Origin of the sequence: Rhizobacter sp. Root404 (genome assembly GCF_001425865.1) — a bacterium.
Taxonomy (GTDB): Bacteria; Pseudomonadota; Gammaproteobacteria; order Burkholderiales; family Burkholderiaceae_C; genus LMDS01.
In genome coordinates this window covers 1,794,203-1,849,064 of the sequence record NZ_LMDS01000004.1, presented here as the reverse complement: position 1 = coordinate 1,849,064, position 54,862 = coordinate 1,794,203, and the positions used below count along the sequence as shown (strand labels likewise).

The window sequence follows — 54,862 nt, the reverse complement described above, 5'->3', positions numbered from 1 at the left end:
TGCCGGAGACCGCGTACGGGTCGAGCACCGCAGCCTCGGAGTACTTCAGCAGCAGCGCCGGGTTCAGGCGGCTCATGTTGACCTGGCCCATCGCCCAGCCGGCGAAGCTGCGCTCGTCGATCTCGTCGTAGCTGAGCAGCACCACCTCCTGGTGGCGCGGGTCCTGGGCGATGCGGTTGTAGAGCTTGCTCACCTGGCCGCGGCCGCCTTCGAGCACCTGCAGGAAGATCTCGCCGGAGAAACACAGCACGCCGGTCACGCCGACGGCCGGGTTGTTGTGCGTGGACTTCTTCAGGATCGCGTTCAGCACCTCGGGGCGCACCGTTTCGGTGGCGCGGCTCGCATACATCAGTCGGACCAGCATGGCGTACTCCTTAGACCTTCTTGCTGAGCAGGGAGAGGAATTCGCGCCGCAGGTTGGCGTCCTTCAGGAATGCGCCGCGCATCACGCTGTTCGTCATCATCGACTCGTCGTCCTTGACGCCGCGCCAGTGCATGCAGAAGTGGTCCGCTTCCATCACGATCGCCAGCCCGTCGGGCTTGACCCGGCTCTGCAATTCGTTGGCCAGCATCGTCACCGCCTCTTCCTGGATCTGCGGGCGGCTCATGATCCAGTCGCAGATGCGCGCGTACTTGGACAGGCCGATCAGGTTCGAGTGCTCGTTCGGCATGATGCCGATCCAGACCTTGCCCATGATCGGGCACAGGTGGTGCGAGCAGGCGCTGCGCACCTTGATCGGGCCGACGATCATCAGCTCGTTCAGGCGCTCGGCGTTCGGGAACTCGGTGACCGCGGGCATCGGCACGTAGCGGCCCCGGAACACCTCGGTCAGGAACATCTTCGCGACGCGCTTGGCGGTCTCGTTGGTGTTGTGGTCGCTCTCGGTGTCGATCACCAGCGCGCGCAGCACCTCCTGCATCTTGGCTTCGACCTCGGTGCGCAGTTCGTCGATCTCGCCGTCCTGGATGTAGGCCGAGATGTTGTCGTTCGCATGGAAACGGCAGTCCGCGCCCATCAGGCGGTAGCGGATGCGTTCCGACGCCGCGAGCCGCGCCAGGTCTTCCTCGCTTCTGAAAATCGGTGTCGCTTGCTCGCCGCGCATGGAGTGGCCTTCCGGTCTTTACACGCTGCGAGCGTACCGCAATGCGGGATTTCGCCGGGCCGGCCGACGGGCTGCCCGTAGACTGCGCGCGGTGAACGCCGCTGTCCCGCCACCCGCCCCGCACTCGTCGCTGCCCTTGGCGCAATTGCTGAACCACGCCGCGGACGCGGTCCAGGCGGTGCGCGCAGGCGCTTCGCTGAACACGGCGCTGGCCGCCACGCCCGGCGCCGCGCGCCCCGGCACGCAGGCGCTGAGCTTCCACGCGCTGCGCTGGCTCGGCGCCGCCCAGGCGCTGCGCACGCTGCTGGCGCCGAAGACGCCGCCGCCCAAGGTCGATGCCCTGCTGCTGACCGCGCTGGCGCTGCTCTGGCCGCTGGCCGAGGCGCCCTACGCCGAGCACACCCTGGTCGACCAAGCCGTGGATGCGGCGCGGCAACGCGCCAAGCCGAGTGCGTCGTTCGTCAATGCGGTGCTGCGGCGCTTCCTGCGCGAGCGCGATGCACTGGTGGCCGCGGCGCTGCGTGACCCGCTGGCGCGCTACAACCATCCGGGGTGGTGGGTCGATCGGCTCAAGGCTGACTGGCCGAACGACTGGCAGGCGATCCTCGATGCCGACAACCAGCGCCCGCCGATGACGCTGCGCGTGAACGCGCGGCATGGCGGCGTCGCCGAGTATCTCGAGCGGCTCGCCGCGTTGGGGCTCGATGCCGAGCGGCTCGGCGGCCAGGCGCTGCGACTGGTGCGCCCGTGCGCGGTCGCCCAGCTGCCGGGCTTCGCGCAGGGCGATGTCTCGGTGCAGGACGCCGCGGCGCAGCGCGCCGCGCCGCTGCTGATCGGCGCCGGCCTCCCGCCCGGCGCCCGCGTGCTCGACGCCTGTGCCGCCCCCGGCGGCAAGACCGCGCACCTGCTCGAACTGGCCGATCTCGACGTGCTCGCGCTCGACAGCGACCCGGCGCGCCTGGTCCGCGTGCACGAGACGTTGGGGCGCCTCGGGCTGAACGCGACGACGATCGCCGCCGACGCCGGCGCGCCCGCCACCTGGTGGGACGGTCGCCCGTTCGACGCGATCCTGCTCGACGCGCCGTGCAGCGCCGCCGGCATCGTGCGCCGCCATCCCGATGTGCGCTGGCTGCGCCGCAGCAGCGACATCCCGGCGCTGGCGGCCACGCAGGCGCGCCTGCTCGACGCCCTGTGGCCGCTGCTCGCGCCCGGCGGCCGGTTGCTGTATTGCACCTGCTCGGTGTTCAAGGCCGAAGGTCAGGACCAGATCGACGCTTTTTTGCAACGGCAGCCCGATGCCGCCCCCGCCGCCGACCCGGCATCGCCCGGTCACCTGCTGCCGCTGCCCGACAATCGGGGCGAGCGCCCAGTGCACGACATCAGTGCGGCCGCGGATGGTTTTTTCTACGCCCTGATCGAGAAGAGCACCTGAGGTTCACGACGGCTCCATGCACAGCGCGGCATCCCTTCACGGCGACCATCGGCCCGCCGCCTCGCGGCATGCGGGCTCGAGCAGCGTGCTCCGGTTGACGCTGGCGTGGCTCCTGGCGCTGGGCATGGCCCTGGGGCTCGCCTGGCCGACGGCCCGCGCGGCCGAACCGGAGCTGACGAATTTCGAGCTCATCCACAACGAGGACGGGCTGTTTCTCAACTACGGCGTCAACCTCGAACTGTCGCGCAGCGTCGACGATGCGCTGACCAAGGCGGTGCCGCTATTCTTCGTCGCCGAGGCCGAGGTCTTCCGCAACCGCTTCTACTGGCGCGACCAGCGCGTCGGCTACGCGGTGCGGCGCTGGCGCATCGTGTTCCAGCCGCTGACCTCGACCTACCGCGTCACCTTCGACGGCGGCCTGAGCCAGAACTACACGACCCGCGCCGAGGCGTTCGCGGCGATCAGCCGCAGCGTCCGCTGGAAGATCGCCGAGGCGGCGCAGATCGAGGAGGGCAGCCGGCATTACGTCGAGTTCAGCTTCCGGCTCGACACCTCGCAGCTGCCGCGCCCGATGCAGATCGGCATCGGCGGCCAGGCCGACTGGGCGATGTCGGTGCAGCGCACGCAGAAGATCAATTGATCTGACATTGCGATGACCAAGGCACAGCGTTGGGCATGGCTGATCTCGACGGTGGCCGCCACCGGCGCCGGGCTGGTGCTGGCGTTCCTGCTCTCGATCGCGACCAACAACCCGGCGCTGTACGAGCGCCACTACGTGTGGCTGCTTTGGGTCAACATCGTCGTCGCGACGCTGCTGGTGCTGGTGATCGTGATCGCCGGCGTGCGCCTGCTGCTGCGCGTCAAGCGGGGCAAGTTCGGCAGCCGGCTGCTGCTCAAGCTGGCGGCGATCTTCGCGCTCGTCGGCGTCGTGCCCGGCGTGCTCATCTACACCGTGAGCTACCAGTTCGTCTCGCGCAGCATCGAAAGCTGGTTCGACGTCAAGGTCGAGACCGCGCTCGACGCCGGGCTCAAGCTCGGCAAGGGCACACTCGACGCGGTCGTCGCCGACGTGGCCGTCAAGACCCGCCTGGCCGCCGAGCGGCTCGGCGAGACGCCGGGCTCGGCGCAGTCGCTGGCGCTCGAGCGCGTGCGCGAGCAGCTCTCGGCGCAGGACATCGCGATCGTCGGTCCCGCCGGCCAGGCCGTGCTCAGCACCGGCGGCAGTGCGGCCAACCTGATGCCGGAGCGGCCGTCGCTCGCGCTGCTGCGCCAGGCGCGCAACCAGCGGGTCGTCAGCGAGTTGATCGGGCTGGACGAAGAGCCGGCGGCCGGCGGCAGCGGCGCCGGGAACGCGCGCGTGCGGGCGATCGCGTACATCCCGACCACCACCTTCACGCTCGGCGAGGAAGACCGCTACCTGCTCGTCAACCAGCCCCTGCCGCGCGCGCTCGCGACCAACGCGCTGGCGGTGCAGGCCGCCTACCGCGAGTACCAGCAGCGCGCGCTCGCCCGCGGCGGGCTGCGCAAGATGTACATCGGCACGCTGACGCTGGCGTTGGTGCTCGCCGTGTTCGGCGCGCTGCTGCTGGCGGTCACGCTCAGCAACCAGCTCGCGCGGCCGCTGCTGCTGCTGGCCGAAGGCATGCGCCAGGTCGCCAGCGGCGATCTGAGCAGCAAGCCGGTGTTCGCCTCGCGCGACGAACTCGGCGGGCTGACGCGCTCGTTCGCCGACATGACCAGCCAGCTCTCGGAAGCGCGCGAGCTGGTGCAGCGCAGCGTCGTCCAGGTGGAGGGCGCCCGTGCCAACCTGCAGACCATCCTCGACAACCTGACCGCCGGCGTGATCGTGTTCGACCGCCAGGGCAACATCGACACCGTCAACCCCGGCGCGACGCGCATCATGCGGCTGCCGCTGTCGGCCTACCGCGGCCAGCCGCTCGCCAACGTGCCGGGCCTCGAGACCTTTGCGCAGGCCGTGGGCAACCGCTTCGAACTGCACAGCACCAGCCCCGAGGCCGGCGAGCGCGACCACTGGCAGGATTCGTTCGAGCTCCAGACGCCGGCCCAGCCCGGTCGCGACAACGACTCGATCACGCTGCTGGTGCGCGGCGCCTCGATGCCGCAGGGCGCCACGCTGATGGTGTTCGACGACATCACCGAGCTGGTCTCGGCGCAGCGCAGCGAGGCCTGGAGCGAGGTCGCGCGACGGCTCGCGCACGAGATCAAGAACCCGCTGACGCCGATCCAGCTCTCCGCCGAACGCCTGCAGCACAAGCTCGGCCCCAAGCTCGAGGGCGCCGACCAGGCGATGCTCGGTCGTTCGGTCGACACCATCGTCAACCAGGTGCAGGCGATGAAGACGCTGGTCAACGAGTTCCGCGACTACGCGCGGCTGCCCGCGGCGCACCTGATCCCGATCGACCTGAACGCGCTCGTGGCCGAGGTGCTCGGGCTGTACGGTGCGGCGCAGGAGTCCGGCCGGCTCCATGCCGACCTGGCGCCGGCGCTGCCCGCGATTGTCGGCGACAGCACCCAGCTGCGCCAGGTGATCCACAACCTGGTGCAGAACGCGCTCGACGCCGTGGCCGAGCAGCCCGACGGCCGGGTCCGCATCTGCACCGAGATCGCCCGCACCGAGCAGGGCGAGCTGCGGGCGGTGCGGCTGCAGGTGATCGACAACGGGCCGGGCTTCTCGGACAAGGTGCTCAAGCGCGCCTTCGAACCCTACGTGACGACCAAGTCCAAAGGCACCGGCCTGGGCCTGGCTGTCGTCAAGAAGATCGCCGACGAGCACGGCGCGCGCGTGCGGATCGCCAACCTCGGCACGGGAGTGGAAGGCGATGCGGCCGGCGGGATACCGCGCGGGGCACAAGTCTCGTTATCATTCGCGAAATTCGCGCCAGGAGCCGGCGCTCCCCCCCTGTCCGCAACATCTCTCTCTTCTCCCGGCACCCCAGCCGCTTCCGGCGCGCACTGAGTACTCATGGCCACGATTCTTGTTGTTGACGACGAACTGGGCATCCGCGCCCTGCTCTCCGAGATCCTTGCCGACGAAGGCCACACGATCGAACTGGCCGAGAACGCCGCGCAGGCGCGCGCCTGCCGTGAACGCATGCGGCCCGATCTCGTGCTGCTCGACATCTGGATGCCCGACGTCGACGGCATCACGCTGCTGAAGGAGTGGGGCGCCACCTCGATGCTGACGATGCCGGTCATCATGATGAGCGGCCACGGAACGATCGACACCGCCGTCGAGGCCACCAAGTTCGGCGCGATGGCCTTCCTCGAGAAGCCGATCACGCTGCAAAAGCTGCTTCGTGCCGTCGAGCAGGGCCTGGCCAAGCCCGCCTCGCGCGCCGCGGCGCAGCCCAATTCGCCGCTTCACAACGCCGGCGAGAACGGCCTGACCGTCGAGGCCGCGATGACCGGCGGCGCCATGCTGCCGACGACGCCGCTGATGCTCGGCCCGCAAGCCGAGCAGAGCTTCGACCTCGACCGCCCGCTGCGCGAGGCGCGCGACGCGTTCGAGAAGAGCTACTTCGAGTTCCACCTGGCGCAGGAGAACGGCAGCATGACCCGCGTTGCCGAGAAGACCGGGCTGGAGCGCACCCACCTGTACCGCAAGCTGAAGCAACTGGGCGTCGACCTGTCGCGCAACAAGCGTGGCGGCGGGATGTAAGGGGCGTCGCTGGCCTCGGCTATAATTGTCGGCTCACGGCCTGGTAGCTCAGTTGGTAGAGCAGCGGATTGAAAATCCGCGTGTCGGTGGTTCGATTCCGCCCCAGGCCACCAGAACAAACAAGGACTTAGCGAGCTACTCGCTAGGTCCTTTTTGTTTGGGCGTAGCGGCAGCGTAGCCGCCGAAGGCATCGAGCCGGCTAGCGGCGCCCTGCAGGGCTTCAGGCGCAACGTGCGCGTATCGCTCGACCATCGCACCCGTTTTCCATCCGCCCAAACGCTGCAGTTCGTGCGTGGGTGTTCCGGCTTGGCGATGCCAGGTGGCAAATGTGTGGCGCAGGTCGTGCCACTTGAAGTTCTCGATGCCAGCTCGCTGCAAGGCCGCCGACCACGCTTTTGTGTTGAGCTGACCGATGGGCTGGCTCTTGTAGGTGAAGACGTAGGCGTGGTGTTTGCCGATCTGCTTCCGGACAACCGATAGCGCCATCTCATTGAGCGGGACGGAATGCGGCGCGCCGTTCTTGTGTTGGCTGCCCGGCACCCAGGCGTGGCGGAGTGCAATGTCAACGTACTGCCATTGCAGCCCCTTGACGTTCGCTGCGCGTAGCCCTGTGGCGACCGCAAAAACGGCCATGTCGGCAAGGTGCTCGGGCAGCTCTCGGAGGAGCCGTTCAAACTCCGAAACCGTCAGCGAACGGACGCGGCCTTCAGCCTCTCGGAAGAGCTTGAACTTCGGCACGCGCTCGATCCACTCCCACTCGTCGCACGCGCGCCGAAGAATTGACCGGATCAGCGCCAGGTATCGATTGGTCGTTCCGGCGCTGGCGATCTTCTCGCGCGCGAACTTGATCTGGTCGATCAAGGTCCTGTCAATCTCTTGGAGCTGCTTACCTGCCAAGAACGGATCGAGCCAGCGCAGCTTTGCTTTGTCATCTTCGTGCGTGGCCTTGTGCTTGGTCTCGAGGATCCAGCGCAAGACCGCTTCCTCCCACGTGTGGCGTGGCTTAACGCCAAGGCGCTCCTGCTCCCATCGAGCAGCGGCTAGACGGTCGTGGACTTGTTGCGCTTGTCGCTTGTCGGGAGTCCCAGTGCTTTGCTGTAGAGGCTTCGACTCGCCGCGGATGGGAGAAAGCTTGACCCACCAATAGGGCGAATCCTTGCGCTTGTAGAGGGACATTCGGAGTCCTCCTCGATAGGGGTTGCGACGTAGCGGGCGACGGACCGGGCGCGCAGGTAATCGAGGAGTAGCGACTCCACGAAAACCCACGCGCGGCCGACCTTGCAAGACGGCACCAGACCTCGCCGGGCGAGCGTTTGCAACGTCTTGGGATGAACCTTGAGCAGCACGGCCGCTGCTGTGATGTCGAGCGTGCTCATGGCTCAGGCGGCTTGAGGCAGCCAGGAGAAGGGGCCTCCCACGCCGCGGAGGCTGTCCATGTAGCTAAAGAGCCGTTCCGCATAGATGCCAGTGGGACTGCAGGACACCCGCCACGGCGACGGCAAGCAAACCCCACTGTCCCGTTCAACCAGTCCGACACCTTTGACGCGCACTGCCCTGCCAGCCAGGTCACAGACCTCTCTGGCCCACTGGGGCAGGTTGAACCATTGCGCCACCGAAGCGCCGAAGTCGTCGAGGCCGCCTCGCCCGTGGATTCGGGCTCCAGCAGGGAAGCCAATTCCCGACTTTGAGTCGAGCTTCGATGCGTACTTCGCAAGGTAGCCAGCGGGCTTGCGGGCCCATTCGATCCGTGTTGACCCATGGGTCCACCATCCTTGCTTGTCGGGTTTGGGAAGGGTCAGGCCGCGTGGCAGCCAGAGAAGAAGGTGGTAGTGCAGGGCGCCACGTTGCTGCAGCTCCGCGACCCACACATACCGCAGGCCGTGACCACGGCGGCGCACCCACACGCGAATGCGCTGGAGCAGATCACTGATGTGTTTGGGGTTCCACTGCCCGACCTCTCGATAGGTCAAGGTCAGCATGGCGGGCCTGTGGCGCTTGTGCCTTAGCTCGAACTCATGCATCCGCGCTGCGGTGAGCACCGAGCGCTTCATCCGACGCATCCGCGTCAGGATCGGGTCGATCTCTATGAGACCGGATTCCTGGAGCGTTCCACTTGTATGAGAAGTGACAAGCCCAGGGCTCCAGGCCCGCTCCGCCGCGCCTCTCGGCGCGCCGCAGTCGAGCCGAAGCCCTGAGCCATCGATCGAAGTGAGAAGGTCATTCATGTCCCCTCATGGTAGAGGGAACATAAATGCCCTGTCAAGGAACTTGAAGGTCCCCTATCTAGATCTGTCGCTTGTCGATATCAAGGGGCGGCTTCTCGTCACCTGAAACCAACTTCCAGAAGTTCGTGACCGCCTGGATGATCTTGTACGCGTTCGTACGAGGGGCGTCAGGACCGAAGTCAGGAAAGTACTCGGATAGCTTTATGCCGAGGATCTCTTCGTATTTGCGAATCGTCTTCTTGCTGTGCACGAAATACAGCACCTTCCAACCTAAGTGGTGGGCTAGCAGGTACATGCCCAACGCAGACTCGACCTCATCAATACCGTAGACGCCATTCGGGAGAGATCGCACGACCTTGTCGATGAACGCATATCGCTCTCGCGCCTGCTCAGGGGTCGCCGGAGCAGCGGTCCATGGGACGGTTTTGGGCTTGGTTGCCATGGGAAGAGGATAGCAGCGAAAGGAACCTGAAACGCCCCTCGCGCGGCACACATGCCCACCGCCCCCCGACGCCTGCGTGGCAGGCGCCGCGCCGGGGGGCCGTGGACATGTCTGCTCTGACGGTCTACCCGCGTCAAGCTTTCAGGCTTGCAACGCCCGTGAAATCTTGCCCTCCATAGCCTTGCTTTTTTGTGCATTGGGATGGTTATCTCCAAGCACTCTTGCTTGGATCTTTGCAATATTCGACACCTCGAGCAAGGCGTTCGATAGATCAGGAATTTGAATTAACAGCTGCACTAGGCGGTAACGCAGGCGTAGAGTTTCAGGATGCTCCGGTCCAAACGCTTCGTTGTGCTTAGCGACTCCAGAGCGTAACTCCGAGATCGCTTTGGCCCTTTCGTTTTCGTGCCAAAGCAGTTCTGCGCGCAGTTCCGACAGATACGCCGCGCCCGAAGTTTTGGCCTCGAGAGGCAGACTCGCATCGTTTTTGGTAAACCATGCCAGCTCTTCGCGCAACTTGACGAAGTCTTTTGCTTCGCACAGTATTCGGCCGTAAAGACTGCGAGTAGCACAAGTTTCGACGTCGTACTCGCCGCTGAGTTTTGCACGTTTCGGTATTAAGCCTTCAATTGTTATTCTTGCCTCTGCTACGCGTTGCTCCTCCAATAGAAACACGGCACGATAATACTCGACCGCCAAGTGGAGGTCGTAACCTTTGCTTTGATCCGTTTGTATGAGAGAGGCAACATCCGAAAGAGTCTCCAATGCATTGCTAATATCCCCTTGGTCTCGACCTGCAATAACTAGTCGAACCCTGGCTTGAAGTGCGAGTAGAGCGTCCGGCGGCAGATAATCAATAGCGAGAGCATTTGCTGCCTGCGCCAGACGGTAGGCGATCGGCGGCGAACCGCTCCGACTGTTCCTCTCCGAGGCAAACAAAAGCAAGTCGACCAGTTTCGCGGCTATCGGGCGGGTAGCCTCGCCGCTCGGCAGCGAGTGATAGAACGAGTCCTTCCCTGATCGAATTTTGGCAATCTCGAGAAAAGATTCGGCTTCTATAAGTAGCGCTTGCGCTTCTGCCGAATCGGGCAATATATTGGCTGCGAGGGTTCCGAATCGAACGGCCTCTAATACTTGAAAATTCTTAAGGTAGTATTTACCTAACGTGAGGAATACTTGCGATATGGCTTGTCGTCTTTCCAAGAGGGAATCGGTCAGAAGAGTTATTCCCTTCTCTTCGTTCCTATCTGCGAACTCGCGACTCGCTTTCGCCATCCACGAATCCGGATCATGACCGTCTGACACTTCGATCTGCCTAGCCTGATCAGCGATTGTGGCTTCAGCAGCAACTAGAGCATCCGCCATGCGATCCTGCATGACTTTATTTCGTCTATTGCGACGTTCCAGGAATTGCCAGGCGGCAAAAAATCCGAGCGCAATTTTGGCTAAGTCCATTAATGGATTAACTACCCCAAGTACTTGCATCATCTGACCAACCAAATCGGGCACATGAGTCCTTAGTTATTCAGCGCAACTCCGATGGCATCGGTCAGCCGCGTCTAGGTTTTAACATTGCAGATCCGGAGGTGCGGCTGCGTTCCCGTAGCCAGATCGTAGAAGGGCACACGCTCTAGGCAGCCCTCCGATGATCTCCGGCACATGAGCATTCGATGGTAAGACTTGCCACCGGAGTCATTTCTCCGCCTTGAAAATCCGCGTGTCGGTGGTTCGATTCCGCCCCAGGCCACCAACATATCAAAGGGTTAGCTCAAGTCGAGCTGACCCTTTTTCATTTGGCTTCGCTTTAGCGTATCCGCCGAAAACAACTCGTGTGTTGGCGTTTGGCGGTACCAGGTTGCGAAGGTGTACTGCAGATCGATTCCGGAGCGCCATGAAAAAGCGCCCGAGGCCCGGAGTCCGGAGGGCCTCAGGCGCATGACACCTGGAGAGCGGTGCGCGGCGTGTGCCGCGCCGGAGAGGATCAGCGCACTTCGGGTGCGAGGCGCTTGGCGACGACGACGACGCGTTCGAGTTGCACCACGCGCGCCTGCTTGGCGACGGCGGGCGCATCGACCGGCGGGTGACGCACCGTCGCGGCGAAGGCCAGCGAGGTGGTGCCGATGATGGCGAAGATGACGGCGCTGAGGGTGAGGCGGCTGATCATGGTGGGGCTCCTGGTTCGGTTCGTTCGCGGGATGTGATGGAGCGAACTCTAGGAGCCCGACCGGCCCGGGCCAACCGGTGCGCGATGAACCGCGCACTGTGCGGGATGAACTGCAATCTGCCGCGACGGACGCGTGGTCTGCAGACTGCGGGGAGGGCGCAGTTTGCGGCGCGCCAGGAACTGAGTGTGGGAGAACTGGCGCAGGCCACTCGCACGACCGAGGCAACGTCGCGCGAGCTCATGGAAGATCTGCCGATCCTGACCATCGTGCTGGAGTGCGGCTACGGCTCGATTGGCCCGTTCAATCGGGCCTTCAAGCAGCGAATGGGGGGTTGCGCCGATGGCCTACCGCACCACCGCACGCGCAAGCAGGACGGCGTCGCCGCCTTGATCGACGAACACCTCCAGATCGACTTTCGGTGGGTGATCGGCTGGCCGATCCGGTGGGCGATCCGCTAGCTTTTGTCCGTGCAGACGAAGTCCCGGCCGTGATCGCGAAAGTCGTCGACTTCTTCGAGCGTCGGCTGCTTCATCAAGGTGGCGGCCCCACCCCGACCACCCGATCGAAGCCCGACAACACCGCCACCAGCACGAGGGCCGCGATCGGGCCGGCGAACGGATGAAGCATCGAGGCCAGGATCGGCGCCACCAGCAGCAACTGCCGGAGCCCCCAGGCGTAGAGCAATCCGGCCCGGCGCGCATAGGCCTGGCCGGTGGCGGCCCAGCGCTTGCGACCGGTCGATTCGACCGGCATGCCGCCGATGAAGCCGAGATGATTGAAGTACCTCACGGCCATGGCCGAGGAGACCAGGGATGCGAAGAGCAGCGCCAGCAGCGTGAGTTCCAGCGCGAGCCGGGTGGTCAGGTGGGGCAGCAGCGATCCGTCGGCAGCGAAGCTTCCGTGCAGTGACGGCGCGGCCAGGGTGACCGTGCCCATCAAGCCCAGCACGGCCGTCGAGGCGGTCATGGTCGCCGACATCAGCGAATTGCGCAGCGTCTGTACCGCCAGGATCTCGGAACCGCGCTGCGCCGACACTTCCGCGAACCACTCTTCGCGCAGCGAGGCATGTGCCGAGCGGGCCAGTTCGGCCGGTCGCCGACGTTGCGCCCAGGCCAGGCGCAACTCGTAGACCGCGAGGATCAGCAGGGTGGCGAGCGCCGCGAGCCAGTTCGCCGTCGTGTCCATGGCGTCAGGTCGTCGCGTGCACGGTGCGCGCCGCGGTGCGCCGCTCGAGCCGGTCGAACGCGCCCATGCCGGCGAGCATCGCGATCACGAAGACCGCCGCCTTCCATTCCCCCATGCCCAGCGCCACCAGGCCCGGGCCGGGACAGAAGCCGGCGATGCCCCAGCCGATGCCGAACAGCACGCTGCCGCCGACCAGGCGCCGATCGATCTGGCGCGCGCCCGGCAGTTTCATTTCGAGTCCGAGGAACGAGAGGTGGCGGCGGCGCGCGACCGCGAAGCCCACGAGCCCGACGGCGATGGCGCCGCCCATCACGAAAGCGAGCGACGGGTCCCAGCGCCCGGCCAGGTCCAGGAAGCCGAGCACCTTGGCCGGGTTGGCCATGCCCGAGACGATGAGGCCCAGCCCGAAGACCAGACCCGACAACAATGCAGCAAGAATAGGCATGTCGACTCCTCAGAATGCCAGCAGATGCCGGACGACGAACACGGTCCCGAATCCCGCGCCCATGAACGCGAGCGTGGCGACCAGCGAGCGCGGCGAAAGGCGCGACAGTCCGCAGACGCCGTGCCCGCTGGTGCAGCCGGCCCCGTAGCGGGTGCCGATGCCCACCAGCAGGCCCGCGCCGATCAGGGCGGTCCAGCCGGCATCGATGGTCGGGCGCGGCAGCGTGGCCGCCAACGCGTAGACCAAGGACGCGCCGACGAGGCCGAGCACGAAGGCCACCCGCCACCCGACGTCGCCTGGCGTCGGTTTGAACAGACCGCCGATCACGCCGCTGATGCCGGCGATGCGGCCGTTCAACAACGCGAACAGCGAAGCGGCCATGCCGATCAGGGCCCCGCCGGCCAGGGCCGACCAGGGGGTGAATGCGTTCCAGTCGATCGTCATCGGTTACTCCTTGCAGTAGAGGCGATACAGGACGTCGAGCACCTGGATCACGCGTGGGTCGGCCACGCGGTAGTAGATCCGCTTGCCATCGCGGCGGGTGTCGACGACGCCCTCGCCGCGCAGCACCGCCAGTTGCTGCGACAAGGTCGGTTGGCGGATGTCCAGTTCCTCCTCGAGGTCGCTGACGCACATCTCCCCCTGCGAGAGTTGGCACAGCAGCAGCAGGCGGTCCTCGTTGGCCAGCACCTTCAGGGCGCCGACGGCCTGACCGGCAGCCCGGCGCAACACGGCCGGGTCGATGAGAGTATTCATCTTGGGCATTGAGACAGGTCAATCATTTAACTTGCACACATTATATTATCGTATATAGTGTAAGTCAAGCGAACCAGACGAGACGCCGCCATGACCACCACGACCACGACCGCGACCACCATCCAGGGCTTCTTCGACCCAGCCACCTGGACGGTCTCCTACGTCATCAGCGACAACGCCAGCCACGCCGCGGCCATCGTCGATCCGGTGTTGGACTTCGACTTCAAGTCCGCCCGGACGAGCACCCGCTCGGCCGATCAGGTGCTGGCCTATGTGAGAGAACGCGGGTTGCAGGTGCAGTGGATCTTGGAGACCCACGCCCATGCCGATCACCTCTCGGCTGCCCCCTATCTTCAGCAGCACGTCGGCGGGCGGATCGCGATCGGCGAGCGCATCCGCGATGTGCAGGCCACGTTCAAGACGCTCTACAACCTCGACCGCGGTTTCCTGCCGGACGGCAGCCAGTTCGACCACCTGTTCAAGGATGGCGAGAAGTTCCGGATCGGCGAGGTCGAGGCCACCGCGCTGCTGGTACCGGGCCACACCCCGGCCGACATGGCCTACGTGGTCGACGATGCGGTGTTCGTGGGCGACACCCTGTTCATGCCCGACGTGGGGACCGCGCGCGCCGACTTCCCGGGTGGCGACGCCCGCACGCTGTACCGCTCGATGCGGCGCATCCTCGAGCTGCCCGCGGCCACCCGGATGTTCGTCTGCCACGACTACCCGCCGGCTGGTCGACCGGTGCGCTGGGAGACGACGGTCGCCGAACAGCGCGAACGCAACGTCCACGTCCACGACGGCATCGGCGAGGCCGAGTTCGTCGCGATGCGCCAGGCGCGGGACGCGACGCTCGACGTGCCCACGCTGATCCTGCCGGCGCTGCAGGTCAACGTCCGGGCCGGCCGCCTGCCGCCCGCGGACGACAACGGCGTGGCCTACCTGCGCATCCCGCTGAATGCGGTGGGCGCGCCCCGACCTTGATCTCGATCATGTCGGACCCGCCCGATCCGACGATGATGTCCAGGGCACAAGGGAGAAAGTCATGATTCACAACGTGGGTGGTGTCGACCGGGTGATCCGGATCGTGGCGGGGGTGGCGCTGATCGGTGCCGCCGCTCTGGGCTACATCGGTGCATGGGGCTGGATCGGCGTCGTGCCGCTCGCGACCGGGCTGTTCAGGGTCTGTCCCGCGTACCTGCCTTTCGGCGCCAGCACCTGCGCCGCCCGAAGCTCCGACGCCCAACCGTGAGTGAGCCGGGGCACAGCATGAGCGAACCCCGTACCGATTACCGCGGACTGACGCAGTCGGTCTCCGCGGGCCTCGCCACGTTGCGGTCGGGGACGCCCGAGATCATGAAGGCCTTCCACGATCTCGGTCGCACCGCCACCGTGGATGGGGTGCTGGACCGCAAGACCAAGGAGTTGATCGCGCTCGCGCTCAGCGTGGCCGCCCGGTGCGATCCCTGCATCGGCTTCCACATGCAGACGCTGGTCAAGCTGGGCGTGACGCGACCGGAAATCGACGAGACGCTGGGCGTGACGACTTATATGGGCGGCGGGCCGTCGCTGATGTACGCGGCAAACGCCATCGCCGCATTCGACCAGTTCTCGCGTCCGTCATGACGTGCGTCCGCTCACCAGCTCAAGGGGTTGACGCGGTACAAGAGGCTCATCTCGCGGAACAGCGCCGCGTGCGCCTGCGCCAGCCGCTGCGGCTGCTCGAAGAACGCCTCGCTGGCGACCGCGAAGAACTCCGCGGCATCGACCGCGCCGTACGCGTCGAGCAGTGACGGCTCGCCGGCCGCCACGCGCTGCCGCAGGGCCTCGAACTCGGCGTTGAACACCGCGCTCCAGCGCTCGCGCCGTGCGCGCGTCGGCAGATACGGCGCGCCATTGGCGGGGCCGTTCGCCTGGTCGAGCTGGTGCGCGAACTCGTGGATCACGACGTTGCGGCCGTCGTCCGGATGGCGCGCGCCGTCCAGCGTGTCCTCCCACGACAGGATCACCTGTCCGGTCGACCACGACTCGCCCGACAGGGCGTGGCGGCGTTCGTGGGCCACGCCCACGCCGTCGGTGCGCAGCTGGTCGACGACGAACGCGCCGGGGTAGACGAGCACCTGACGCAACTGGGCGAAGTAATCGGTGCGCCGGTTCAGGATCAGCAGGCAGGCCTGCGCCGCGATCGTGACGCGCATCTCGTCGGTCACCTCCAGCCCGGCGCAGCCGATGAACGGCTTCTCGGCCAGGAACACCTGCATGCGCTTCTTCAGCTGTAACTGCAGGTCGGCAGGCAGGGTGCGGAAGTAGGGCACCCGCTCGCGCAGGATGCGCCGCCATTCGGGCGGGAACGGCTGCCGGCGCACCCGTGCGCGGCGCCATTCGGCGAAGAGCGGCTCGCGCAGCAGCCAAGTCAATAGCGCCAGCGTGGCAACGAGGACGAGCAGCGATGACACGGTGGAATTCGCGCCTGAGTGAGCCGGTTGGCCGGCCCTCGAAGCTGAGGCCGGGTGGCCGCGATTCAATGCGCCGCCGCGTCAAGCTGGTGCGCTCAATCAGAAATACAGGAAAGTACCAGTCAGGCAACGCAAAAGAGTATCTGTACTCGCGCCTGCTGTACCGAGCCCGGCAACTCGATACGCCTATCTTTCGCTGGCCGGCGCGCTGCACGCGTCGCGATCGAACCGAACAACAGGAGACACGACCCCATGAAACTCAAGACCGCCTTCGCCTTCGGGCTCAGCGTGATCGCCGCCGCTTCCGCGCACGCGGTCGACCTCGTCATCGCCACCGTCAACAACGGCCACATGATCGAGATGCAGAAGCACTCCAAGGACTTCGAGAAGGCCAACCCCGGCATCACGCTGAAGTGGGTCACGCTCGAGGAAGGCGTGCTGCGCCAGCGCGTCACGACCGACATCGCGACCAAGGGCGGCCAGTTCGACGTGATGACGATCGGCCTGTACGAGGCGCCGATCTGGAGTAAGAAGGGCTGGCTGACCGAGATCAAGACCGACGCCGCCTATGACGTCGACGACTTGCTGCCGGCGATCCGCAGCGGCCTGTCGCAGGGCGGCAAGCTGTACGCCGCCCCGTTCTACGGCGAGAGCTCGATGACGATGTACCGCGAGGACCTGGTCAAGGCCAAGGGCCTGACGATGCCGCCGAATCCGACCTGGGCGCAGATGGCCGACATCGTCGGCAAGATCCACGATCCGGCCAAGGGCGTCTACGGCCTGTGCCTGCGCGGCAAGCCGGGCTGGGGCGACAACATGGCGTTCCTGACCACGATGGTCAACGCCTACGGCGGCCAGTGGTTCGACATGGCCTGGAAGCCGCAGATCGACACCAAGCCCTGGCACGACGCGATCACCCAGTACGTCGACCTGATGAAGAAGTACGGGCCCCCTGGCGCATCGGCGAACAGCTTCAACGAGAACCTCGCGCTGTTCAACGAGGGCAAGTGCGGCGTGTGGATCGACGCGACGATCGCGGCCTCGTTCATCAGCGACCCGAAGCAGTCCAAGGTCGCCGACAAGGTGGCCTTCGCCGCCGCGCCGACCGCGGTGACGAACAAGGGCGCGAACTGGCTGTGGTCGTGGAACCTGGCGATCCCGTCGTCCTCGAAGCAGCCCGAGGCAGCGCAGAAGTTCATCACCTGGGCGACCTCGAAGGACTACATCAACCTGATCGCGAAGGAAGCCGGCTGGCATGCCGTGCCGACCGGGACGCGCAAGTCGACCTACGCGAACCCCGAGTTCCAGAAGGTCGCCAAGTTCGCCGCGGAGGAGAAGCGGGCCATCGACTCCGCGAACCCGAACGACAGCACGCTGCCGAAGTCGCCGTACGTGGGCGTGCAGTACGCGGCGATCCCGGAGTTCCAGGCGATCGGCCTGGCGGTGGGTCAGCAGATGAGCGCGGCGCTCGCCGGCAAGGTCACGGTCGATGCGGCGCTGAAGACCTCGCAGACCGCGGCCGAGCGCGAAATGACCAAGGGCGGCTACTACAAGAAGTAGATGACAGCCCCTCGGTCGATGGGTACATCGACCGATCCCCCGAGGGGATGCGGGCCGGCTTGGGAGCGGCCCGGCGCTCGGCCCGCTCTCGCCGCCGCACCCCTTGGAATTTCACCGAAGGTCCTGCCATGTCCCGATTCCTGCCCCGCGCGCTGATGTCGCCGGCGGTCGTCACGCTGCTCGCGTGGTCGATCGTGCCGCTGGTGATGACGATCTACTTCGCGCTGATCCACTACAACCTCAACCAGCCCGGCGAGCACGGCTTCGTCGGCCTGGAGAACTTCAAGTACTTCATCACCGATCCGGACTTCTGGCCCTCGGTGCTGCAGACGATCGAGCTGCTCGGCTGGGTGATCGTCATCACCGTCGTGCTCGGCGTGGGCCTGGCGTTGCTGATCAACGACCCGTTCCCGGGCCAGGGCATCGTGCGGGTGCTGCTGATCTCGCCGTTCTTCGTGATGCCCACGGTCAATGCGCTGCTGTGGAAGCACATGATGATGAACCCCATCTACGGGGTGCTCGGCAAGGTCTGGCTGTTCTTCGGCGCGACGCCGATCGACTGGATGACCGACTACCCGCTGGCCTCGGTGATCATCATCCTGAGCTGGCAGTGGCTGCCGTTCGCGTGCCTGATCTTCATCACCTCGCTGCAGTCGCTCGACCGCGAGCAGATGGAAGCGGCGCGCATGGACGGCGCCAACAAGCTGCACCAGTTCTGGTACCTGACGCTGCCGCACCTGGGCCGCTCGATCGCGGTGGTCGTGATGATCGAGATGATCTTCCTGATGAGCGTGTTCGCCGAGATCTTCACCACGACGAGTGGCGGCCCTGGCAACGAGAGCACCAACCTCGCGTTCCTGATCTACAAGCAGGCGCTGATGAACTACGACGTGGGCGTGGCCTCGGCCGGCGCGCTGTTCGCGGTCGTGCTCGCCAACATCGCGGCGGTGTTCCTGATCCGCATGGTCGGCAAGAACCTGGATTGATGACGCCATGGCAAAGAAAGCACCTTTCCCGTACGTGCGGACGTTCTTCGCATGGTTCTTCGCGCTGCTGATCTTCTTCCCGCTGTTCTGGCTCGGCATCACGGCGTTCAAGACCGAAGGCCAGGCGATCGCCGGCCACCTGATCTTCTCGCCGACGCTGGACAGCTTCGTCGAAGTGCAGGCGCGCAGCGACTACCTGCACTATGCGAAGAACTCGCTGATCACCAGCGTGGTGTCGACCGTGCTCGGCCTGCTGATCGCAGCACCCGCGGCCTACTCGATGGCCTTCTTCCGCACGAAGAAGACGCGCGACATCCTGATGTGGATGCTGTCCACCAAGATGATGCCGGCCGTCGGCGCGCTGATGCCGATCTACGTGTTGGCGCAGACCACGGGCATGCTGGATTCGCTGCCGGCGCTGATCATCGTGTTCACGCTGTCTAACCTGCCGATCATGGTGTGGATGCTGTACAGCGCGTTCAAGGAGGTGCCCAACGACATCCTCGAGGCCGTGCGCCTCGACGGCGCGACCGTGTGGGACGAATTCCGCCACGCGATCCTGCCGCTGACGATGGGCGGCATCGCCTCCACCGGCCTGCTGTGCCTGGTGCTGGCGTGGAACGAGGCGTTCTGGTCGCTCACGCTGACCTCCGCCGGGGCCGGCACGCTGGCCGCGCTGATCGCGCAGTACAGCAGCCCCGAAGGCCTGTTCTGGGCCAAGTTGTCGGCAGCGTCATTGCTCGCCATCGCGCCGATCATCGTGTTCGGCTGGTTCAGTCAAAAGCAGTTGGTCCAAGGTCTGACCTTCGGTGCCGTCAAGTAAGGAGCAAGACATGGCTTTCCTCGAACTCAAGGGCATCGTCAAGGAATTCGGGCCGGTGCGCACCATCAAGGGCATCGACCTGCAGATCAACAAGGGCGAGTTCATCGTCTTCGTCGGGCCCTCAGGCTGCGGCAAGTCGACGCTGCTGCGGCTGATCGCCGGGCTGGAATCGACCACCGCCGGCTCGCTGCACCTCGACGGGCGCGACATCACGGACGTGCCCTCATCGAAACGCGACCTCGCGATGGTGTTCCAGTCGTACGCGCTGTACCCACACATGACCGTGTTCGACAACATGTCGTTCGCGCTCAAGCTCGCCAAGGTCGACGTGAACGTGCGCAAGGAGAAGGTCGAGCGCGCCGCGAAGATCCTGAACCTCACGCAGTACCTGCAGCGCACGCCGAAGGAACTGTCCGGCGGCCAGCGCCAGCGCGTCGCGATCGGCCGCGCGATCGTGCGCGCGCCGAAGGTGTTCCTGTTCGACGAGCCGCTGTCGAACCTCGACGCGGCGCTGCGCGGGCAGACCCGCGTCGAGATCGCGAACCTGCATCGCGACCTGGGCGCGACGACGATCTACGTCACCCACGACCAGGTCGAGGCGATGACGCTGGCCGACCGCGTCGTCGTGCTGCGCGACGGCCTGATCGAGCAGGTCGGCTCACCGCTGGAGCTGTACGACCGCCCGGCCAACCAGTTCGTCGCGCAGTTCATCGGCACGCCGCAGATGAACGTGCTGCCGGCCGCGACGCTGCCCGAGCTCACGCGCATCGCCGGTGCACGGCTGCCGTCCGACGGGTCGGTCGGCGTGCGGCCCGAGTACGTGCGCATCGTGGCCGCGGGCCAAGGCATCGCCGGCAAGGTCGAGCTGGTCGAGTCGCTCGGCTCGGACACGCTGATCCACACCCGCGTCGGCGCCAACGTGCCGCTGGTGTCGCGCCAGAGCGAGCGCACGACGCTGAAGCTCGGCGACGCGGTCGGCGTCGAGATCGATCCGAACGCGCTTCTGTTCTTCGACAAGCAGGGCCGGGCGATCCGCGAGATGCAGAAGGCAGCGTGACCATGAGCAAGCCGTTCGTCATCCTGCACCTCGGCCTGGGCTCGTTCCACCGCGCCCACCAGGCCGTCTACCTGAACCGCCTGATCGAACAGGGCGAGACCGACTGGGTGCTCGCCGGCGGCAACCTGCGCGGCGACATGCTCGAGACGATCGCGGCGCTGCAGAAGCAGGGCGGGGCGTACACGCTCGAGACCGTCACGCCTGGCGGCGAGCGCCACTACGAGCGCATCCAGTCGATCCGCCACATCATCCCGTACGAGCCGTCGCTGGCCGGGCTGATCGAGGTCGGCGCGGATGCGAACACGCGCATCATCTCGTTCACCGTGACCGAGGCCGGCTACTACCTCGACGCGCACAACAAGCTCGAGACGACCTACACCGACCTCGCGTCCGACATCGCCGGCACGACGCGCAGCACGATCTACGGTGCGCTCGCCGCGATCCTCAACGAGCGCAAGCGGCTCGGCAGCGGGCCGGTCACGCTGCTGAACTGCGACAACCTGCGCAGCAACGGCGAGCGCTTCAAGCTCGGCTTCGCGGACTTCCTGACCCGCCGCGGCGACACCTCGCTGCTCGCCTGGGTCAACGCCAGCACCAGCACGCCGAACGACATGGTCGACCGCATCACGCCGCGCCCGCTGCCCGACGTGGCGGCGCGCGTGAAGGCCGCAACCGGCTTCGACGATGGCGCGCCGGTGATGGGCGAGAAGTTCATCCAGTGGGTGATCGAGGACCACTTCATCGCCGGCCGCCCGGCCTGGGAGAAGGTCGGCGCCGAGATGGTCGACTCGGTGCTGCCGTACGAGGAGGCGAAGATCCGCCTGCTGAACGCGACGCACAGCTGCTTCGCGTGGGCCGGCACGCTGATCGGGCTGCAGTACATCCACGAGGGCGTCGACCACCCGGCGATCCGCCAGATGGCGTTCGACTACGTCACCGACGACGTGATGCCGTCGCTCGAGGCCGACACGAGCCCGTACCCGCTCGACCTCGCGGCCTACCGCGATGTCGTGCTCGACCGCTTCAGCAACCCGCACATCCAGGACACCAACCAGCGCGTCGCGGCCGATGGCTTCGCGAAGATCCCCGGCTTCCTCGGGCCGACCTTCCGCGAATGCCTGGCGCGCGGTGCGTCGATCGCGGCGGTCGCGAAGCTGCCCGCGCTGTTCTTCGAGTTCCTCGGCCGCTGGCATCGCGGCGAGTTGCCGTTCGAGTACCAGGACCAGGGCATGGACCCGGCCAGCGCGCATGCGATCTTCGCGAGCGCCGACCCGCTCGACGCGTTCGCCCGTGATCCGATCCTGTGGGGGCCGCTGGCCGGCGACGCGCGCCTGCTCGCGGCGCTGCGAACGGCGCACGCCGAGGTGCTGGCCTTCGTCGCCGCGAACGCGAAGCGCTGAGCCGGGCGCCGCACGACAATACGCCCATGAGCCAAAAGCGCGCCCGCACCCCCGAGCTCGAGCACGATTTCGTCCGTGACCCGACGCTCGGCTACGAGCCGGCGGGCAGCTACGGCTACGTGCGCTGCCTGGAGCACGGCTTCCCGAACCCGCTGGTGCGCTGGCACTACCACGAGGAGTACGAGCTGCATCTGATCGTGCAGACCCGCGGCAAGGCCTTCGTCGGCGACTACATCGGCCACTTCGAGCCGGGCCACCTCGTGCTCACCGGCCCGCGACTGCCGCACAACTGGATCTCGACCGATGTCGGCCCCGAAGGCGTCGCGCAGCGCGACATGGTGCTGCAGTTCGCCGGCGAGCCGCTGAAGCGGGCGTCCGAGTCGATCGGTGACCTGCGCGAGGTGCTGCCGCTGCTGGAGCGCGCGCGCCTGGGCATCGAGTTTTTCGGCATGTCCGAGCGCGCGAGCGAGAACCTGCAGACGATCAAGCGCCTGCACGGCGTCAAGCGGTTCAGTGCCTTCCTGAGCTTCCTCGGCGAACTCGCCGAGTGCACCGACTACCGGCTGCTGTCCAGCATGCCGCTGCAGAGCTTCGACGACGACAACTCGCTGGCCCAGATCAGCACCATCGTCGACTACATCACCGCCAACGCGACCGAATCGTTCTCGATGGGCCAGCTGTCGCAACGCGTGGGCATGAGCGAGAGCCAGTTCTCGCGCTACTTCCGCCGCGCCACCGGCAACACCTTCACCGATTTCGTCAACCGTTTGCGGATCGCGCGTGCCTGCCAGCTGCTGATGGAGACCGACCGCTACATCAGCAACGTCTGCTACGACTGCGGGTTCAACAACGTCGCGAACTTCAACCGCCGCTTCCTCGAGATCAAGGGCATGACGCCGAAGGAATTCCGGCGCCAGGGCGAGGCCCGCTTCGGCCTGCGCCCGACCACCGACGCGCACCGCCAGGCCGGCGCCAAGACCGCGCCGGGTTGAGGCACGCCGGCGCGCGTCGTCCTCCCCCAAAGGTGGGAATTCGGAGCGAGAGCGTCGCCGCGTAACGACGGTATGACTCCGAAGTGTGAGTTCTTACCCCCTTCTGGTGGGTTTTCCGGCGCGCCGAATCCGTTGATCATTCGTGAATCGGGGGCCACGTGAGGCTGCCGGAGCGATCAACATGCATTTCGACGAACGCAAGATCGGTGAGTACCGCGTCTACACCGGTGCACTGGAAGGACCGCAGGGCGACGGGTACATCGCGGCGCTGGTCGTGATGTCCGAGCAGGGTGGCGTCGCCCGCGAGCTCGTGCGCGACGAGAGCCTGGCTTGCGGCCACCGCTGGCCTTCCCCGGACGCCGCGCTGGCCTACGCAATGACCAAGGCCCAGGACATCATCCGCAAGCAGGCGCTGCTCACCTGCTGAGCCAAGGCCCTGCATGACGCCGGGCCTTGCCCGGCCGGCCCGCGAGGGCTGCACGTAGACTCTGCGCTCGATCCCTCCCTGCGCAGAAAGTCTCCCCACGATGCCCCACAACGTCAGCCTGATCTCCACGATTGCCGCGGGATTCGGTCTGGCGCTGGTGTTCGGCTACATCGCGGCACGCATCAAGGTGCCGCCGCTGGTCGGCTACCTGCTCGCCGGCATCCTGATCGGCCCGGCGACGCCCGGCTTCGTGGCCGATGTCGACCTCGCCGGCCAGCTTGCCGAAATCGGCGTGATGCTGCTGATGCTTGGCGTCGGCCTGCACTTCTCGTTGAAGGACCTGCTCGCGGTCAAGCGCATCGCGATCCCCGGTGCCCTGCTTCAGATCGCGGTCGCGACCGTCCTCGGCATGGGCACCGCGGCGTGGTGGGGCTGGAGCGTCGGTGCCGCGCTGGTGTTCGGGCTGGCGCTGTCGGTGGCAAGCACCGTGGTGCTGCTGCGTGCGCTCGAATCGCGCGGCGTGCTCGAATCGATGAACGGTCAGATCGCGGTCGGCTGGCTGATCGTCGAGGACCTGGTGATGGTGCTGGTGCTGGTGCTGCTGCCGGCGCTCGCGCCGCTGCTCGGCGGCGCAGGCGGCGACCCTGCCGCGCCGGGCCAGGGCATCTGGGCGACGCTCGGCATCACGCTCGCGAAGGTCGCCGCATTCATCGCGCTGATGCTGGTCGTCGGCCGGCGCGTGTTCCCGCGGCTGCTGTGGCTGGTCGAGCGCACCGGGTCGCGCGAGCTGTTCACGCTGTGCGTGATCGCCGGCGCGGTCAGCGTCGCGTACGGCTCGGCCAAGCTGTTCGACGTCTCGTTCGCGCTGGGTGCGTTCTTCGCCGGGATGATGATGCGCGAATCGGAGTTCAGTCACCGCGCCGCCGAGGAATCGCTGCCGCTGCGCGACGCGTTCTCGGTGCTGTTCTTCGTCTCGGTCGGCATGCTGTTCGACCCTCGCGTGCTGCTCGACGAGCCGCTGCGCGTGCTGGCCGTGGTCGCGATCATCATGGTCGGCAAGACGCTGGCGGCGGTCGCGCTGGTGATCGCGTTCCGCTACCCGCTGAACAGCGCGTTGACCGTCGGCGCCAGCCTCGCGCAGATCGGCGAGTTCTCGTTCATCCTGGCCGGGCTCGGCGTCGCGTTGAAGCTGCTTCCGGTGAAAGGACAGAGTCTGATCCTGGCCGGTGCCCTGATCTCGATCGGGCTCAATTCGTTGCTGTTCGGCGCGATCGGCCCGGTGCAGGCGTGGCTGCGGCAGCGCTCGGCGCTGGCGCGCCGCCTGGAGCTGCCCGACGACCCGTTGGCCGAATTGCCGATGAGCACCGACCAGACGCTGCTGACCGGGCAGGTGGTGCTGGTGGGCTACGGGCGTGTCGGGCGGCGCATCGCGCGGTCGCTGCAGGCGCAGGGCGTGGCGTTCGTGGTGGCCGAGCAGAACCGCGAATTCGTCGAGAAGCTGCGGGCGCAGGGGGTGGCCGCGGTGAGTGGCGACGCGACCGAACCGGCGGTGTTGATCCAGGCGCACATCGCGCAGGCGGCGATGCTGGTGATCGCGACGCCGGACACGCTGGGCGTGCGCAAGATGGTCGCGACCGCGCGCACGTTGAACCCGGGCATCGAGGTCGTGGTGCGCAGCCACAACGAGGAGGAGGCCGCGCTGCTCGAGTCCGAGCGCATCGGCAAGGTGTTCATCGGCGAGCGCGAACTGGCACACGGCATGGCCGGGCACGTGCTGTCGCGGATGCGGCCGGCCGCAGGCGGCGTTTCAGGCGACGTCGCTCCCGCGACGGCGCACTAGCGGGTGTCGCTCAGGCGGCGAGCGCGGCCGTCGCGGCGGCGAGGCACTTGTTGCACTTGCCCAGGCCGGGCAGGCGCGCGTCGGGCTTGCCGTCGCCGGTCTTGAAGTTCGCCTGGCAGCGGCGGCAGACGTACATCTTCGAGCTCGACATCATCGGCTTGACGCCGGGCTCGCCGGCCGGGCGCGCGGCGACGTACTCGGCCTGCGTCTGGCGCAGCTTCTGCGTGGAGTCGGAGGTGGCGGAGGGAGCGGGACGACGGGTGGCCATGGGCGGTCCTGAAGAAGAAGTGCGGACGACCGTGGAGCTTGACGCCAAACACGGGCAACCTGTCGATTGTCCCAGCATTCGGTGCCGCGCGTGCAAACCCCGAGGAATGGGCCTTCTGGGGATTGTGTTTCCGCTGGTGACAGGTCCCACTGCGCCGGGGCGCAGCTTCAGGGCGCGAGCAGCCCGCCGCCCTGATCGAGATCCAGCCTGCCGCTCGGCACCACGACCAGACCGGGCTGTGCCTCCCGCATTGCCGGCGCGAAGCGCGCCGCCGCCCCCGCGACAACGACCCGCCGCCCAGTCTGGCCGAGGTGCGCCGCGGCGTAGCGCTGCACATCTTCCGCGCTGACGGCCGACAGCGCGTCGATCCGGGTGCGCAGCTCGGCCGGCGATCGTCCGGCGACGATCAATCCCTTGACCGCGGCGGCCAGCCCGGCGGTGGTCTCGACGCTGCGGCTGAAGTCGCCGATCACCGTGGCCTTGCGGGCTGCCAGTTCGTCGGCGCCGACCGGCGCGGTCGCGAGCCGATCCAGTTCGGCCTGCACCAGCGTGACGACCTCGGCCGCCGATTCGTTCTTGGTCTGGATCACCGCCCGCAGCGAGCCGCCGTCCGGGCGGGCGTCGAGCCCGCTGCCGGCCGAATAGCTCAGGCCGCGCTTGATCCGGATCTCCTGGTTCAGGCGCGACGAGAAGCCGCCGCCCAGGACCGAGTTCATCACCGCCGCGGTCGCGCGGTCGGCGCCGAGCGGCGGCAGCGGCGTGGCGACGACGACGGCCGCCTGGCCGGCCTGCGGCATGTCGAGCACTGCGGCCACCTGCGGCAGTGCGGCGTTCGGCGGCAGGTCCGCCGCCGCGGGTGCGCCGCGCGGCGGTTGCCAGCGGCCGAAGTGGCGCCGTGCCAGTTGCAGCGCAGTGGCGGCATCGAGATCGCCGGCGAGCACCAGCACGGCGTTGTCCGGGCGGTAGCGCGCCGCGTGCAGCGCGACCAGGTCGGCGCGGGTGATGGTCGTCAGCGAAACCGGCGTGCCGCCCGCCGGGTGGCCATAGGGGCCGGCGCCGTAGAGCAGCCGCTGCGCCGCCAGTGCCGCCAGGCGGCCGGGCTGGCTGTAGGCGACCTTCAACTCGTCGAGCGACTGGGCACGCAGGCGGTCGAGTTCGGCCGGCGCGAACGCGGGCTGCTGCACCACCTCGCTGACCAGCGCGAGCGCCGCGTCGAGCTTCGGCACCGTGACGGTGATCCCGACGCCGGACTGGTGCCAGCCGGCCCCGCCGTCGAGCGCACCGCCGAGCGACTCGGCGGCCTGCGCGAGCTGGGTTGCGCTGTGCCGCCGCGTGCCCTTGGTCAGCAGGCCCGCGGTCATCGACGCGAGCCCGGCGCGGCCCGGCGGATCGACCTCGCTGCCTGCCAGCACCACCAGCTCGGCCGTCACCAACTGAACGCCGCGACGCTCGGCCAGTACCACGCGCAGTCCGTTCGGCAGCCGCTGCTCGACCGGCGCGGCGATCGCGAGCGGCCGCGGCGCGCCCGGCTGCGGCGCCTGGTCGAAGCCCTGCCCGTGCGCGGCAGCGACGCCACCCGCGGCCAGCGCCAGCAGCAGCGCACGCCTGATGAAATCGGTCGCGGTCATTTCGGCGCGCTCTCCTGGACGTAGTGCAGCACGAGCTTGTGGGTCGACGCGACGTAGCGCTTCATGACCCGCTGGACGTCCGCGGCCGTGACCTGCTGCAAGGCCGTCAGGTCGGTGTTGACGGTGGCGGCGCCGCCCTGCAGTACGGCCGCTTCGGCGACGGCGGACGCCAGCCCTTCCGGCGTCTGGCGCGTCAGCAGCGCGCCGGTGACGATCTGTGTCTTGACCTTCGCGAGTTCGGCCGCGCCGACCGGCTGCCGGGCCAGCTTGAGCACCTCGGCGAGGAGGGCCTTCTCGACGACCGCCGGGGAGCGGCCGCTCGCGGCGATCGCGGTCGCGGTCAGCAGCCCGGGCCCGACGCGCAGGTCGGCGTTGAAGCCGGCCTGGCCCGCGACGCGCTGCCGGTACACCAGCGATTGATTCAGCCGCGACGACTCGCCGCTGCCGAGCAGCGCCGCCGCCACCTGCAGCGCGGGCGCATCGGCGCTGGTCGTCGGCGGGCCGAGCCACACCAGCGCGACGGCCGGCAGCGGCACCTGCGGGCCGGTGACGGTGCTGCGCCGGTCGGCCGTCCAAGCGGGCTCGGTCGCGGTCACGCGCGGCAGCGCGGTTGCGGGACGCGGCACGCGGGCGAAGTACTTGTCGACCCAGGCGTCGAGCTGCGTCGGGTCGAAGTCGCCGGCGACGACCAGCGTCGCGTTGTCCGGCCGGTAGTACGTGGCGTGGAACGAGACCACGTCCGCCAGCGTCGCGGCCTCCAGGTCCTCGATACTGCCGATGCCGGGGCGCTTGTACGGGTGCACCTGGTAGGCCGCCTTCGGGATCGCGTTCGCGAACCGGCCGTAAGGCGAGGCGAGAACGCGCTCGCGGTACTCCTCCTCGACCACGGCGCGCTCGGAGACGAAGTTCTCCTGCACCACGTTCAGGTTCGACATGCGCTCGGCCTCGGCCCACAGCAGCACCTCGAGGTGGTTGGACGGCACCAGGTCGGTGTAGCCGGTCACGTCGTTGCTGGTGAACGCGTTGTTCGCGCCGCCCACGTCCTCGGTCATGCGGTCGAACTGCTCGCTCTTCAGGTGCGCGGTGGTCTTGAACATCAGGTGTTCGAAGAGGTGCGCGAAGCCGGAGCGGCCGCTCGGGTCGTCCTTCGAGCCGACGTGGTACCAGACCTGCACGCTGACCGTCGGGCTCGCGCTGCTCGGCACCGCGATCACCTGCAGGCCGTTCGGCAGCACGCGTTCGGTGAAGCGGATCGGCGCGATCGTCAGCGCGGGCTCGGCCGACCACGCGGTGGCCGCGATCGTCAGCGTCAGCAGTGCCGCGGCGCGGCGCAACAGCGGTCCCGAACCCATCGCGCGCGTCACGCCGACTTGGCGACCAGCGTGAAGTGCTCGACCACCGGCGGCGCCGCGAAATACGGCCCGATGATCGCGCGCCACTGCGGGAACAGCGGGCCCTGGCGGAAGTCGACGGTGTGGTTCTCGAGCGTGTCCCAGTAGATCATCAGGATGTAGCGCTCGGGCGATTCGACGCCCTTGTTGACCTTGAAACCGCGAAACCCGGTGGCCTTCGACGCGACGGTCTCGATCGCCTGCTGGATGGCGGCGTCGAACTCGTCCTGTTTGCCGGGCGGGATGCGGATGTCGGCGATTTCGAGAATCATGCGCGGGCTTTCGGTGGCGGTGGGGAGCGTGCCAGTCTACAAGCGCGCGGCCCTCGCTGCCGCGCGCGCGATCGGTCAGACGCCGAGGAAGCGGGACAAGGATTCGGTGTCCGACGACAGCTCGCCCGACGCGCCGGACGCGACGATCACGCCCTTCTCCAGCACCACCGCGCGGTCGGTGTGGGCCAGCACCGCGCGGTAGTTGCGGTCGACGATCAGCGTGCTGATGCCGGTGGCGCGGATCGCGCCGATCACGCGCCAGATCTCGGCGACGATCAGCGGTGCGAGGCCTTCGGTCGCTTCGTCGAGGATCAGCAGCGTCGGGTTCGTCATCAGCGCGCGGCCGATCGAGAGCATCTGCTGCTCGCCGCCCGAGAGCTGCTGGCCGCCGTGGCCGAGCCGTTCGGCCAGGCGCGGGAAGGTGGCGAGCACGCGCTCGTAGGTCCAGTCCTTCTTGCCGTCGACGCCGGCGCGGGCCGTCATCACCAGGTTCTCGCGCACCGACAGGTTCGGGAAGATGCCGCGCCCTTCGGGCACGTAGCCGATGCCCAGCCGCGCCATGCGCTCGGGCGCCGCGTTGGTCATGTCGCGGCCGTGCCAGCGCACTTGTCCTTTCGCGACGCGGACGTAGCCCATCAGCGCGCGGATCAGCGTGGTCTTGCCCATGCCATTGCGGCCGAGCAGGCCGAGCGCGGTGCCGGCGGGCAGGTCCAGGCTCACGCCACGCAGCGTGTGGCTGTCGCCGTAATAGGTGTGGAGGTCGGTGAGCTGCAGCATCGCGTCGTCGTCGCTACTTCAGTGCGCATCGCCGAGGTAGGCGGCAATGACCTCGGGATGCGTGCGGATCGCGGCCGGCGCATCGCTCGCGATGACCGTGCCGTTGACCATCACGGTGATGCGGTCGGCGATCCGGAACACCGCGTCCATGTCGTGCTCGACCAGCAGGATCGCGTGGCCGTGCTTGAGCTCGCCGAGCAGCGCGAGCATGCGCTCGGTTTCCTCGGCGCCCATGCCGGCGAGCGGCTCGTCGAGCAGCAGCACGCGCGGCCGCGTGGCCAGGCACATCGCGATCTCCAGCTGACGCTGGCCGCCGTGGCTGAGCAGGCCGGCCGGGCGCTGCGCATGTTCGGTGAGGCCGGCCGCCTCGAGCGCGGCACGCGCGGCCTGCGTGCTGTGGGCGCAACGTTGCGCCGACTCCCACACCGCCCACGGCTTCGGTTGCGCGGCCTGCGCGCTGAGGCGGCAGTTCTCCAGCACCGTGAAGCTCGGGAAGATCGTGGTGCGCTGGTAGCTGCGGCCGACGCCGGCCAGCGCGCGCCTGGGCTGCGCCCAGCCGCCGATGTCCCGGCCGTCGAGTTCGATCGTGCCGCTGCTGGCCGGCAGTTCGCCCGAGAGCATGTTGATCAGCGTCGACTTGCCGGCGCCGTTGGTGCCGATCACCGCATGCACCTCACCGGCGTGCAGGTCGAGCGAGACCCGGCTGACCGCAGTGAGGCCGCCAAAGCGGCGCGTCAAGTCCACCGCGCGCAGCAGTGCGCGTGGATGGCCCTCGCGGAGCAGCGCTTCAGCCATGCGCCGCTCCGGTCAGGCGCTGGCGCAGACCGATCAGGCCCTTCGGCAGCAGCGCGACGAACGCGATGATCGTCAGGCCCAGCGTCATCTGCCAGTGGCTCGCGATCGGGCCGAGCAGCGACTCGAGCTGGAACAGTTCCTTCAGCAGCGTGAACGCGATCGCGCCGATCACCGCGCCGCGCAGGTGGCCGATGCCGCCGAGGATCAGCATCAGCAGCACCGCACCCGACTCGTGCCAGCTGAGCAGTTCGGGGTTCACCGTGCCGTCCTTCACGGCGAGCAGGAAGCCGGCGAGCCCGGCCAGCGCGCCGGCGATCACGAACGCGGCCAGCTTGTACCAATAGGTCGCGTAGCCGGTCGCGCGCATGCGCTGCTCGTTGACGCGGATGCCCGCCAGCGCATGGCCGAAGCGCGAGCGCATCAGCAGCGCGAGCAGCGCGTAGGTGCCGATCAGCGCGCCCATCACCGCGTAGTACATCGTCCGCTTGTCGTCGAGGTTCAGCGCGCCGAGCGCCGGCTTGACGTACAGGAACATCCCGTCGCTGCCCCCGGCGAGCTTGGTGTCGTGGAACACGAAATACGCCATCTGCGCGAACGCGAGCGTGACCATGATGAAGTACACGCCCTTGGTCCGCAGGCTCAGCGCGCCGACGAACAGGGCGTAAGCGGCCGCCGCGCCGATTGCGAGCGGCAACACCGTCGCGACCGACCCGCCCGCATCGCCCGACGCCAGCACCGTCACGTACGCACCGATGCCCAGGAACGCCGCGTGGCCCAGGCTCACCAGTCCGGTGACGCCGACCAGCAGCTCCAGGCTCAGCGCGAACACCGCGTAGATCGCGATCTTGACGACCAGGTCTTGCAGGTACGGCGAGAGAAACGGCTGCAGCGCCAGCAACGCGACGCCGGCGACGATGGGAACGAACGAGGCCGCCTTCATTCAGTAGGCCCGCTTCATCAGGCCTTCCGGCCGCCACACCAGGATCACCGCCATCAGCAAATACACGCCCACGCCGCTGTACTCGGCGAAGAACACCTTGCCGAACGTGTCGACGAAACCGACCAGCAAGGAGGCGATCAACGCCCCGGTGATCGAGCCGATGCCGCCGATCACGACGACGACGAAGCAGATGATCAGCACGCTGCCGCCCATGCCCGGGTAGACCGACGACAGTGGCGCAGCGATCATCCCGGCCAGCGCGGCGAGCGCGACGCCGCCGGCGAACACGATGCGATACAGCAGCTTGATGTCGAGCCCCAGGCCGCGCGCCATGTCGCGGTTGCTCGCGCCGGCACGGATCATCATGCCCAGGCGCGTGCGGTTGACGACGGCGTACAGGCCGAGCGCGACGACGATGCAGGCGACCGACGCGAACACGCGATACCACGGGTACGACATCAGCCCTCCGAGCTCGAAGCCGCCCGCCAGCCACGCCGGCGCCTGCACGCCATGCACGTCGTTGCCGACGAGCAGGCTGCGCGCTTCCTCGAACACCAGGATCAGCGCGTAGGTCATCAGCACCTGCTGCAGGTGGTCGCGCTGGTACAGGAAGCTGAAGAACGCCCACTCGAGCAGGTAGCCGAACACGGCCGCGAGCACCACGCCGACCAGCAGCTTGGTGATGAACCAGTCGCCGAAGTAGGGCGCCAGCACGAACGCGACATACGCGCCGATCATGTAGAAGCTGCCGTGCGCGAGGTTGATCACGCCCATGATCCCGAAGATCAGCGTCAGGCCGCTGGCGACGAGGAACAGCAGCAGGCCGTACTGCACGGCATTCAGGCACTGGACGAGGAAGGTGGCGAGGTCCACGGGGAAGCCATGAAAAGGGCGGCCCGCGGCCGCCCGTGGATGAAGTGAGACTACGCTTAGAGCTTACAACCGCGTGCCGGATCGGCCAGCGCCTTGACCGCGATCGACCGGTACTCGTTGTTGTTGCCCTTGACCTCGCGCAGGTAGATGTCCTGGACCGGGTTGCCGGCCGGCGAGATCGTGAACTTGCCGCGCGGGCTGTCGACGGTGACCTTGTGCATCGCGGCGGTCAGCGCGTCGCGCTTGCCGAGGTCGCCTTTCACGGCGTTCAGGCCGGCCGCGAGGATCTGCGCGGCGTCGTAGCCCTGCACCGCGTAGACGTCGGCATTGGCCTTGTAGGTCAGCGCGAAGGCCTTGCGGAACGCATTGTTGCGCGGCGTGTCGAGGTTGTCGGCGTAGTGCAGCGTGGTCAGCATGCCCTGCGCGGCCGCGCCTTGTGCCTCGAGCGTGCCGTCGGTCAGGAAGCCGGGGCCGTACAGCGGGATGGTCTTGTTCAGGCCCGCGGCCGCGTAGTCCTTGACGAACTTGACGGCGCCGCCGCCGGCGAAGAAGGCGTAGACCACGTCCGGCTTCTGCGCCGCGATCTCGGTCAGCAGGGCCTGGAATTCGACGCCGGGGAAGGGCAGGTTCATGTCCTTGACGACCTTGCCGCCGCCCTTCTCGAAGGCCTCGGTGAAGCCCTTGACCGACTCGGCGCCCGCTGCGTAGTTCCAGGTGATCGTCATCGCGCGCTTGGCGCCCTTGTCGGCCGCGACCTTGCCCATCGCGTAGGCCGGCTGCCAGTTCGAGAACGAGCTGCGCACGATGTTGGCCGCGCACATCGGGCCGGTGATCGCGTCGGCGCCGGCGTTCGGGATGATCAGCAGCGTGTTGTTGTCCTTCGCGGCCTTGGCCATCGCCAGCGCGACGCCCGAGTGCACGGTGCCCACCAGCACGTCGACGTTGTCGCGCTTGATCAGCTTGTTGACGTTGTCGGTGCCCTTGGACGGCTCGGATTCGTCGTCGACCTTGAAGTACTGGATCTCGCGCCCGCCGAGCTTGCCGCCCTGCTCCTGCACGTAGAGCTTGAAGCCGCTCTCGATCATGTTGCCCAGGCTGGCGTAGGTGCCGGTGTACGGCAGCATGAAGCCGACCTTGATCGGCCCGGTCGCCTGGGCGTGCGCGGCGAGGGAGACCAGGCCCAGGGCGGTGGACGCGAGGAGGGCTTTGGCGGTGACGTGCATGGGGTTCTCCGAGCTCAGGGGGTTGGATGTTCGTGGATGAATCGCGCGGCTTGCGAGGCCAGCAGCGCCGGTTGATCCCGGTGCGGCGAGTGTCCGCATTTCGGGATCACGAGCAAGCGGGTTTTCGGCAGTCGGGCTTGGATGCCGCGGATCTGCGCGAGTGTGCCGTACTCGTCGTCCTCGCCTTGTACCGCCAGCACGGGGCAGGTGATCGTGTCGAGCTCGGCGCGGATGTCCCAGTCGCGGAACGCCGGAGCCAGCCAGATGTCGTTCCAGCCGCGGAACGCGGAGTCGGGATCGGCGTGGTAGCGCGCCAGGCGCGCGCGCAGGTCGGTGGTCTCGTAGGCGGTGCGCGCCTGCTCGATGCTCGCGATCGACACGTCCTCGACCAGGATGTGCGGCGCCACGACGACGATGCCGGCGACGTCGAACTTCGCGGCGTGCAGCAGCGCGATCGAGCCGCCGTCGCTGTGGCCGAACAGCCAGGGGCGGGTGATCTGCAACTGCGCGAACAGCAGCGGCAGCACTTCGTGCGCCTGGGCGTGCATGAACGCGGGCGTCCAGCGTTCGTCGGGCGGCCTGGGCGTCGACCCGCCGTAGCCGTAGCGCGAGAACACCAGGCCGCGCAGGCTGTGCTCGGTGCACATGCGCTCGGGGAAATCCTTCCACATCGCCACCGACCCCAGGCCCTCGTGCAGGAAGACGACCGGCGGCTGCGCCGACGCCGCGTCACCAACCCACTGGTATTCGAGCCGAAGCGGCTGGCCGCGCCAGTCGAACTGCGCGAAGCGGATCGCCTCGGCGCTCACTTCGGTGCGCGCGCGCTGGCGTTGGCCACGTCCCGCAAGCGGAAGCGCTGGATCTTGCCGGTGGCGGTCTTGGGCAACTCGTCGATGAACTCGATCACGCGCGGGTACTTGTACGCGGCCAGCCGGTCCTTGACGAAGGCCTTCAACGTCGCCTCGTCGACCTCGGTGGCGCCCGGCTTGCGCACGACGCAGGCCTTGGTCTTGGTCAGCCCGTCGGAATCCTCGAAGCCGATCACCGCGCACTCGAGGACCGCCGGGTGCTGCATCAGCGTGGCCTCGACCTCGAACGGCGACACGTAGACGCCGCTCACCTTCAGCATGTCGTCGCTGCGGCCGGCATACACGTAGCAGCCGCGTGCGTCGATCGAGTACTTGTCGCCGGTCTTGGTCCACTCGCCCTGGAAGGTCGCGCGCGACTTGTCGCGCTGCGCCCAGTACATCAGCGCCGAACTCGGGCCGGCCACGTATAGGTCGCCGATCTCGCCGGGCTGGGCCTCCTGGCCGCCCTCGTCGACCAGCTTCAGCTTGTAGCCCGGCACCACCTGACCGGTGCTGCCGTACTGCACCTGGCCCGGGCGATTCGACAGGAAGATGTGCAGCATCTCGGTCGAGCCGAGTCCGTCGACGATCTCGCAGCCGAAGTGCGCGGTGAAGCGCTCGCCGATCTCGCGCGGCAGCGCCTCGCCGGCCGACGAGCACAGGCGCAAGCGCACCTGCGCCTTTGCCGGGAGGTCCGGCGCGGCCAGCATGCCCGCGTAGCCCGTGGGCGCGCCGAAGAACACCGTGACGCCGTGGTCGACCCAGCGCTTGAAGACGGCCGCCGGCGTGGGCCGCTCGGCCATCAGCACCGTCGTCGCGCCCACGCTCATCGGGAAGGTCAGCGCGTTGCCCAGCCCGTACGCGAAGAACAGCTTGGCCGCCGAGAAGCCGACGTCGGACTCGCGCAGCCCGAGCACCGGCGTGCCGTACAGTGCCGCGGTCCAGTACAGGTTGGCGTGGGTGTGCACCGTGCCCTTCGGCCGCCCGGTCGAACCCGAGGAGTAGAGCCAGAAGCCGATGTCGTCGCCGCGGGTGTCGGCCGCCGCGGCCAGCGGCGGCGTCTCCAGCAGCTGCGCGAAGGCGTGCGTGCCCGCGGGCGCTTCGCCCGCGCCGGAGACGATCACCGGGATCGACGAGCCCGCCAGCGCCGCCTGCAGCGTCGGCCACAGCGGTCGCGACACCAGCAGCGCCTGCGCGCCGCAGTGCTCGAGCATGAAGCCGTAATCGTCGGCGGTCAGCAGCGTGTTGACCGGCACGGGGACGATGCCGGCGTACAGCGCGCCCAGGAACGCGATCGGAAAGTCGACGCTGTCGTGCATCACCATCAGCACGCGCTCTTCGCGCTTGAGCCCGAGGGCGCGCAAGCCGGCCGCGCAGCGGCGCACCCGGTCTGCCAGCGCGCCATAGCTCACGCGCTGCTGGTCGTCGATGTAGGCGATCTTGTCGCTGCGCGCCACGTTCAGCGCAAGCAAGTGCGCGGCAGCGTTGAAACGGTCTGGCGGCGGCGCGACCGACGAGGTAGCCTCGGGGCTGTCTGAGTGCAGCGTCACGTCGGACTCGATGTAATATGTTGCATGTCAATTGCACTATAGCGCCGATCATTCCGCCTGACCTCCACGCAAACCCGAAGACCGCCGCCTTGGACCTTTCCGATTCCCACGACCGCGCGGACGCCGACGACCGCGACCCGTTCCTCGCCGCGCTCGGTGAACGTACCCGCGCGTTGCGGGCCCGCCGCGGCCTCACGCGCAAGGGGCTCGCGAAGGCGGCCGACGTCTCGGAGCGGCATCTCGCGAACGTCGAGATGGGCGTGGGCAACGCCTCCGTCCAGTTCCTGCGGCAGATGGCGCAGGCGCTGAACTGTTCGCTGGCCGAGCTGGTCGGCGACGAGACCGCCAGTTCGCCCGAATGGCTGATGATCCGCGCGCTGCTGCGCGGCCGCAGCGAGGCCGAACTGGTGCGCGCCCGGGCGGCGCTCGCCGAGCTGTTCGACGAGTCGCCGAGCCCGTCCGCGCGGCGCGAACGGATCGCGCTGATCGGCCTGCGCGGTGCCGGGAAGAGCACGCTGGGCCGGGCGCTGGCCGAGGGCTGGGGCGTGCCGTTCATCGAGCTGAACCGCGGCATCGAGGCGCTGGCCGGTTGCACGCTCCCGGAGATCCACTCGCTCTATGGCCCGATCGCCTACCGGCGCTACGAGCGCCGGGCGATGGAGGAGGCCATCGCCCGGCATCCGCGCGCCGTGATCGCCACGCCGGGCGGCATCGTCTCCGACCCCGGCACCTTCAACCTGCTGCTCGCCAACTGCTACACCGTGTGGGTGCGCGCCACGCCCGAGGAGCACATGAGCCGCGTCCTCGCGCAGGGCGACACGCGCCCGATGGCCGGCAACGTCGGCAATGCCGAGGCGATGAACGACCTGCGCCGCATCCTCGAGAGCCGCGCCGCGTTCTACTCGAAGGCCGACACGGTCTTCGACAGCAGCGACATGAGCCCCGCCGAGGCGGTCGCCGCGCTGCGCGAGCAACTGACGACCGCGCTCGCCGGCTAGCCTGCGGCGCAATATATTGCATTGCGGGTGCTGGCTGCAAAACGCGCCGCCTACAATCCCGCCCGCAGCCGCCAGGCTGAACCACAAGACAACAACAGGAGATACGCATGACACGCTCGGCTCGCCGCCAGTTCCTGACCCAGGCCTCGGCCCTCACCGCGGGCACGCTCGCCTCCTCGATGGTCGGCAGCGCCGCGTTCGCGCAAGGCGCGGAGTTCAAGATGAAGTTCGCGAGCAACCTGCCGGCGATCCACCCGCTGAACGTGCGCATGAAGGAAGCCGCCGAGGCGATCCTGAAGGAGTCCGGCGGGCGTGTCGACATCCAGGTGTTCCCGAACAACCAGCTGGGCTCGGACACCGACATGCTCTCGCAGGTGCGCTCGGGCGCGATCGACTTCTTCACGCTGTCGGGCCTGATCCTGTCGACGCTGGTGCCGGTGGCGTCGATCAACGGCATCGGCTTCGCGTTCAAGGACTACGAGCAGGTCTGGGCCGCGATGGACGGCGACCTCGGCGCCCACGTGCGCGGCGCGATCGGCAAGGCCGGCCTGGTCGCGTTCGACAAGATCTGGGACAACGGCTTCCGCCAGATCACCAGCTCGAGCAAGCCGATCACCAAGCCGGAAGACCTGAAGGGCTTCAAGATCCGCGTGCCGGTCAGCCCGCTGTGGACCTCGATGTTCAAGGCGCTCGACGCGTCGCCCGCGAGCATCAACTTCAGCGAGGTGTACTCGGCCCTGCAGACCAAGATCGTCGAAGGCCAGGAGAACCCGCTCGCGATCATCCAGACCGCCAAGCTGTATGAAGTGCAGAAGTTCTGCTCGTTCACCAACCACATGTGGGACGGCTTCTGGTTCCTCGCCAACGGCAAGATGTGGGAGAAGCTGCCGGCGGACTTGCGCGCGATCGTCACCAAGCACATCAACGCCGCGGCGCTCGCCGAGCGCAACGACGTGCGCCGGCTGAACAACAGCGTCGAGGTGGAACTCAAGGTCAAGGGCCTGACCTTCAACACGGTCGACACCGCCGCGTTCCGCGGCACGCTGAAGAAGGCCGGCTTCTACAAGGACTGGAAGGCCAAGTACGGCGCCGACGCCTGGGCCATCCTCGAGAAGTACTCGGGCAAGCTGGAGTAGGGCGTCGTGTCGTCGACCGCGTCCCGCGCTCGACGGGGGCTCGACCGGGGCATCGGCTGGGCGAGCGAAGTCCCGGCCGCCATTCTCGTGACGCTCGAGATCGGCGTGCTGCTGGCCGGCGTGATCTCGCGCTACGTGTTCAACGCGCCGCTGACCTGGTCCGACGAGCTCGCGTCGATCCTGTTCCTGTGGCTGGCGATGCTGGGCGCCGTGATCGCGCTGCGCCGCGGCGAGCACATGCGGCTGTCGACACTGGTGAACCGGCTCGCACCGCCGCGCCGCGGCTGGGTCGAGCTGGCCGCGCGGCTGGTGGTGATCGCGTTCGTGCTGCAGCTGCTGTGGCCGGCGTACGAGCACTTCGAGATGCAGTGGGACATCCGCACCCCGGCGCTCGAGATCCGCGACGGCCTGCGCGTCGGCGCGATCCTGGTCGTCGCGCTGCTGATGCTGCCGATCGCCGCGCTGCAGATCGCGCGCCACAGCAGCGGCCGGCAGATCGCGATCGGCGTCGCGCTGTTCGCCGCGGTCAGCGCGGCCGCGTGGTTCGCCCGGCCGATGTTCATGCACCTGGGCAACGCGAACCTGCTGATCTTCTTCGTCGGCGCGGTGGCGCTCTGCGTCGCCGCGGGTGTGCCGATCGCGTTCGCGTTCGGGCTGTCGACGCTGTCCTACCTGGCGCTGACCACGTCGACGCCGCTGACCATCGTCGTCAGCCGCATGGACGAGGGCATGTCGAGCCTGGTGCTGCTGTCGGTGCCGCTGTTCGTGTTCCTCGGGTTGCTGATCGAGATGACCGGCGTCGCCAAGGCGATGGTCGACTTCCTCGCGTCGCTGCTCGGCCACGTGCGCGGCGGGCTGGCCTACGTGCTGATCGGCGCGATGTACCTGGTCTCCGGCATCTCGGGCTCCAAGGCGGCGGACATGGCCGCCGTCGCCCCCGCGTTGTTCCCCGAGATGAAGCGCCGCGGCGCGCAGAACGGGCGGCTGATCGCGCTGCTGTCGTCGTCGGGCGCGATGTCCGAGACGATCCCGCCGAGCCTGGTGCTGATCACGATCGGCTCGGTCACCGGCGTGTCGATCGCCGCGCTGTTCACCGGCGGCCTGCTGCCGGCGCTGGTCGGTGCGCTGGCGTTGTGCGTGGTGGTCTGGTTCCACAACCGCCATGAAGACCTGTCCGGCGTGGTCCGGGCCGATCGCAAGACCATCCTGAAGACTTTCGTCGTCGCGCTGCCGGCGTTGGCGCTGCCGTTCGTGATCCGAACGGTCGTCGTCGAAGGCGTCGCGACCGCGACGGAGGTGTCGACCGTCGGCATCGCCTACACCGTGCTGGTCGGCCTGTTCGTCTACCGCCGTTTCGACTGGCAGCGGCTGTACCCGATGCTGATCGAGACCGCATCGCTCTCGGGCGCGATCCTGTTCATCATCGGCTGCGCGACCGCGATGGCCTGGGCGCTGACCCAGTCCGGCTTCTCGCGCGACCTGGCCGCGTTCATGCAGGGCGTGCCGGGCGGCGCGGCCGGCTTCATGGCGATCTCGGTCGTCGCGTTCGTGATCCTCGGCAGCGTGCTCGAGGGCATCCCGGCGATCGTGCTGTTCGGCCCGCTGCTGTTCCCGATCGCGCGCGCGGTCGGCATCCACGAGGTGCACTACGCGATGGTGGTGATCTTCGCGATGGGCCTGGGCCTGTTCGCGCCGCCGTTCGGCGTCGGCTTCTACGCGGCGTGTGCGATCGGCCGGGTCGACCCGGATCGGGCCGTCGCACATGTGTGGCCGTACCTCGGCGCGCTGTTCGTTGCGCTGATCGTGATCGCGGCGTGGCCGTGGTTGTCGATCGGGTTTCTGTAAGGCGGGGTCTTCAGGTCTTGGATTCGCGCTTGAGGATGGCCTTGGCATCTTCGAACCCGACCGGAGCGGAGGTGTGCTCGTGAATGATGCGCAGAACATGACCACTCGCCTGAAGTACCCAGGTGATGCGGTTCTGCATCTCCTTCAGCGCGCGGCCGTCGGCCGAGACGCCCGCGTAGGTCACGACCGCGCTCATCGAGGCGAAGCCCTGCTCGCCCGCGATCTTCACGTCCTGGAACGTGACCCTGACACGCTCGTCCCCCAGCGACGAAAACCAGCCCTCGACGGCCACCCGCCACGCCGCAGCCCCCTCGTATGACCAGATGCCCCAGGTGTCGAACACGCGGACGTCGGGGTCGTACAGGTGCATGAACGTCTCGACGTTCTTCGCCAGTACGGCGGACTGGTAGGTGTCGAGCGCGCGCTGCACCTGCTTGTCGGTATCACTCATGGCGGGTCTCCTTCGTGAATCCGCTGGCGATGATCTGACCGATGCGAATCAGGTTGCCATCGGGGTCGACGACGGCGAACTCCCGAAGTCCCCAGGGCTTGTCTTCGAGGAGGTCCATGCGCGGAATGCCCGCGCGCGGCAATCGACTGGAGGCGATGTTGCGGTAGACCTCCTCTACATCCTGCACTCGGATATAGCAGCCCGAAGACGATTTGGATGGCACGAGATCCGCGTGCGTGAAGAAGTGCAGTTCGACGGGGCCGCGTCTCAGTATCGCGTACTCACTGTTGAACGCGTGCGCGCCCCCCTCGAAGCCAAGCTGGTTGTAGAACTCGACCGTCGAAGCGACAGAGCGACAGGGGAGCGTCGGGATGGCAAGGTCTTGGGTTTTCATCCTGGGCACCTTTCGGTTCGGTGGGTCACACGGACAGCGAGCATTGTGATGGGGGCGACGGCGCCGCACTCGAACTCACGGCCTTCTCCTGGACGCGTTTTCTCGGCGACAAGAGGAACGCCAGCTTCTGGTTGGTCGAAGGCAGGTACTCAGTCAGCGCAACTCAAGAGTTAAACACCCTTCTCTTTGCAAACCTCAAGAAAGACTTGGAGCGACTTCTTGAATTCAGTCCGAAGTTCCTCGTTCCACGTCGGGTTGTTCCAACCACTTGCGGACGTTTGCCACTCGGTTGGCAGCGACCACGTGATTGGAATGGAGCCTCGCCGAGCGGTTCTCATCTGGGTCCGCACCGACTTGGCGCTCACACGCTCGATGCGACAAGGGCGTCTGTAGAGTGGCAGTCTGTTCTCTGTCTCGACATCAACTTCGATCGGCGTTCCCGCAGGTGTCCGAAAAGCAAATTCGGCTTCGCAATGGGAGAGACGAAAGACTGTTGACTACCGCGGAAGTCCCTGTAATGGGTTAGGCCGCATTGCTGGTTGCCTGAGGGGCGAGGGGCTTTGTCATGAGGACGCTCAAGAAGTTCGTGTGTGGTCGCCAATCACAGGTGCCGACCTGAGCATAGCCCCAGGACCGGTACATCTCGATCAGATCAGTAGCAGACTCGGCAGTGTGGAGCGCCATGACTTGGCAACCCTCGAGAACGGCATGTTGCAACGCAGCATCGTGGATGCGCCTTCCGTAGCCCTTGCCCTTATGTCCTGGCGCGACGGCAAACTGACCGAACGACCACGTGTACTCGTCGCGCAGGAGCGGAACCTTGGACTCGGGGTCGGGTTTGCTGAGCGTGATTGTGGCGATCAGTTCTCCCTCTACCTCGCCAACGAAGCCGACGCCTCGGGAAAGGCGCCTGGCTGTGTCCTCGACGGACTGGTGGGTTGCCCAATAGCGGAGCCCCTTCAACGCATGCGGCGCGTAGGCGGCACGAATCAGAGCAGTGAGTGCCACCAGGTCTTCGGTCTCGGCTGTTCTCCGGAAGAGCATGCTGGCACCTTGGTTAGTTTTGCAGCCTAACGTTTGACTTAAGCGGCGTGCCGTAGGCACGTCCGCTTGAAGGAAGGGTTAGGCCACATTGTTAGTGCTTGAGATGCTCAAGGTTCGACTCGAATTTGATGCCGCTGACAAAGCTGCTCTGCCGCAATGCAAACGCGTAGTCGGGAACGTGGAGTATGGAGCTGCTGAAGCGCTCGAAGAGCTCTCGAAGTTCGATGTGGGGAAGGTCGTAGCCATCTAGCCGGACGGTGACCAAGCCGCCATTTGACTCTGGAAGCCGTTCCGCGAGTTGCCCGTCGATTGCGGCGTCGACGCAGTCGTACAAGCGGTCCTGCAAGCGACGAAGATTGGCCTGGATGTCGCTCGATGGCCAAGGCCCTTCCTCTACGAGCACAATTGATCACGCTCCTTCCCGTCGGCTATGAAATCGGCAGTGACGGTACCCATGGGGCCTAACGTGATATGGACGGAATGGTCTGCCGCGGGCTGTTCGGCCTAATTCGATCTCGATTCATCTCGCTCCCTCTGCCAACTTCCCTCGATGGAGAGGCCTTTCGCACGCCCGCCGCACGATGTCGTCTCTCCGATATAAGCGGCCTAAGAATATTGGGATGCTGGTATCTCGACGCACGGTGGCATCCGGCAGGCACGGTCGTTGAAATGTCGCGCGACTCTCCGTGTCCAGTCAACCGTGACGTGCCTGGTCGCCTCAGGAAAAATGCAGCCCGTCGACCCGCACCCACGGCAGCACCCACCCACCCGTGTCGATGCGTTCGGCGCTCACCGCCTGCACGTCGCGCAGCATCTGCGCGACATTGCCGGAGATCATCGTCTCGGCCAGCGCCCCGCCGACGCGGCCGTGGTCGATCGCGAAGCTGTTCTTGATCACGCCGGAGAAGTCGCCGCTCGCAGCCGGCCGGCCCATCGACAGGCGATCGACCAGCGCGCCGCGCGGCACCGCGGCGATCAGCGCGTCGCGTGATGCGGTCCCCGCCGCCATGTCCCAGCCTTCCATCGCGAGCGCGACGTGCGGCAGCCCGGTCTTGCGGCTGCCGTACAGGCTCGGCGTCAGGCACTGCAGCCGCCCTTGCGCAATCAGCTCGACCGGCGCCGCGACGAACGCGTCGGCGGTCAGCGGCGACACGCCCGGCGCATCGGTGCGGTGCCGCAGGTTGAGCAGTGGTGACGCGACGAGCCGGCCGACCGCGTCGCGGTAGACCGAGCTGCCGTCGATCAGCGCCTGGTCGCCGAGCTGCCCGAGCAGCCAGCCGACCAGGTCGGCCATCGCCTTCGGCGTCAGCACCACGCTGCCGACGAAGCGCTCGCCGATGCGTTCGGTGTGGGTCTGCTGCGGCAGCGACTGCAGCAGGTCGTCGATGCCGAAGCGCGCGATCAGCGGCGCATCGGCCAGGCTGTCGCAGTTGCCGCCGGCGTAGTTGAACGAGCTCGCCTGCGTGCCGTCGCGCGCCAGCCCGAAGACGCCGGCATCGAACCAGTGGATCTCGCAGGCCAGGTCGGTGCCCGCGCTGGTCAGCGTGCTGGACCAGCTGCTGTTGTGCGCAACCGCCATCTCCTCGAGCATCACGCTCGGTGCCTCGCGCTCGCGGAAGGCGAGCAGCGCGCCGGTCGCATCGGCCAGCTCGGCGAGTTGGGCCTGCGCGCGGCCGCGCACGATGCGCGCGTGCTGGCCGGCCGAGACGGCGTTGGCTTCGTCCTGCGGTGCCGAAGCGACGCTGTCCCACAGGCTGCGCACGGTCGCCTGGAGTTGCGCGTCGCCGATCTCGCTGGCTTCGGTCGCGGCGCGGCGGCCGTCGAGCAGGCCGACCAGCTGCAGCCGATGCGTGTCGGTGCTGCGCAGCAGGCTCGCCTCGTTGTGGGCGACGCAGACCTCGCTGCGCCGCTGCCGGGTCACGCTGACCTGCGCGCCATCGAAGCCCTGCGCGCGCATCAGCTCGATCAGGCGCTGCGCGGTGTCGGCCGGCGCCACCCCCACGGGCGCGCTCATTCGCCCCCCAGGTGCGCGCGGGTGCGCAGCGCCGGGCCGCCCATAGAGACGATCATCGGCTGCTTCTTGCCGCAGTAGCCGGAGCAGTCCCAGACCATGTCGTCGCTGACCGCGTCGACCGCGCTCAGCACCTTGAGCGCCGATCCGGAGACGGTCGTGTTGCGCACCGCGCGGCCCACCTTGCCGCCGCGGATCTCGTAGGCCAGCGTCACGCCGAACATGAACTCGGTGGTCGAGTCGGCCTGGCCGTTGCTGGTCTTCATCAGCAGGTAGCCGTCGTCCACGCCCTCGATCATCTCGGCGAGCTTCGACGCGCCGGGCAGGATCACGGTATTGCGCATGCGCACCAGCGGCTCGTCGTTCGGGTTGTAGGCGCGCGCGTTGCCGGTGGCGGCCTCGCCGAGTCGCGCCGCGGTCTCGCGGCTGTGCATGAAACCGGTGAGGCGGCCGCGGTCGATCATCGTCACGTCGCGCGCCGGCGTGCCCTCGTCGTCGACATAGACCGGCGCCATCGCCTCCTCGCCTTTCCAGGTGTGGGCGATGTCGAGCATCGTCACCAGTTCGCTCGCGACCTGCTGCCCGGCCAGCAACGCGGTCACCGCGCCGCCGAGCACCGCGTCGGCCTCGCACGGGTGCCCCATCGCCTCGTGCGCCAGCATGCCGGCCAGCTCGGGCGCGAGCACCACCGTCTGCTGGCCGCCGCGCGCGGCGACAGCGTGGCGCTTGGCCTGCAGGTGCTCGTGGGCGCGCGCCAGCAGCGGCGCCAGCGTCTCGAGCGACCAGTCCAGGTCGGCCAGGCTGCCCTTGCACGAGCGCAGCAGGTCGACCTCGATCGGCGCGCCGCTGTCGTCCTCGGCGCCGAGCACGATGCCGCAGAACGCGCGCTGGATGCTCGCGAGCGACTCGCCGCCGGCCGCGGTGCGCAGCTGCTTGGTGTGGTGTTCGTCGCCGATCAGCAGGCGTGTCGCGCGCAGCCCCGGGTAGTGCTGCAGGCAATGGGCGTGCAACGCGGCCAGGCGCTCGTTGCACTCGGTCGCCGAGAGCGGCGCGCGGCCGCCGAACACATGCTCGCCACGGTACGGCTCCGACGCCATCGCGAGCGCGCGGCGAGGCCCGAAGCGGGCCATCGCGCGGGCGTTCGCCAAGGCCTCGTTCTGCACGCGCTCGCGCTGGCCCGCGCCTTCGAGCGGCGCGGCCGCAAAGCCCCAGTAGCCGTCGACATACGCCCGCGCGCTCAGGCCTTGCTGGACAGTGCGCAGGTTGCCGGTCAAATGCCCGTCCACCATCTGCATGCGCGTCTTGCGCAGCTCGTGGTGGCGGGTCTCGAGTTCGCGGGCGGCGAGGGTCGTGGTCATGGGCCGATCCAGTGCGGCGCGCGCGCCGGTCGGGCCATCATACGGACCGGCGCGCGCCCGCGAGCGCGCTTTCCTCGTGGTGCGCTACGGCATCTTCGCGGCCGCCGCCTTGATCGCCTCGCGGATCCGACCGTAGGTGCCGCAGCGGCACATGTTCTCGATCGCGTCGATGTCGGCGTCGGTCGGGCTCTTCGTGCGGCTGAGCAGGTCGACCGCGGCCATGATCTGGCCGGGTTGGCAGAAGCCGCACTGCGGCACGTCGCGGTCGAGCCAGGCCTGCTGCACCGGGTGCAGCACGTCGCCGGTGGCCAGGCCCTCGATCGTCGTGACCTTCTTGCCGGCGACCGAGGCCACGCTGGTCACGCAGGTGGTCGTCGCCTTGCCGTTGACCAGGCAGGTGCAGGCCTTGCACACGTTGGTGCCGCAGCCGTACTTGGGGCCGGTGATGCCGAGCTTGTCGCGCAGCACCCAGAGCAGCGCCAGGTCGCCAGGCGCATCGACGTTGACGGCCTTGCCGTTGACGGTGAAGGATTGGTTGGGCATGTGAGGCTCCTCAGGACAGGAAGACGGGCACGGCGATCTGGCCGGGGGCGACCGGCGTGTAGGCCGGCTGGGCATTGAGCGGGAACTTGCGCGGCTTGATGCCGGTGGCGCGCGCGTACGCGTTCGCGATCGCGCCCGAGTTGGCCGACAGGCCGACCTCGCCGAGGCCGCCGATCGCATCGCCCTTGTTCGGCATGATGATGATCTGCACGTTCTTCGGGTAGTCCTTCATCTTCGTGAAGCGGTAGTTCGCGTAGCTCGATTCGATCGGCAGGCCGGCCTTGATCGTCAGGCCGGCGTTGAGCACCAGCGCGATCGATTCGGCCAGGCCGCCCTGTAGCTGCGCCTCGATGCCCGACGGGTTGATCGGCTTGCCGACGTCGATCGCGATCACCGCGCGGGTGACCTTGGCGTTGGTCGGGTCGGTCGCGTCGATCTCGACCAGCGACGCGGTGAACGAGCGCGATTCCATGTGCACCGCGATGCCCTGCGCGCAGCCGGCCGGCATCGCGCGGCCCCAGTTGCCGGCAGCGGCCACCGCCTTCAGCACCGCACGGGCGCGTTCGACGCGCAGGTACTCGAGGCGGAACGCGAGCGGGTCCTTGCCGAGTTTGCGCGCGATCTCGTCGACGATGATCTCCTCGACGCTGCGCGCCGGCTGGATGTGCACCGACCGGTACGACACGGTGTTCATGTTGATCGCCACCGGCGTCAGCACCTTGGTGCTGACGCCGAAGTTGTACGGCGACGAGACCATCGTCTTGAAGAAGAACTCCTCGTAGCCGAGGTTGCCGACGGTCTGCTGCACCAGCGGCGGCAGCGAGCCGCCGGCGGCGGTGGTGATCTCGCCGTAGCCGTGGCGGGCGTCCAGGCGCACCGCGGCGACGCGCTGCTCGTAGCTGATCACCTGCCCGAGCAGCACGGTCGCGCGCACCTTGTGGTACTGCGGTGGGCGCAGCCGCGTCTGGCGGGTGTCGTCGGTGCGGTGGTACATCAGCTTGCAGGCGCGGCCGGTGATCTTCGAGACCTGCGCTGCGACCTGCACCGGGTCCCAGAACAGCCGGCGGCCGAACGAGCCGCCCGACGGCACGACGTGCACCGTGACCTTGTCGGCGGGCAGGCCGAGGTCGATCGCGATCGCCTGCTTGGTGATGATGGGCGTCTGCAGGCCGGCCCAGATCTCGGCGCGGTCGCTGCGCACGTCGGCGATCGCGCATTCCACTTCCAGCGGGCAATGCGTCGCGGCCGCGAACTGGAACTCGCCCTCGACCGTGACCGAACCGAGCGGCGGCAGCGCGAACGGCAGGATGGCCGACTTCAGCGTCGCCTGGATCGAGGCGTCGGACTGGCCGGCGAGCGGGCCGTTGCCCCAGGTGATGTCGAGCGCCGCGGCGGCCGCGTAGGCCTGGCCGAAGGTCTCGGCCATCACCGCGACGCCGGGTGGGTTCGGCACGATCGTGCCGCCGCTGGGGATGACGACGACCGCGATCACGCCGGGCATGCCGCTGACGGTGTTCAGGTTGTTGACGCTGACGACCGTGCCGCGGATCTGCGACGGCATGCGCAGCATCGTCGGCTTGGCGTTCGGCACGTCCTGGTCGAGCGTGAACTTCTTCTTGCCGGTGACGATGTCGCGCGCGTCGAGCCGCCCAGAGCGCACGCCGATCACCTTGTACTGCGACGCGCTCTTCGGCACCACGCCGGTCGGCAGCGGCAGCGCCGCGGCGGCCACGGTCAGCGAGCCGTAGGTCGCGGTGCGTCCGTCCGGCGCGATCACCACGCCGGCCACGACCGTCAGCCCGACGGTCGAGATGCCCCACTGCTGCGCCGCGGCGGCCAGCAGCCGGGCGCGCGCGCCGGCCGCGATCAGCGGCAGCGCCGCGTCGAAGCAGCGCACCGCGGCCGAGCCGCCGGAGATCTGGTTGAACACGAGTTCGGGCCGCGCGTCGGCGGCGGTCACGTCGACCATGCTCAGCGGCACGTCGAGTTCCTCGGCGATCATCATCCCGCAGGCGGTGGCGATGCCCTGGCCGGATTCCAGTCGGGGCAGGTCGAGCGAGACGCGGCCGTCGGTGCCGACGGCGACCTTCACCAGCGGCATCGTCGGCAGCGCGGTCTGCACCAGCGAATCGCCGACGTCGTAGTAGTCGACCGTGTCGGGCGGCGTCAGCGGCAGCGGCAGCGCCATCGCATCCGACGAGGCGGCCAGGTTGACGCCGAAGCCGGCGGCGACCGTCATCACCGGGGCCGACACGGCATAGGCCAGCAGGCTGCGGCGGCGCAGCGGCAGCGACGTGTCCGCCGGCGCGCTCGCGGGCGCCGGGTCGGCGCTCGTCTCGAGTTCGTTCATCGTTGTCTCCTGTTGTGGTGAGGGTGCGCGACGATGTTGCCGAGAAGGCCCGGCCAAGGTTGTCTTTGCGATGACATCTCTGACAAGCGTTTCCGATTGCATCCAATCGGCCGGGCCGCGCGTACGCGAGCAGTGGAGGAGGACAAACCCCATGCAGACGCTGGAGACGATGCTGCGCGCGAGCCTGTGGGCCGCGACGCTGACGCCCGACGAACTCGACCGCGTGGTCCGCGAGTCGCACGAACGCCGCATCCCGGTGGGCGGCAGCGCGATCCGCTGCGGCGCGCCGGCCGATCAGTGGATCGGCGTGATCGAAGGGCTGGTGAAGATGTCGGTGTCGCAACGCGACGGCCGGTTGTCGACCTTCACCGGCGTCACCGCCGGCGGCTGGGCCGGCGAAGGGTCGCTGTTGCGGCCGGGCATCTGGCGCTACGACGGTGTCGCGGTTCGGGACACCCGGATCGCCTGCGTCCCGCGCCACACCTTCGAACGGCTGGTCTCGACCAGCCTGCCGTTCAACCGGTTTCTTCTGTCACACATCAACGCGCGGTTGAGCCTGTTCATCGGCCTGGTCGAGTTCGACCGGCTGCTCGGACCCGATGCGCGGGTCGCGCGCTGCCTGGCGAGCCTGTTCGATCCCGACCTGTACCCCCAGGCCGGTTCGTACGTTCAGCTCAGCCAGGAGGAGATCGGGTTGCTGTCGTCGGTCTCGCGCCAGCGCACCAACCAGGCGCTGCACACGCTGGAGCGCGCCGGGCTGCTGCGCGTCGAATTCGGCGGCGTGATCGTGCTCGACCTGCCGGCGCTGCGCGCCTACAGCGGGGTGGCGCCGCCGCGCGGCGGCTGCGACGTGAAGACGCCGCTTCCCGGCGAACGGGGCCGCGCGCTCTAGGGTTTTCCCCGGAGGGGTGCACATCAATCTCCGTGGCGACTCGATGCCGCGGCTCTGAGCGCGTCGCTCAGGTGCGCAGGGGAAGCTCGACGGTGCCGGCCAACGCGACCTGGGTAATGCGTTCGGCGCTCGCGACGATCACCGCGCGTTGGGCGCTCGCCGCGACGCGTGCCAGCGCCGCCCACAGGCAGCGGATCGACGGTGCATCGAGACCGCCGGTCGGCTCGTCCAGCAGCACCAGCGGCCGGCCCGAGGCGAGCGCGGCGGCCAGCCACACCTTGCGCTTCGAGCCGGTCGACAGCATGTAGAGCGGCTTGTCGAGATGCGGCCCGAGTGCGAAGCCGGCGACGAGTTCATCCCAGCGCGCGGGGTCGAACGCGGCATCGCCGTCGCTGAGCATCGCGGTCGCCGCGCGCGCGGTCACCTGGTCGAGCGCGTCGGTCGCGGGCTCGCAGAAGACGCGTTGGCGGCGGTAGGCCGCGGCATCGGCATCGAGCGCAACGCCGTTCAAGGTCAACCGGCCCGCCGCCGCATGCAGGCCCGCGAGGGCGCGCAACACCGTCGTCTTGCCGCTGCCGGTGTCGCCGTGCAGCAGCGTCACGCCCGGCCGGATCGCGGCCGACCAGTGCGCGACCAGCGGCGCCGCACCCGGGTGCCCGACGCTCAAGTCGTCGATGCGCAGGATCACGTCGGCCGCGTTGCGGGTCATCGCGCCGGTTGCTGATACGTCTTGATCACCGCCGCATCGTCCAGCTCCGCCCAGCCGCGCGCCACCGTCTCGCGCAACCGCGCGAGCGCCGCGTCGCCGAGCGGCGTCGCGTGGTCGACGCTGGCGGCCAGCGCGGTCGCCAGGCCCATGTCCTTGGTCAGGATGTGGGCCGCGGCGCGCGGCGGCGTGTAGTCCTCGTCGAGCGCGCGCGCCATCCGGTCCTCGAACACCCACGACGCGCCGCTCGACGCGCGGATCAGGTCGTACATCGCGCGCGGGTCGAGCCCGAGCTTCGCGCTCAGCGCCAGGGCCTCGGCGCCCGCGACGAGGTTGACGCCCGCCAACAGGTTGTTGACGAGCTTGGCCTTGGCCGCGTCGCCGATCGCCTCGCCGACGACGAAGCGCTTCTCGGCCAGGTCGGCCAGTACCGTCCGCCACGGCGCGAGCGTGGCCGCCGGCGCGGCGATCATCATGCTCATCGCACCGGCGCGCGCACGCACCGGCCCGCCAGAGATCGGTGCATCGACGCAGGCGAGGCCGTGCGCCGCCAGCTGCGCCGCGAAGCGCACGGTGTCCTGCGGCGCGATCGTCGAGCACAGCACGACGGTGCGGGCGCCGGCGGAAGCGTGGATCGCGCCGTCCGCGCCGAACAGGACCTCGTCGATCTGCGCGGCGTTGACGACGATGACGAAAACGATGTCGGTCGCAGCGGCCAGCTCGCGCGGCGACGCGCACACCGTGATGCCGGCGGCGCGCGCCTGCACATCGGCCTCGGGCCGCACGTCGCGCGACCAGACGGCATGGCCGCGCTCTCGCAGCCGTTGCGCCATCGCCATCCCCATCGCGCCGACGCCGATCAGGCCGATGCGCGGGCTCGCCGGGTGGGCAGGGGTGGTGGTCATCGCGGGCCTTGTCGAAAGTGAACGGGAAGGGCGCACAGGCGTTGTGCGCCGCACCAACAAAGTCCTCCTCGCCGGTGCATCGCCGCGAGTTTAGGCGCGACGCCCCGGGCCGGACGCTGGCACATCGATTGCATAGGACTCCTGCGAAGGTCAACGGCGATCTTCGACATGGACATGGAATGCCCACGCCAACGCCGGCCGGCCTTTCATCGCTCCCGGCGCATTCCGCCCAGTCCGATCGTTCTGTCGGCCTGGTGACGGCCCTCTTGGCGCCTTCGACCCGACCCGATTCATCTCGCGCTGACGCCAGGGCATGGCCCCGACGCAGCAGCGTCGTGCACCGCTTCTCCTTCGACCTTCACGAGACCTGCCCATGACTTCGACGATCTCGACCCCGCCCCCGGCTCCCGTCCCCGATCTCCGTCGCCGCAGCCTGATCCGGGCCGCGGCCGCGGCCAGCGCCGCCGGCCTCGTTCCCGGCCTGCACACCGCGGTCTACGCACAGGGCTCCGACAAGCCCGAGAAGGAGGAGGTGCGGATCGGCTTCATCCCGCTGACCGATTGCGCGTCGGTGGTGATGGCCTCGGTGCTCGGTTTCGACAAGAAATACGGCGTCAAGATCATCCCGACCAAGGAGGCCTCGTGGGCCGGGGTGCGCGACAAGCTCGTCAACGGCGAGCTCGACATGGCGCATGTGCTCTACGGCCTGATCTACGGCGTGCACCTCGGCACCGCCGGTCCGAAGAAGGACATGGCCGTGCTGATGAGCCTGAACAACAACGGCCAGGCCATCACCCTGTCGAAGGCGCTTGCGGACAAGGGCGCGGTCGACGGCCCGTCGCTCGCCAGGCTGATGGCCAAGGAGAAGCGCGAGTACACCTTCGCCGGCACCTTCCCGACCGGCACCCACACGATGTGGATCCACTACTGGCTCGCCGCCTCCGGCATCAACCCGCTGAGCGGCGCCAAGCTGATCACCGTGCCGCCGCCGCAGATGGTGGCGAACATGCGCGTCGGCAACATGGACGGCTTCTGCGTCGGCGAGCCGTGGAACCAGCGCGCGATCATCGACGGCATCGGCGTCACCGCGATCACCACGCAGGACATCTGGAAGGACCACCCGGAAAAGACGCTCGGCACCACCGCCGACTTCGTCAAGAAGCATCCCAACACCTGTCGCGCCGTGATGATGGCCGTGCTGGAGGCGGGCCGCTGGATCGACGCGAGCCTGGCCAACAAGATGAAGATGGCCGACACCGTCGCCGAGAAGAGCTACATCAACACGAGTGCCGACGCGATCAACCAGCGCATCCTCGGCCGCTACCAGAACGGCCTGGGCAAGACCTGGGACGACCCGAACCACATGAAGTTCTTCAACGACGGCGCGGTCAACTTCCCGTACCTGTCCGACGGCATGTGGTTCCTGACCCAGCACAAGCGCTGGGGCCTGATGAAGGAACACCCCGACTACCTCGCGGTCGCGAAGCAGGTGAACCAGATCGAGCTCTACAAGCAGGCGGCCGGTGCGCTGAAGATCAGCGTGCCCAAGGACCCGATGCGCTCCAGCAAGCTGATGGACGGCGTGATCTGGGACGGCAAGGACCCGAAGAAGTACGCCGACAGTTTCGCGATCAAGGCCTGAGGAGTTGCCACCATGGTCAGTGCCGTCTTTCACACCTCGCTCGACACCCGGGGCCTCGCGGACAAGGCGGCGCCCGCCGTGAGCGTCGCCAAACCGCGGGCGGCGGCTCTCGCGTCGCCCGCGCCCGACAAGGCGGGCATCGACTGGCGCGCCTTCTTCATGAAGGTGCTGCCGCCGCTCGCGGGCATCGCGATCCTCGTCGGCATCTGGGCGCTGGCGACGCTGAACAGCACCACGTTCCCGACCCCGGCCGCGACCTTCACCGAGGCGGTCAAGGTGTTCTCCGACCCGTTCTACCGCAACGGGCCGAACGACCAGGGCATCGGCTGGAACATCCTGTTCTCGCTCGAGCGGGTGGCAGTCGGCTTCGGGCTCGCGGCGCTGGTCGGCATCCCGGCCGGCTTCATGATCGGGCGCTTCGAGTTCCTCAACAACATGGCCTCGCCGCTGATCAGCCTGCTGCGGCCGGTCTCGCCGCTGGCCTGGCTGCCGATCGGCCTCCTGGTGTTCAAGGCCGCGAACCCGGCCGCGATCTGGACGATCTTCATCTGCTCGATCTGGCCAATGGTGATCAACACCGCGGTCGGCGTGCAGCGCGTGCCGAGCGACTACCTGAACGTCGCGCGCGTGCTGAACCTGTCGGAGTGGAAGGTCGTCACGAAGATCCTGTTCCCGGCCGTGCTGCCGTACATGCTGACCGGCGTGCGCCTGAGCGTGGGCACCGCGTGGCTGGTGATCGTCGCGGCCGAGATGCTGACCGGCGGCGTCGGCATCGGCTTCTGGGTCTGGGACGAGTGGAACAACCTGAACGTCAAGCACATCCTGATCGCGATCTTCGTGATCGGCGTCGTCGGGCTGCTGCTCGAATGGACGCTGATCGCGATCGCCAGGCGCTTCAGCTACGACGACGTCTGACCGGAGCCATGACCATGCAGAATTTCATCCAGGTCCAGAACGTCGAGATGGTGTTCACGACCAAGAAGGGCCGCTTCCACGCGCTGCGCGAGATCGATCTCACGGTCGCGAAGGGCGAGTTCGTCACGCTGATCGGCCATTCGGGCTGCGGCAAGTCGACGCTGCTGAACCTGATCGCCGGCCTCACGCTGCCCACCGGCGGCGTGCTGCTGTGCGACAACCGCGAGATCGCCGCGCCCGGCCCGGAACGCGGCGTGGTGTTCCAGAACCACTCGCTGCTGCCGTGGCTGACCTGCTTCGAGAACGTGCACCTCGCGGTCGAGCGCGTGTTCGGCGCGACCGAGACGAAGGCGCAGCTCGCGGCGCGCACGCTCGCCGCGCTCGAATTGGTCACCATGGGCCACGCGGTGCAGAAGCGGCCGAACGAGATCTCCGGCGGCATGAAGCAGCGCGTCGGCATCGCCCGCGCGCTCGCGATGGAGCCGAAGGTGTTGCTGATGGACGAGCCGTTCGGCGCGCTCGATGCGCTGACCCGCGCGCACCTGCAGGACGAGCTGCTGAAGATCGTCGCGCGCACCCACAGCACGGTCGTGATGGTCACGCACGATGTCGACGAGGCGGTGCTGCTGTCGGACCGCATCGTGATGATGACCAATGGCCCGGCCGCGACGATCGGCGAGATCCTGCCGGTCGACCTGCCGCGCCCGCGCAACCGCGTCGAGCTGGCCGAAGACCCGCGCTACACCCACCTGCGCAAGGAGGTGCTGGACTTCCTCTACACCCGCCACGGCCACGTCGAGAAGGCGGCCTGAGCGACAGCGGCCTCCCCTCAGCCCTTCAGCCCATCAGCACCTGCATGTTGCGTTCGTACAGCGCGGTCAGCTGTTCGAAGGCCGCCAGCTCGGCCTCGCTCGATTCGCCCAGCGCGCGCTGGCCGGCGGCGCTGCGCACCTGCGTGGCGGCCTGGGTCAGCGTGGTCCAGGCGCGTTCGGCGGTCTCGATCAGGTCGCGGATCTCGCGCGCGTTCAGCGGCGTCGATCTCAGGTACTTCATCGCCTGCTCGAATTCGAGCGCGGTGTTGGCCATCGCGTCGCGGGCGCGCTGGCCGTCGTCGCCGGCGAGCAGCAGCCCGAGCAGCGCCTGCTTGGCAAAGCGCTGCGACAGCATGCGCTGACGGCCCGAGACGTTGATCACGTGCAGCGTCGTCACCAGGCCCGCCGTCTCGAGGTGCTGGGTCAGCTGGTCGGCCTGGGTGAGCACCTGCTCGGCCAAGCGGTCGAGCTCGGCGAGTTGCGCCACCGTCGGCGCGGCGCCGACCAGCGCGCGCAGTTGCGCCGACGATTGCGCGACGACGTCGAGGAGGTCGCCGAAGGTCGCCTTCGACAGGCGCTTGCCGAGCGCTGCGATGTTGGCGTCGAGTTGCTCGATCGAATCGGCCAGCTGGCGCTCGCCGAGCTCCGTGGCCGGCCCGGCCAGGCGCAGCGCACACAGCTTGACCAGCCGCTGCGACAGCATCCGCAGCTTGCCGGCGCGGTTGACCGCATCGGCGTAGTGCGCCGCGGCGATCACCTGCTGCGAGACCTGGCCGACCCGCTGCTTGCTGTGCATCGACGCCGTGCGCAGCGTGCGGAACGCGTCCTCCTCGGTCATCTGCAGTGCCCGCATCAGGATGCCCTTGGCGCGATCCACCAGCTTGCGCTCCTCGAACCGGTGCGACACGTCGGCCAGCTGCCCGCGCAGCTGCTGCTCGTGCCTGAAGCGCGCCTGCGCCACGTGCACCAGCGCGCGCAGCCGGTTGATCGCGTAGCCGTTGATCACGTAGGCGTGCACGCCGGCAGCGAGTGCGCGTTCGATCTTCTCGGCGTCCGGGTCGTTGGTGAACACGATCACCGGGCGCGCCGCGGTGGCGGCGAGAAGCTCCATGTCGCCGAACAGGCCGGGTTCGACCTGCGTCTCGTAACAGATCACCACGTCCGGCGTCAGGCGGATGGCCTCGTGCACCATGTTGCAGCGCAGCACCGCACCAAGCACGTGAATCCCGACCGCGGCCAGATCGGCCGGCAGGTCGGGCGCGCCAGCGGCGGACGATGAAATGACGAGCGCGGAAGTCATCGGATGGACGGGCCCTTACGCC

58 protein-coding genes and 1 tRNA gene (1 of these 59 only partly in view) are annotated in these 54,862 nt (G+C 67.9%); 24 read left to right on the top strand and 35 right to left on the bottom strand.

Annotated features, from left to right (window positions below):
- Both ASC76_RS12905 and folE read right to left on the bottom strand, forming a co-directional pair.
- Positions 1-364 carry the 5' portion of a BLUF domain-containing protein gene (locus ASC76_RS12905; RefSeq protein ID WP_056466211.1) on the bottom strand. The gene continues 62 nt to the left of window position 1, outside the view, so the window shows 364 of its 426 coding nt (coding positions 1-364); it begins with the start codon at positions 362-364; its stop codon lies beyond the left edge, outside the window.
- A gap of 10 nt (positions 365-374) precedes the next feature.
- On the bottom strand, positions 375-1,103 hold the full coding sequence (folE, locus tag ASC76_RS12900; protein WP_056466208.1) for a GTP cyclohydrolase I: 729 nt from the start codon (positions 1,101-1,103) through the stop codon (positions 375-377).
- A 91-nt stretch (positions 1,104-1,194) separates the two neighbouring features.
- Here folE and rsmB point away from each other — a divergent pair, with 91 nt between their 5' ends.
- The 5 genes from rsmB to ASC76_RS12875 all read left to right on the top strand — a co-directional run bounded on the left by rsmB (position 1,195) and on the right by ASC76_RS12875 (position 6,327).
- Positions 1,195-2,535: a 16S rRNA (cytosine(967)-C(5))-methyltransferase RsmB gene (gene rsmB / locus ASC76_RS12895; RefSeq protein ID WP_371262116.1), complete on the top strand. Its 1,341-nt coding sequence runs from the start codon at positions 1,195-1,197 to the stop codon at positions 2,533-2,535.
- 16 nt (positions 2,536-2,551) lie between these two features.
- Positions 2,552-3,175, top strand: coding sequence for a DUF4390 domain-containing protein (locus ASC76_RS12890; protein WP_056466205.1), 624 nt, complete (start codon positions 2,552-2,554; stop codon positions 3,173-3,175).
- A 12-nt stretch (positions 3,176-3,187) separates the two neighbouring features.
- The gene (locus ASC76_RS12885; RefSeq protein WP_056466202.1) at positions 3,188-5,512 is read left to right on the top strand and encodes an ATP-binding protein; all 2,325 of its coding nucleotides are present in this window, start codon (positions 3,188-3,190) and stop codon (positions 5,510-5,512) included.
- 6 nt (positions 5,513-5,518) lie between these two features.
- Positions 5,519-6,214 carry a response regulator gene (locus tag ASC76_RS12880; protein ID WP_056466199.1) on the top strand — a complete coding sequence of 232 codons (696 nt, stop codon included), beginning with the start codon at positions 5,519-5,521 and terminating at the stop codon, positions 6,212-6,214.
- A gap of 37 nt (positions 6,215-6,251) precedes the next feature.
- Positions 6,252-6,327, top strand: a tRNA-Phe gene (locus ASC76_RS12875).
- Positions 6,328-6,349: 22 nt separating this feature from the next.
- Here ASC76_RS12875 and ASC76_RS12870 read toward each other — a convergent pair.
- The 6 genes from ASC76_RS12870 to ASC76_RS12855 form a co-directional block, all read right to left on the bottom strand.
- Complete coding sequence (locus ASC76_RS12870) at positions 6,350-7,336, bottom strand: tyrosine-type recombinase/integrase (RefSeq protein ID WP_371262128.1); 987 nt, start codon at positions 7,334-7,336, stop codon at positions 6,350-6,352.
- Positions 7,255-7,590, bottom strand: a complete 336-nt coding sequence (locus ASC76_RS26600; protein WP_082549075.1) for a helix-turn-helix domain-containing protein — start codon at positions 7,588-7,590, stop codon at positions 7,255-7,257. The genes ASC76_RS12870 and ASC76_RS26600 overlap by 82 nt, the downstream gene beginning before the upstream one ends.
- 3 nt (positions 7,591-7,593) lie before the next feature.
- Positions 7,594-8,439: an inovirus-type Gp2 protein gene (locus tag ASC76_RS12865; RefSeq protein ID WP_157615604.1), complete on the bottom strand. Its 846-nt coding sequence runs from the start codon at positions 8,437-8,439 to the stop codon at positions 7,594-7,596.
- 58 nt (positions 8,440-8,497) lie between these two features.
- Positions 8,498-8,881: a hypothetical protein gene (locus ASC76_RS12860; RefSeq protein WP_056466190.1), complete on the bottom strand. Its 384-nt coding sequence runs from the start codon at positions 8,879-8,881 to the stop codon at positions 8,498-8,500.
- Positions 8,882-9,022: 141 nt separating this feature from the next.
- Positions 9,023-10,336, bottom strand: coding sequence for a hypothetical protein (locus ASC76_RS25355; RefSeq protein WP_162247118.1), 1,314 nt, complete (start codon positions 10,334-10,336; stop codon positions 9,023-9,025).
- Positions 10,337-10,862: 526 nt separating this feature from the next.
- On the bottom strand, positions 10,863-11,045 hold the full coding sequence (locus ASC76_RS12855) for a hypothetical protein (RefSeq protein ID WP_056466185.1): 183 nt from the start codon (positions 11,043-11,045) through the stop codon (positions 10,863-10,865).
- An 84-nt stretch (positions 11,046-11,129) separates the two neighbouring features.
- Between ASC76_RS12855 and ASC76_RS12850 the strand changes: the two genes are divergently transcribed.
- On the top strand, positions 11,130-11,504 hold the full coding sequence (locus ASC76_RS12850) for a hypothetical protein (protein WP_157615601.1): 375 nt from the start codon (positions 11,130-11,132) through the stop codon (positions 11,502-11,504).
- 73 nt (positions 11,505-11,577) lie between these two features.
- On the opposite strand, the gene ASC76_RS12845 is transcribed toward ASC76_RS12850, so the two are convergent.
- From ASC76_RS12845 to ASC76_RS12830, 4 genes are read right to left on the bottom strand one after another with little or no spacing between them, the layout of a single operon-like run.
- The gene (locus ASC76_RS12845; protein ID WP_056466179.1) at positions 11,578-12,231 is read right to left on the bottom strand and encodes a DUF599 domain-containing protein; all 654 of its coding nucleotides are present in this window, start codon (positions 12,229-12,231) and stop codon (positions 11,578-11,580) included.
- A 4-nt stretch (positions 12,232-12,235) separates the two neighbouring features.
- Positions 12,236-12,676 (bottom strand): YeeE/YedE family protein, encoded by a 441-nt coding sequence (locus ASC76_RS12840; protein ID WP_056466176.1) that lies wholly within the window; start codon positions 12,674-12,676, stop codon positions 12,236-12,238.
- 9 nt (positions 12,677-12,685) lie between these two features.
- Positions 12,686-13,120, bottom strand: a complete 435-nt coding sequence (locus tag ASC76_RS12835) for a YeeE/YedE family protein (RefSeq protein ID WP_056466173.1) — start codon at positions 13,118-13,120, stop codon at positions 12,686-12,688.
- A 3-nt stretch (positions 13,121-13,123) separates the two neighbouring features.
- Positions 13,124-13,432, bottom strand: a complete 309-nt coding sequence (locus ASC76_RS12830; RefSeq protein WP_371262115.1) for an ArsR/SmtB family transcription factor — start codon at positions 13,430-13,432, stop codon at positions 13,124-13,126.
- A gap of 90 nt (positions 13,433-13,522) precedes the next feature.
- Between ASC76_RS12830 and ASC76_RS12825 the strand changes: the two genes are divergently transcribed.
- The 3 genes from ASC76_RS12825 (at position 13,523) to ASC76_RS12815 (ending at position 15,058) form a co-directional block, all read left to right on the top strand.
- A complete protein-coding gene (locus ASC76_RS12825; protein WP_056466166.1) occupies positions 13,523-14,416 on the top strand; it encodes an MBL fold metallo-hydrolase in 894 nt (297 codons plus the stop codon).
- Positions 14,417-14,477: 61 nt separating this feature from the next.
- Positions 14,478-14,684 (top strand): DUF2892 domain-containing protein, encoded by a 207-nt coding sequence (locus ASC76_RS12820; protein ID WP_056467400.1) that lies wholly within the window; start codon positions 14,478-14,480, stop codon positions 14,682-14,684.
- A 17-nt stretch (positions 14,685-14,701) separates the two neighbouring features.
- Positions 14,702-15,058, top strand: coding sequence for a carboxymuconolactone decarboxylase family protein (locus ASC76_RS12815; RefSeq protein ID WP_056466162.1), 357 nt, complete (start codon positions 14,702-14,704; stop codon positions 15,056-15,058).
- 11 nt (positions 15,059-15,069) lie between these two features.
- Here the strand turns inward: ASC76_RS12815 and ASC76_RS12810 are convergent, their stop codons facing one another.
- Complete coding sequence (locus tag ASC76_RS12810; RefSeq protein WP_056466159.1) at positions 15,070-15,888, bottom strand: zinc-dependent peptidase; 819 nt, start codon at positions 15,886-15,888, stop codon at positions 15,070-15,072.
- A 252-nt stretch (positions 15,889-16,140) separates the two neighbouring features.
- On the opposite strand from ASC76_RS12810, the gene ASC76_RS12805 reads away from it, so the two are divergent.
- The 8 genes from ASC76_RS12805 (at position 16,141) to ybaL (ending at position 24,973) form a co-directional block, all read left to right on the top strand.
- Entirely contained in the window at positions 16,141-17,448 is a 1,308-nt protein-coding gene (locus ASC76_RS12805) for a sugar ABC transporter substrate-binding protein (protein WP_056466156.1), read from the top strand.
- 128 nt (positions 17,449-17,576) lie between these two features.
- Positions 17,577-18,434 carry a carbohydrate ABC transporter permease gene (locus tag ASC76_RS12800; RefSeq protein WP_056466154.1) on the top strand — a complete coding sequence of 286 codons (858 nt, stop codon included), beginning with the start codon at positions 17,577-17,579 and terminating at the stop codon, positions 18,432-18,434.
- A 7-nt stretch (positions 18,435-18,441) separates the two neighbouring features.
- Complete coding sequence (locus ASC76_RS12795) at positions 18,442-19,257, top strand: carbohydrate ABC transporter permease (RefSeq protein ID WP_056466151.1); 816 nt, start codon at positions 18,442-18,444, stop codon at positions 19,255-19,257.
- A 10-nt stretch (positions 19,258-19,267) separates the two neighbouring features.
- The gene (locus ASC76_RS12790) at positions 19,268-20,314 is read left to right on the top strand and encodes an ABC transporter ATP-binding protein (RefSeq protein ID WP_056466148.1); all 1,047 of its coding nucleotides are present in this window, start codon (positions 19,268-19,270) and stop codon (positions 20,312-20,314) included.
- A gap of 2 nt (positions 20,315-20,316) precedes the next feature.
- On the top strand, positions 20,317-21,714 hold the full coding sequence (dalD, locus tag ASC76_RS12785) for a D-arabinitol 4-dehydrogenase (RefSeq protein ID WP_056466146.1): 1,398 nt from the start codon (positions 20,317-20,319) through the stop codon (positions 21,712-21,714).
- Between the two features lie 26 nt (positions 21,715-21,740).
- Positions 21,741-22,706, top strand: coding sequence for an AraC family transcriptional regulator (locus ASC76_RS12780; protein ID WP_056466143.1), 966 nt, complete (start codon positions 21,741-21,743; stop codon positions 22,704-22,706).
- A 181-nt stretch (positions 22,707-22,887) separates the two neighbouring features.
- Entirely contained in the window at positions 22,888-23,133 is a 246-nt protein-coding gene (locus ASC76_RS12775; RefSeq protein WP_056466140.1) for a hypothetical protein, read from the top strand.
- A 100-nt stretch (positions 23,134-23,233) separates the two neighbouring features.
- Positions 23,234-24,973 (top strand): YbaL family putative K(+) efflux transporter, encoded by a 1,740-nt coding sequence (gene ybaL, locus ASC76_RS12770; protein WP_056466137.1) that lies wholly within the window; start codon positions 23,234-23,236, stop codon positions 24,971-24,973.
- A gap of 10 nt (positions 24,974-24,983) precedes the next feature.
- On the opposite strand, the gene ASC76_RS12765 is transcribed toward ybaL, so the two are convergent.
- The 11 genes from ASC76_RS12765 to ASC76_RS12715 form a co-directional block, all read right to left on the bottom strand.
- Positions 24,984-25,241, bottom strand: a complete 258-nt coding sequence (locus ASC76_RS12765; RefSeq protein WP_056466134.1) for a hypothetical protein — start codon at positions 25,239-25,241, stop codon at positions 24,984-24,986.
- 167 nt (positions 25,242-25,408) lie between these two features.
- Positions 25,409-26,869, bottom strand: a complete 1,461-nt coding sequence (locus ASC76_RS12760; RefSeq protein ID WP_056466132.1) for a pitrilysin family protein — start codon at positions 26,867-26,869, stop codon at positions 25,409-25,411.
- Positions 26,866-28,221, bottom strand: a complete 1,356-nt coding sequence (locus ASC76_RS12755; RefSeq protein WP_056466129.1) for a pitrilysin family protein — start codon at positions 28,219-28,221, stop codon at positions 26,866-26,868. The genes ASC76_RS12760 and ASC76_RS12755 overlap by 4 nt, the downstream gene beginning before the upstream one ends.
- 8 nt (positions 28,222-28,229) lie before the next feature.
- Positions 28,230-28,532, bottom strand: a complete 303-nt coding sequence (locus ASC76_RS12750; protein WP_056466126.1) for an antibiotic biosynthesis monooxygenase — start codon at positions 28,530-28,532, stop codon at positions 28,230-28,232.
- 75 nt (positions 28,533-28,607) lie between these two features.
- Positions 28,608-29,309 (bottom strand): ABC transporter ATP-binding protein, encoded by a 702-nt coding sequence (locus ASC76_RS12745; RefSeq protein ID WP_056466123.1) that lies wholly within the window; start codon positions 29,307-29,309, stop codon positions 28,608-28,610.
- 18 nt (positions 29,310-29,327) lie between these two features.
- Positions 29,328-30,104, bottom strand: a complete 777-nt coding sequence (locus tag ASC76_RS12740; RefSeq protein WP_056466120.1) for an ABC transporter ATP-binding protein — start codon at positions 30,102-30,104, stop codon at positions 29,328-29,330.
- On the bottom strand, positions 30,097-31,044 hold the full coding sequence (locus ASC76_RS12735; RefSeq protein ID WP_056466117.1) for a branched-chain amino acid ABC transporter permease: 948 nt from the start codon (positions 31,042-31,044) through the stop codon (positions 30,097-30,099). Before ASC76_RS12735 ends, ASC76_RS12740 begins: the two co-directional genes overlap by 8 nt.
- Positions 31,045-31,917, bottom strand: coding sequence for a branched-chain amino acid ABC transporter permease (locus tag ASC76_RS12730; RefSeq protein WP_056466115.1), 873 nt, complete (start codon positions 31,915-31,917; stop codon positions 31,045-31,047). It abuts the gene before it with no gap.
- 56 nt (positions 31,918-31,973) lie between these two features.
- Positions 31,974-33,140: an ABC transporter substrate-binding protein gene (locus tag ASC76_RS12725; RefSeq protein ID WP_056466112.1), complete on the bottom strand. Its 1,167-nt coding sequence runs from the start codon at positions 33,138-33,140 to the stop codon at positions 31,974-31,976.
- Positions 33,141-33,154: 14 nt separating this feature from the next.
- Complete coding sequence (locus ASC76_RS12720; protein WP_056466109.1) at positions 33,155-33,949, bottom strand: alpha/beta fold hydrolase; 795 nt, start codon at positions 33,947-33,949, stop codon at positions 33,155-33,157.
- Positions 33,946-35,538, bottom strand: a complete 1,593-nt coding sequence (locus ASC76_RS12715) for a benzoate-CoA ligase family protein (RefSeq protein WP_235580423.1) — start codon at positions 35,536-35,538, stop codon at positions 33,946-33,948. Before ASC76_RS12715 ends, ASC76_RS12720 begins: the two co-directional genes overlap by 4 nt.
- An 89-nt stretch (positions 35,539-35,627) precedes the next feature.
- On the opposite strand from ASC76_RS12715, the gene ASC76_RS12710 reads away from it, so the two are divergent.
- The 3 genes from ASC76_RS12710 (at position 35,628) to ASC76_RS12700 (ending at position 39,517) form a co-directional block, all read left to right on the top strand.
- Positions 35,628-36,536 carry a helix-turn-helix transcriptional regulator gene (locus tag ASC76_RS12710; protein WP_056466103.1) on the top strand — a complete coding sequence of 303 codons (909 nt, stop codon included), beginning with the start codon at positions 35,628-35,630 and terminating at the stop codon, positions 36,534-36,536.
- A 107-nt stretch (positions 36,537-36,643) separates the two neighbouring features.
- Positions 36,644-37,672, top strand: a complete 1,029-nt coding sequence (locus tag ASC76_RS12705) for a TRAP transporter substrate-binding protein (RefSeq protein WP_056466101.1) — start codon at positions 36,644-36,646, stop codon at positions 37,670-37,672.
- A gap of 6 nt (positions 37,673-37,678) precedes the next feature.
- Entirely contained in the window at positions 37,679-39,517 is a 1,839-nt protein-coding gene (locus ASC76_RS12700; protein ID WP_056466099.1) for a TRAP transporter large permease subunit, read from the top strand.
- 10 nt (positions 39,518-39,527) lie between these two features.
- Here the strand turns inward: ASC76_RS12700 and ASC76_RS12695 are convergent, their stop codons facing one another.
- From ASC76_RS12695 to ASC76_RS12660, 8 genes are all read right to left on the bottom strand, one after another.
- Positions 39,528-39,968, bottom strand: a complete 441-nt coding sequence (locus tag ASC76_RS12695; RefSeq protein ID WP_056466097.1) for a nuclear transport factor 2 family protein — start codon at positions 39,966-39,968, stop codon at positions 39,528-39,530.
- On the bottom strand, positions 39,961-40,362 hold the full coding sequence (locus ASC76_RS12690) for a VOC family protein (protein WP_056466095.1): 402 nt from the start codon (positions 40,360-40,362) through the stop codon (positions 39,961-39,963). The genes ASC76_RS12695 and ASC76_RS12690 overlap by 8 nt, the downstream gene beginning before the upstream one ends.
- Positions 40,363-40,884: 522 nt before the next feature.
- Positions 40,885-41,406 (bottom strand): GNAT family N-acetyltransferase, encoded by a 522-nt coding sequence (locus tag ASC76_RS12685; protein ID WP_056466090.1) that lies wholly within the window; start codon positions 41,404-41,406, stop codon positions 40,885-40,887.
- Positions 41,407-41,497: 91 nt separating this feature from the next.
- Positions 41,498-41,752, bottom strand: coding sequence for a hypothetical protein (locus ASC76_RS12680; protein WP_056466088.1), 255 nt, complete (start codon positions 41,750-41,752; stop codon positions 41,498-41,500).
- 372 nt (positions 41,753-42,124) lie between these two features.
- Positions 42,125-43,420: a metallopeptidase TldD-related protein gene (locus ASC76_RS12675; RefSeq protein ID WP_082549070.1), complete on the bottom strand. Its 1,296-nt coding sequence runs from the start codon at positions 43,418-43,420 to the stop codon at positions 42,125-42,127.
- Positions 43,417-44,775 (bottom strand): TldD/PmbA family protein, encoded by a 1,359-nt coding sequence (locus ASC76_RS12670; protein ID WP_056466078.1) that lies wholly within the window; start codon positions 44,773-44,775, stop codon positions 43,417-43,419. Before ASC76_RS12670 ends, ASC76_RS12675 begins: the two co-directional genes overlap by 4 nt.
- A gap of 84 nt (positions 44,776-44,859) precedes the next feature.
- Complete coding sequence (locus tag ASC76_RS12665; RefSeq protein WP_056466076.1) at positions 44,860-45,318, bottom strand: (2Fe-2S)-binding protein; 459 nt, start codon at positions 45,316-45,318, stop codon at positions 44,860-44,862.
- 10 nt (positions 45,319-45,328) lie between these two features.
- Positions 45,329-47,668, bottom strand: coding sequence for a molybdopterin cofactor-binding domain-containing protein (locus ASC76_RS12660; protein ID WP_056466074.1), 2,340 nt, complete (start codon positions 47,666-47,668; stop codon positions 45,329-45,331).
- Positions 47,669-47,819: 151 nt separating this feature from the next.
- On the opposite strand from ASC76_RS12660, the gene ASC76_RS12655 reads away from it, so the two are divergent.
- Complete coding sequence (locus ASC76_RS12655) at positions 47,820-48,560, top strand: Crp/Fnr family transcriptional regulator (protein WP_082549069.1); 741 nt, start codon at positions 47,820-47,822, stop codon at positions 48,558-48,560.
- A 67-nt stretch (positions 48,561-48,627) separates the two neighbouring features.
- Here ASC76_RS12655 and ASC76_RS12650 read toward each other — a convergent pair whose 3' ends face one another.
- Together ASC76_RS12650 and ASC76_RS12645 are read right to left on the bottom strand one after the other, a co-directional pair.
- Positions 48,628-49,269 carry an ATP-binding cassette domain-containing protein gene (locus tag ASC76_RS12650; RefSeq protein WP_056466072.1) on the bottom strand — a complete coding sequence of 214 codons (642 nt, stop codon included), beginning with the start codon at positions 49,267-49,269 and terminating at the stop codon, positions 48,628-48,630.
- A complete protein-coding gene (locus tag ASC76_RS12645) occupies positions 49,266-50,171 on the bottom strand; it encodes an NAD(P)-dependent oxidoreductase (protein WP_056466070.1) in 906 nt (301 codons plus the stop codon). The genes ASC76_RS12650 and ASC76_RS12645 overlap by 4 nt, the downstream gene beginning before the upstream one ends.
- Positions 50,172-50,544: 373 nt before the next feature.
- Between ASC76_RS12645 and ASC76_RS12640 the strand changes: the two genes are divergently transcribed.
- Genes ASC76_RS12640 through ASC76_RS12630 form a run of 3 tightly spaced genes read left to right on the top strand, consistent with a single transcriptional unit; the run spans position 50,545 to position 53,540 of the window.
- The gene (locus ASC76_RS12640; protein WP_056466068.1) at positions 50,545-51,813 is read left to right on the top strand and encodes a CmpA/NrtA family ABC transporter substrate-binding protein; all 1,269 of its coding nucleotides are present in this window, start codon (positions 50,545-50,547) and stop codon (positions 51,811-51,813) included.
- A gap of 12 nt (positions 51,814-51,825) precedes the next feature.
- Complete coding sequence (gene ntrB, locus ASC76_RS12635) at positions 51,826-52,728, top strand: nitrate ABC transporter permease (protein WP_056466063.1); 903 nt, start codon at positions 51,826-51,828, stop codon at positions 52,726-52,728.
- A gap of 14 nt (positions 52,729-52,742) precedes the next feature.
- Entirely contained in the window at positions 52,743-53,540 is a 798-nt protein-coding gene (locus tag ASC76_RS12630; RefSeq protein WP_056467394.1) for an ABC transporter ATP-binding protein, read from the top strand.
- Positions 53,541-53,565: 25 nt separating this feature from the next.
- Here the strand turns inward: ASC76_RS12630 and ASC76_RS12625 are convergent, their stop codons facing one another.
- A complete protein-coding gene (locus ASC76_RS12625) occupies positions 53,566-54,840 on the bottom strand; it encodes a type IV pili methyl-accepting chemotaxis transducer N-terminal domain-containing protein (RefSeq protein WP_056466061.1) in 1,275 nt (424 codons plus the stop codon).
- Positions 54,841-54,862 lie beyond the last annotated feature (22 nt).

Coding starts and splice junctions, on each gene's coding strand:
- folE (WP_056466208.1), bottom strand. CDS start 1,103: ATGCGCGGCGAGCAAGCGACACCGATTTTCAGAAGCGAGGAAGACCTG.
- ASC76_RS12890 (WP_056466205.1), top strand. CDS start 2,552: ATGCACAGCGCGGCATCCCTTCACGGCGACCATCGGCCCGCCGCCTCG.
- ASC76_RS12885 (WP_056466202.1), top strand. CDS start 3,188: ATGACCAAGGCACAGCGTTGGGCATGGCTGATCTCGACGGTGGCCGCC.
- ASC76_RS12880 (WP_056466199.1), top strand. CDS start 5,519: ATGGCCACGATTCTTGTTGTTGACGACGAACTGGGCATCCGCGCCCTG.
- ASC76_RS26600 (WP_082549075.1), bottom strand. CDS start 7,590: ATGAGCACGCTCGACATCACAGCAGCGGCCGTGCTGCTCAAGGTTCAT.
- ASC76_RS12865 (WP_157615604.1), bottom strand. CDS start 8,439: ATGAATGACCTTCTCACTTCGATCGATGGCTCAGGGCTTCGGCTCGAC.
- ASC76_RS12860 (WP_056466190.1), bottom strand. CDS start 8,881: ATGGCAACCAAGCCCAAAACCGTCCCATGGACCGCTGCTCCGGCGACC.
- ASC76_RS25355 (WP_162247118.1), bottom strand. CDS start 10,336: ATGGACTTAGCCAAAATTGCGCTCGGATTTTTTGCCGCCTGGCAATTC.
- ASC76_RS12855 (WP_056466185.1), bottom strand. CDS start 11,045: ATGATCAGCCGCCTCACCCTCAGCGCCGTCATCTTCGCCATCATCGGC.
- ASC76_RS12850 (WP_157615601.1), top strand. CDS start 11,130: ATGAACCGCGCACTGTGCGGGATGAACTGCAATCTGCCGCGACGGACG.
- ASC76_RS12845 (WP_056466179.1), bottom strand. CDS start 12,231: ATGGACACGACGGCGAACTGGCTCGCGGCGCTCGCCACCCTGCTGATC.
- ASC76_RS12840 (WP_056466176.1), bottom strand. CDS start 12,676: ATGCCTATTCTTGCTGCATTGTTGTCGGGTCTGGTCTTCGGGCTGGGC.
- ASC76_RS12835 (WP_056466173.1), bottom strand. CDS start 13,120: ATGACGATCGACTGGAACGCATTCACCCCCTGGTCGGCCCTGGCCGGC.
- ASC76_RS12830 (WP_371262115.1), bottom strand. CDS start 13,432: ATGAATACTCTCATCGACCCGGCCGTGTTGCGCCGGGCTGCCGGTCAG.
- ASC76_RS12825 (WP_056466166.1), top strand. CDS start 13,523: ATGACCACCACGACCACGACCGCGACCACCATCCAGGGCTTCTTCGAC.
- ASC76_RS12820 (WP_056467400.1), top strand. CDS start 14,478: ATGATTCACAACGTGGGTGGTGTCGACCGGGTGATCCGGATCGTGGCG.
- ASC76_RS12815 (WP_056466162.1), top strand. CDS start 14,702: ATGAGCGAACCCCGTACCGATTACCGCGGACTGACGCAGTCGGTCTCC.
- ASC76_RS12805 (WP_056466156.1), top strand. CDS start 16,141: ATGAAACTCAAGACCGCCTTCGCCTTCGGGCTCAGCGTGATCGCCGCC.
- ASC76_RS12800 (WP_056466154.1), top strand. CDS start 17,577: ATGTCCCGATTCCTGCCCCGCGCGCTGATGTCGCCGGCGGTCGTCACG.
- ASC76_RS12795 (WP_056466151.1), top strand. CDS start 18,442: ATGGCAAAGAAAGCACCTTTCCCGTACGTGCGGACGTTCTTCGCATGG.
- ASC76_RS12790 (WP_056466148.1), top strand. CDS start 19,268: ATGGCTTTCCTCGAACTCAAGGGCATCGTCAAGGAATTCGGGCCGGTG.
- dalD (WP_056466146.1), top strand. CDS start 20,317: ATGAGCAAGCCGTTCGTCATCCTGCACCTCGGCCTGGGCTCGTTCCAC.
- ASC76_RS12780 (WP_056466143.1), top strand. CDS start 21,741: ATGAGCCAAAAGCGCGCCCGCACCCCCGAGCTCGAGCACGATTTCGTC.
- ASC76_RS12775 (WP_056466140.1), top strand. CDS start 22,888: ATGCATTTCGACGAACGCAAGATCGGTGAGTACCGCGTCTACACCGGT.
- ybaL (WP_056466137.1), top strand. CDS start 23,234: ATGCCCCACAACGTCAGCCTGATCTCCACGATTGCCGCGGGATTCGGT.
- ASC76_RS12765 (WP_056466134.1), bottom strand. CDS start 25,241: ATGGCCACCCGTCGTCCCGCTCCCTCCGCCACCTCCGACTCCACGCAG.
- ASC76_RS12760 (WP_056466132.1), bottom strand. CDS start 26,869: ATGACCGCGACCGATTTCATCAGGCGTGCGCTGCTGCTGGCGCTGGCC.
- ASC76_RS12755 (WP_056466129.1), bottom strand. CDS start 28,221: ATGGGTTCGGGACCGCTGTTGCGCCGCGCCGCGGCACTGCTGACGCTG.
- ASC76_RS12750 (WP_056466126.1), bottom strand. CDS start 28,532: ATGATTCTCGAAATCGCCGACATCCGCATCCCGCCCGGCAAACAGGAC.
- ASC76_RS12745 (WP_056466123.1), bottom strand. CDS start 29,309: ATGCTGCAGCTCACCGACCTCCACACCTATTACGGCGACAGCCACACG.
- ASC76_RS12740 (WP_056466120.1), bottom strand. CDS start 30,104: ATGGCTGAAGCGCTGCTCCGCGAGGGCCATCCACGCGCACTGCTGCGC.
- ASC76_RS12735 (WP_056466117.1), bottom strand. CDS start 31,044: ATGAAGGCGGCCTCGTTCGTTCCCATCGTCGCCGGCGTCGCGTTGCTG.
- ASC76_RS12725 (WP_056466112.1), bottom strand. CDS start 33,140: ATGCACGTCACCGCCAAAGCCCTCCTCGCGTCCACCGCCCTGGGCCTG.
- ASC76_RS12705 (WP_056466101.1), top strand. CDS start 36,644: ATGACACGCTCGGCTCGCCGCCAGTTCCTGACCCAGGCCTCGGCCCTC.
- ASC76_RS12695 (WP_056466097.1), bottom strand. CDS start 39,968: ATGAGTGATACCGACAAGCAGGTGCAGCGCGCGCTCGACACCTACCAG.
- ASC76_RS12690 (WP_056466095.1), bottom strand. CDS start 40,362: ATGAAAACCCAAGACCTTGCCATCCCGACGCTCCCCTGTCGCTCTGTC.
- ASC76_RS12685 (WP_056466090.1), bottom strand. CDS start 41,406: ATGCTCTTCCGGAGAACAGCCGAGACCGAAGACCTGGTGGCACTCACT.
- ASC76_RS12675 (WP_082549070.1), bottom strand. CDS start 43,420: ATGAGCGCGCCCGTGGGGGTGGCGCCGGCCGACACCGCGCAGCGCCTG.
- ASC76_RS12670 (WP_056466078.1), bottom strand. CDS start 44,775: ATGACCACGACCCTCGCCGCCCGCGAACTCGAGACCCGCCACCACGAG.
- ASC76_RS12665 (WP_056466076.1), bottom strand. CDS start 45,318: ATGCCCAACCAATCCTTCACCGTCAACGGCAAGGCCGTCAACGTCGAT.
- ASC76_RS12660 (WP_056466074.1), bottom strand. CDS start 47,668: ATGAACGAACTCGAGACGAGCGCCGACCCGGCGCCCGCGAGCGCGCCG.
- ASC76_RS12655 (WP_082549069.1), top strand. CDS start 47,820: ATGCAGACGCTGGAGACGATGCTGCGCGCGAGCCTGTGGGCCGCGACG.
- ASC76_RS12650 (WP_056466072.1), bottom strand. CDS start 49,269: ATGACCCGCAACGCGGCCGACGTGATCCTGCGCATCGACGACTTGAGC.
- ASC76_RS12645 (WP_056466070.1), bottom strand. CDS start 50,171: ATGACCACCACCCCTGCCCACCCGGCGAGCCCGCGCATCGGCCTGATC.
- ASC76_RS12640 (WP_056466068.1), top strand. CDS start 50,545: ATGACTTCGACGATCTCGACCCCGCCCCCGGCTCCCGTCCCCGATCTC.
- ntrB (WP_056466063.1), top strand. CDS start 51,826: ATGGTCAGTGCCGTCTTTCACACCTCGCTCGACACCCGGGGCCTCGCG.
- ASC76_RS12630 (WP_056467394.1), top strand. CDS start 52,743: ATGCAGAATTTCATCCAGGTCCAGAACGTCGAGATGGTGTTCACGACC.
- ASC76_RS12625 (WP_056466061.1), bottom strand. CDS start 54,840: ATGACTTCCGCGCTCGTCATTTCATCGTCCGCCGCTGGCGCGCCCGAC.